General features: G+C 40.9%; 60 protein-coding genes and 1 other annotated feature. Of the genes, 59 read left to right on the top strand and 1 reads right to left on the bottom strand.

What is annotated here, in order from left to right; genetic code table 11:
* The first annotated feature begins 2 nt into the window (after positions 1–2).
* From JOC36_RS00300 to JOC36_RS00275, 6 genes are all read left to right on the top strand, one after another.
* Positions 3–1,112: an enolase C-terminal domain-like protein gene (locus JOC36_RS00300; protein WP_205144516.1), complete on the top strand. Its 1,110-nt coding sequence runs from the start codon at positions 3–5 to the stop codon at positions 1,110–1,112.
* 54 nt (positions 1,113–1,166) lie between these two features.
* Positions 1,167–2,255, top strand: a complete 1,089-nt coding sequence (locus JOC36_RS00295) for a M24 family metallopeptidase (RefSeq protein ID WP_205144515.1) — start codon at positions 1,167–1,169, stop codon at positions 2,253–2,255.
* Position 2,256: 1 nt separating this feature from the next.
* Positions 2,257–2,709 carry a phosphoesterase gene (locus JOC36_RS00290; protein WP_205144514.1) on the top strand — a complete coding sequence of 151 codons (453 nt, stop codon included), beginning with the start codon at positions 2,257–2,259 and terminating at the stop codon, positions 2,707–2,709.
* Between the two features lie 79 nt (positions 2,710–2,788).
* Positions 2,789–4,165: a bifunctional metallophosphatase/5'-nucleotidase gene (locus tag JOC36_RS00285; protein WP_205144513.1), complete on the top strand. Its 1,377-nt coding sequence runs from the start codon at positions 2,789–2,791 to the stop codon at positions 4,163–4,165.
* A 14-nt stretch (positions 4,166–4,179) separates the two neighbouring features.
* The gene (locus tag JOC36_RS00280; RefSeq protein WP_205144512.1) at positions 4,180–4,764 is read left to right on the top strand and encodes a YutD family protein; all 585 of its coding nucleotides are present in this window, start codon (positions 4,180–4,182) and stop codon (positions 4,762–4,764) included.
* 30 nt (positions 4,765–4,794) lie between these two features.
* A complete protein-coding gene (locus JOC36_RS00275) occupies positions 4,795–5,571 on the top strand; it encodes a TIGR01457 family HAD-type hydrolase (RefSeq protein ID WP_205144511.1) in 777 nt (258 codons plus the stop codon).
* Between the two features lie 43 nt (positions 5,572–5,614).
* Here JOC36_RS00275 and JOC36_RS00270 read toward each other — a convergent pair whose 3' ends face one another.
* A complete protein-coding gene (locus tag JOC36_RS00270; RefSeq protein WP_205144510.1) occupies positions 5,615–5,944 on the bottom strand; it encodes a heavy metal-binding domain-containing protein in 330 nt (109 codons plus the stop codon).
* 351 nt (positions 5,945–6,295) lie between these two features.
* Between JOC36_RS00270 and JOC36_RS00265 the strand changes: the two genes are divergently transcribed.
* The 53 genes from JOC36_RS00265 (at position 6,296) to JOC36_RS00005 (ending at position 57,385) form a co-directional block, all read left to right on the top strand.
* On the top strand, positions 6,296–7,168 hold the full coding sequence (locus JOC36_RS00265; protein ID WP_205144509.1) for a phosphate ABC transporter substrate-binding protein PstS family protein: 873 nt from the start codon (positions 6,296–6,298) through the stop codon (positions 7,166–7,168).
* A gap of 17 nt (positions 7,169–7,185) precedes the next feature.
* A complete protein-coding gene (pstC, locus tag JOC36_RS00260) occupies positions 7,186–8,103 on the top strand; it encodes a phosphate ABC transporter permease subunit PstC (RefSeq protein ID WP_205144508.1) in 918 nt (305 codons plus the stop codon).
* A 2-nt stretch (positions 8,104–8,105) separates the two neighbouring features.
* Positions 8,106–8,996: a phosphate ABC transporter permease PstA gene (gene pstA / locus JOC36_RS00255; protein ID WP_205144926.1), complete on the top strand. Its 891-nt coding sequence runs from the start codon at positions 8,106–8,108 to the stop codon at positions 8,994–8,996.
* A gap of 80 nt (positions 8,997–9,076) precedes the next feature.
* Positions 9,077–9,838, top strand: a complete 762-nt coding sequence (pstB, locus tag JOC36_RS00250) for a phosphate ABC transporter ATP-binding protein PstB (protein WP_420825612.1) — start codon at positions 9,077–9,079, stop codon at positions 9,836–9,838.
* A 10-nt stretch (positions 9,839–9,848) separates the two neighbouring features.
* Positions 9,849–10,607 (top strand): phosphate ABC transporter ATP-binding protein PstB, encoded by a 759-nt coding sequence (gene pstB / locus JOC36_RS00245; RefSeq protein ID WP_205144506.1) that lies wholly within the window; start codon positions 9,849–9,851, stop codon positions 10,605–10,607.
* Positions 10,608–10,646: 39 nt separating this feature from the next.
* Positions 10,647–11,321: a phosphate signaling complex protein PhoU gene (gene phoU / locus JOC36_RS00240; RefSeq protein WP_205144505.1), complete on the top strand. Its 675-nt coding sequence runs from the start codon at positions 10,647–10,649 to the stop codon at positions 11,319–11,321.
* A 55-nt stretch (positions 11,322–11,376) separates the two neighbouring features.
* Positions 11,377–12,177: a regulatory protein RecX gene (locus JOC36_RS00235; protein ID WP_205144504.1), complete on the top strand. Its 801-nt coding sequence runs from the start codon at positions 11,377–11,379 to the stop codon at positions 12,175–12,177.
* A gap of 78 nt (positions 12,178–12,255) precedes the next feature.
* The gene (gene ntdP / locus JOC36_RS00230) at positions 12,256–12,801 is read left to right on the top strand and encodes a nucleoside tri-diphosphate phosphatase (RefSeq protein ID WP_205144503.1); all 546 of its coding nucleotides are present in this window, start codon (positions 12,256–12,258) and stop codon (positions 12,799–12,801) included.
* 84 nt (positions 12,802–12,885) lie between these two features.
* Positions 12,886–13,479 (top strand): hypothetical protein, encoded by a 594-nt coding sequence (locus tag JOC36_RS00225; RefSeq protein WP_205144502.1) that lies wholly within the window; start codon positions 12,886–12,888, stop codon positions 13,477–13,479.
* A 134-nt stretch (positions 13,480–13,613) separates the two neighbouring features.
* Positions 13,614–15,185 (top strand): peptide chain release factor 3, encoded by a 1,572-nt coding sequence (locus JOC36_RS00220; RefSeq protein WP_205144501.1) that lies wholly within the window; start codon positions 13,614–13,616, stop codon positions 15,183–15,185.
* The gene (locus JOC36_RS00215; RefSeq protein WP_205144500.1) at positions 15,185–15,376 is read left to right on the top strand and encodes a hypothetical protein; all 192 of its coding nucleotides are present in this window, start codon (positions 15,185–15,187) and stop codon (positions 15,374–15,376) included. The genes JOC36_RS00220 and JOC36_RS00215 overlap by 1 nt, the downstream gene beginning before the upstream one ends.
* A gap of 85 nt (positions 15,377–15,461) precedes the next feature.
* The gene (locus JOC36_RS00210; RefSeq protein ID WP_205144499.1) at positions 15,462–15,896 is read left to right on the top strand and encodes a YueI family protein; all 435 of its coding nucleotides are present in this window, start codon (positions 15,462–15,464) and stop codon (positions 15,894–15,896) included.
* Between the two features lie 30 nt (positions 15,897–15,926).
* Complete coding sequence (locus tag JOC36_RS00205; RefSeq protein WP_205144498.1) at positions 15,927–17,213, top strand: replication-associated recombination protein A; 1,287 nt, start codon at positions 15,927–15,929, stop codon at positions 17,211–17,213.
* A gap of 282 nt (positions 17,214–17,495) precedes the next feature.
* Complete coding sequence (locus JOC36_RS00200; protein WP_205144497.1) at positions 17,496–17,774, top strand: hypothetical protein; 279 nt, start codon at positions 17,496–17,498, stop codon at positions 17,772–17,774.
* Between the two features lie 65 nt (positions 17,775–17,839).
* The gene (locus JOC36_RS00195; RefSeq protein WP_205144496.1) at positions 17,840–18,301 is read left to right on the top strand and encodes a universal stress protein; all 462 of its coding nucleotides are present in this window, start codon (positions 17,840–17,842) and stop codon (positions 18,299–18,301) included.
* A 103-nt stretch (positions 18,302–18,404) separates the two neighbouring features.
* Positions 18,405–19,259 carry a hypothetical protein gene (locus JOC36_RS00190; protein ID WP_205144495.1) on the top strand — a complete coding sequence of 285 codons (855 nt, stop codon included), beginning with the start codon at positions 18,405–18,407 and terminating at the stop codon, positions 19,257–19,259.
* Positions 19,260–19,347: 88 nt separating this feature from the next.
* The gene (locus JOC36_RS00185) at positions 19,348–19,965 is read left to right on the top strand and encodes a LysE/ArgO family amino acid transporter (RefSeq protein WP_205144494.1); all 618 of its coding nucleotides are present in this window, start codon (positions 19,348–19,350) and stop codon (positions 19,963–19,965) included.
* A gap of 40 nt (positions 19,966–20,005) precedes the next feature.
* Positions 20,006–20,216 (top strand) — a binding site (T-box leader).
* A gap of 64 nt (positions 20,217–20,280) precedes the next feature.
* Positions 20,281–22,956: a valine--tRNA ligase gene (locus tag JOC36_RS00180; RefSeq protein ID WP_205144925.1), complete on the top strand. Its 2,676-nt coding sequence runs from the start codon at positions 20,281–20,283 to the stop codon at positions 22,954–22,956.
* A gap of 141 nt (positions 22,957–23,097) precedes the next feature.
* Positions 23,098–24,438 (top strand): bifunctional folylpolyglutamate synthase/dihydrofolate synthase, encoded by a 1,341-nt coding sequence (locus tag JOC36_RS00175; RefSeq protein WP_205144493.1) that lies wholly within the window; start codon positions 23,098–23,100, stop codon positions 24,436–24,438.
* Positions 24,435–26,396, top strand: a complete 1,962-nt coding sequence (locus JOC36_RS00170; RefSeq protein WP_205144492.1) for an ABC-F family ATP-binding cassette domain-containing protein — start codon at positions 24,435–24,437, stop codon at positions 26,394–26,396. The genes JOC36_RS00175 and JOC36_RS00170 overlap by 4 nt, the downstream gene beginning before the upstream one ends.
* 151 nt (positions 26,397–26,547) lie before the next feature.
* Complete coding sequence (locus JOC36_RS00165; RefSeq protein ID WP_205144491.1) at positions 26,548–26,823, top strand: co-chaperone GroES; 276 nt, start codon at positions 26,548–26,550, stop codon at positions 26,821–26,823.
* 73 nt (positions 26,824–26,896) lie between these two features.
* A complete protein-coding gene (gene groL / locus JOC36_RS00160; protein WP_205144490.1) occupies positions 26,897–28,519 on the top strand; it encodes a chaperonin GroEL in 1,623 nt (540 codons plus the stop codon).
* A 146-nt stretch (positions 28,520–28,665) separates the two neighbouring features.
* Entirely contained in the window at positions 28,666–30,498 is a 1,833-nt protein-coding gene (locus JOC36_RS00155) for an APC family permease (protein ID WP_205144489.1), read from the top strand.
* A 76-nt stretch (positions 30,499–30,574) separates the two neighbouring features.
* Positions 30,575–31,549 carry a DUF2785 domain-containing protein gene (locus tag JOC36_RS00150; protein ID WP_205144488.1) on the top strand — a complete coding sequence of 325 codons (975 nt, stop codon included), beginning with the start codon at positions 30,575–30,577 and terminating at the stop codon, positions 31,547–31,549.
* A gap of 90 nt (positions 31,550–31,639) precedes the next feature.
* Positions 31,640–32,794, top strand: a complete 1,155-nt coding sequence (locus JOC36_RS00145) for a D-alanine--D-alanine ligase family protein (RefSeq protein ID WP_205144487.1) — start codon at positions 31,640–31,642, stop codon at positions 32,792–32,794.
* A gap of 119 nt (positions 32,795–32,913) precedes the next feature.
* On the top strand, positions 32,914–33,441 hold the full coding sequence (locus JOC36_RS00140) for a YqeG family HAD IIIA-type phosphatase (RefSeq protein ID WP_205144486.1): 528 nt from the start codon (positions 32,914–32,916) through the stop codon (positions 33,439–33,441).
* Positions 33,434–34,576 carry a ribosome biogenesis GTPase YqeH gene (gene yqeH, locus JOC36_RS00135; RefSeq protein ID WP_205144485.1) on the top strand — a complete coding sequence of 381 codons (1,143 nt, stop codon included), beginning with the start codon at positions 33,434–33,436 and terminating at the stop codon, positions 34,574–34,576. Before JOC36_RS00140 ends, yqeH begins: the two co-directional genes overlap by 8 nt.
* Positions 34,577–34,578: 2 nt before the next feature.
* The gene (locus JOC36_RS00130) at positions 34,579–34,890 is read left to right on the top strand and encodes a YhbY family RNA-binding protein (protein WP_205144484.1); all 312 of its coding nucleotides are present in this window, start codon (positions 34,579–34,581) and stop codon (positions 34,888–34,890) included.
* 18 nt (positions 34,891–34,908) lie between these two features.
* Positions 34,909–35,538 (top strand): nicotinate-nucleotide adenylyltransferase, encoded by a 630-nt coding sequence (locus JOC36_RS00125; RefSeq protein WP_205144483.1) that lies wholly within the window; start codon positions 34,909–34,911, stop codon positions 35,536–35,538.
* Positions 35,531–36,136 (top strand): bis(5'-nucleosyl)-tetraphosphatase (symmetrical) YqeK, encoded by a 606-nt coding sequence (yqeK, locus tag JOC36_RS00120; protein ID WP_205144482.1) that lies wholly within the window; start codon positions 35,531–35,533, stop codon positions 36,134–36,136. The genes JOC36_RS00125 and yqeK overlap by 8 nt, the downstream gene beginning before the upstream one ends.
* Before the next feature lies 1 nt (position 36,137).
* Positions 36,138–36,506 (top strand): ribosome silencing factor, encoded by a 369-nt coding sequence (gene rsfS, locus JOC36_RS00115; RefSeq protein ID WP_205144481.1) that lies wholly within the window; start codon positions 36,138–36,140, stop codon positions 36,504–36,506.
* On the top strand, positions 36,506–37,255 hold the full coding sequence (locus JOC36_RS00110; protein ID WP_205144480.1) for a class I SAM-dependent DNA methyltransferase: 750 nt from the start codon (positions 36,506–36,508) through the stop codon (positions 37,253–37,255). The genes rsfS and JOC36_RS00110 overlap by 1 nt, the downstream gene beginning before the upstream one ends.
* 3 nt (positions 37,256–37,258) lie before the next feature.
* The gene (locus JOC36_RS00105; RefSeq protein ID WP_205144479.1) at positions 37,259–38,437 is read left to right on the top strand and encodes a nucleotidyltransferase; all 1,179 of its coding nucleotides are present in this window, start codon (positions 37,259–37,261) and stop codon (positions 38,435–38,437) included.
* 7 nt (positions 38,438–38,444) lie between these two features.
* Entirely contained in the window at positions 38,445–38,990 is a 546-nt protein-coding gene (locus JOC36_RS00100; protein ID WP_205144478.1) for a YceD family protein, read from the top strand.
* 73 nt (positions 38,991–39,063) lie between these two features.
* Entirely contained in the window at positions 39,064–41,766 is a 2,703-nt protein-coding gene (mutS, locus tag JOC36_RS00095; protein WP_205144477.1) for a DNA mismatch repair protein MutS, read from the top strand.
* A gap of 18 nt (positions 41,767–41,784) precedes the next feature.
* Positions 41,785–43,794 carry a DNA mismatch repair endonuclease MutL gene (gene mutL, locus JOC36_RS00090; protein WP_205144476.1) on the top strand — a complete coding sequence of 670 codons (2,010 nt, stop codon included), beginning with the start codon at positions 41,785–41,787 and terminating at the stop codon, positions 43,792–43,794.
* 22 nt (positions 43,795–43,816) lie between these two features.
* A complete protein-coding gene (locus JOC36_RS00085; protein ID WP_239517481.1) occupies positions 43,817–44,278 on the top strand; it encodes a flavodoxin domain-containing protein in 462 nt (153 codons plus the stop codon).
* A 326-nt stretch (positions 44,279–44,604) separates the two neighbouring features.
* Complete coding sequence (gene thrS, locus JOC36_RS00080) at positions 44,605–46,566, top strand: threonine--tRNA ligase (protein ID WP_205144475.1); 1,962 nt, start codon at positions 44,605–44,607, stop codon at positions 46,564–46,566.
* A 128-nt stretch (positions 46,567–46,694) separates the two neighbouring features.
* Positions 46,695–47,429, top strand: coding sequence for a glucosamine-6-phosphate deaminase (locus tag JOC36_RS00075; RefSeq protein ID WP_205144474.1), 735 nt, complete (start codon positions 46,695–46,697; stop codon positions 47,427–47,429).
* Between the two features lie 126 nt (positions 47,430–47,555).
* Positions 47,556–48,047, top strand: coding sequence for a hypothetical protein (locus tag JOC36_RS00070; protein WP_205144473.1), 492 nt, complete (start codon positions 47,556–47,558; stop codon positions 48,045–48,047).
* Positions 48,048–48,049: 2 nt separating this feature from the next.
* Positions 48,050–48,571: an ECF-type riboflavin transporter substrate-binding protein gene (locus JOC36_RS00065; RefSeq protein WP_205144472.1), complete on the top strand. Its 522-nt coding sequence runs from the start codon at positions 48,050–48,052 to the stop codon at positions 48,569–48,571.
* Positions 48,572–48,680: 109 nt separating this feature from the next.
* Complete coding sequence (locus JOC36_RS00060) at positions 48,681–49,571, top strand: bifunctional 5,10-methylenetetrahydrofolate dehydrogenase/5,10-methenyltetrahydrofolate cyclohydrolase (protein WP_205144471.1); 891 nt, start codon at positions 48,681–48,683, stop codon at positions 49,569–49,571.
* Positions 49,556–50,824, top strand: a complete 1,269-nt coding sequence (gene xseA / locus JOC36_RS00055; RefSeq protein ID WP_205144470.1) for an exodeoxyribonuclease VII large subunit — start codon at positions 49,556–49,558, stop codon at positions 50,822–50,824. The genes JOC36_RS00060 and xseA overlap by 16 nt, the downstream gene beginning before the upstream one ends.
* Positions 50,814–51,038, top strand: coding sequence for an exodeoxyribonuclease VII small subunit (locus tag JOC36_RS00050; RefSeq protein WP_205144923.1), 225 nt, complete (start codon positions 50,814–50,816; stop codon positions 51,036–51,038). The genes xseA and JOC36_RS00050 overlap by 11 nt, the downstream gene beginning before the upstream one ends.
* A 2-nt stretch (positions 51,039–51,040) precedes the next feature.
* Positions 51,041–51,904 carry a polyprenyl synthetase family protein gene (locus JOC36_RS00045; RefSeq protein ID WP_205144469.1) on the top strand — a complete coding sequence of 288 codons (864 nt, stop codon included), beginning with the start codon at positions 51,041–51,043 and terminating at the stop codon, positions 51,902–51,904.
* The gene (locus tag JOC36_RS00040; protein WP_205144468.1) at positions 51,904–52,752 is read left to right on the top strand and encodes a TlyA family RNA methyltransferase; all 849 of its coding nucleotides are present in this window, start codon (positions 51,904–51,906) and stop codon (positions 52,750–52,752) included. Before JOC36_RS00045 ends, JOC36_RS00040 begins: the two co-directional genes overlap by 1 nt.
* Entirely contained in the window at positions 52,739–53,176 is a 438-nt protein-coding gene (locus tag JOC36_RS00035; protein WP_205144467.1) for an arginine repressor, read from the top strand. The genes JOC36_RS00040 and JOC36_RS00035 overlap by 14 nt, the downstream gene beginning before the upstream one ends.
* A gap of 33 nt (positions 53,177–53,209) precedes the next feature.
* Positions 53,210–54,907, top strand: a complete 1,698-nt coding sequence (gene recN / locus JOC36_RS00030; RefSeq protein WP_205144466.1) for a DNA repair protein RecN — start codon at positions 53,210–53,212, stop codon at positions 54,905–54,907.
* Positions 54,908–54,973: 66 nt separating this feature from the next.
* Positions 54,974–55,594 (top strand): guanylate kinase, encoded by a 621-nt coding sequence (gene gmk / locus JOC36_RS00025; protein ID WP_205144465.1) that lies wholly within the window; start codon positions 54,974–54,976, stop codon positions 55,592–55,594.
* Positions 55,591–55,806, top strand: coding sequence for a DNA-directed RNA polymerase subunit omega (gene rpoZ / locus JOC36_RS00020; protein WP_205144464.1), 216 nt, complete (start codon positions 55,591–55,593; stop codon positions 55,804–55,806). Before gmk ends, rpoZ begins: the two co-directional genes overlap by 4 nt.
* 137 nt (positions 55,807–55,943) lie before the next feature.
* A complete protein-coding gene (locus tag JOC36_RS00015) occupies positions 55,944–56,528 on the top strand; it encodes a peptidylprolyl isomerase (RefSeq protein ID WP_205144463.1) in 585 nt (194 codons plus the stop codon).
* Positions 56,529–56,595: 67 nt separating this feature from the next.
* Positions 56,596–56,991, top strand: coding sequence for a CvfD/Ygs/GSP13 family RNA-binding post-transcriptional regulator (locus tag JOC36_RS00010; protein WP_205144462.1), 396 nt, complete (start codon positions 56,596–56,598; stop codon positions 56,989–56,991).
* A 7-nt stretch (positions 56,992–56,998) separates the two neighbouring features.
* Positions 56,999–57,385, top strand: coding sequence for a hypothetical protein (locus tag JOC36_RS00005; RefSeq protein ID WP_205144461.1), 387 nt, complete (start codon positions 56,999–57,001; stop codon positions 57,383–57,385).
* Positions 57,386–57,671: the final 286 nt, after the last annotated feature.

The raw sequence follows: 57,671 nt of genomic DNA, 5'->3' as shown, positions 1-57,671 counted from the left end.
CCATGCAAGTTAAACAAGTTACCGCAATCCCGTTACGTTTACCGTTGAAGGAAGCGTTCGATACAGCTCATGACCGAACAAAAGTGCGGGCATTGACCCTGCTAGAAATTCAATTGATGGATGGCAGTGTTGGATATGGCGAAATTCAAAGTTTTGAGAATACAGCTTACGCGCCAGAAAATCAGCAACTTTCGTGGTCAGTCCTGCCGCAGTTAGTGCAGGTATTGAAAGATCACGCCTGGAATCATCCGCAACAAGTGGCGGCTTTATTAGATGAAAGTACTGATTATAGCTTTGCTAAAGCAGGATTGGAGATGGCATGTTGGGATGCGTATGGGCATTTGAAACAGCAATCATTAGCGCAATTGCTCGGAGTGACAAGAAAAGCCATTCCAGTAGGTAAGGCAATTGGATTGCAAGCGACATCGGCTAAGACCGAGCAATTAATTGGTGAAGCCATTGCACAGGGATATCAACGGATTAAATTAAAGATGGTTCCGGAATTAACAGTACCTGATTTAAATGCGTGGGATGATTCTGCGAGCCTGTTTACGATTGATTTTAATAATGCATTGCCTGATAAGCCACAAAGTACCCAAATCTTAGCAACGCTAAAGCAAAAAGGAATTACTCTAGTTGAAGAGCCGTTGCAAGGGGCTAACTGGTCGAGCTATCAAACCTTAGCCAATCAAGTAGCGTTACCCTTGGTGAGTTTAGATGAGTCGATTAACGACGTTGCCGATGTTGAACGGGCTTTGGCGTTAGACGTGGCCGATGCTTTTACACTCAAACCTGGAAAGTTAGGTGGGATTGGGCCAACGCTATTGGCGCAGTCAAAAATTACACAAGCTGGTAAGTTGCCATGGATTGGTGGCATGTTGAGCTCAGGAATCGGTCGTTTTGTGGACGCTGTTTTAGCAGCCAAGCAAGCAGATCCGATTTTTCCGCCGGATAGTGGACCGACACAGGCCTATTTACAAGCAGATATTATTGTTGAAAAATTGCATTTGCAAGCTGGACAGGTGGAGCTCCCAAGTCAACCTGGCTTAGGCTTTCACATTGATTGGTCACAAGTGCAGCAATATCAAACCGGTCCAGCGCAGATATTTTAAAACAGGTGGACGTAATTTTGGTATAATTTAATGAAAGATGACGGAGGTAGCGAAATGGAAGCGCAATTAGCAGATGTTCGTAAGATTTTTGAACCATTGAATATTGATGGGATTTTGGTGACTAATGGTTTCAATATGAACTATTTAACTGGTTTTGATGGCGGTGAAGGTGATGGGTTAGTTTTGATTGGTAAAGATAACATTGCCTTGATTACTGATGATCGCTATGAAGTTGAGTATCGTGAAAAGTTAGCCGATACACCAGTTGAATTATTGGTAACTCGTAACTATTGGGGGGTTGCCATGGCTGCAGCAAAACGCTTTAAGATTGAACGCCTCGGTTTTGAAGACTCAATTATGTTCAGAGATTTTGATTATATCGATGAAAATTTTGATGGCGTTGACATTGTCCCCGTTCCCGAGTTATTTGAATCAATTCGTGAAGTGAAAAATGATGATGAAATCAGTAAATTGCGCCATGCAGCTGAAATTTCAGTGGCTGGCTTTAATGCGATTTTACCTGATTTGCATGTTGGTATGACGGAACGACAAGTTGCGAACCTGTTAGACTTTCGTCTTAAGGAATTAGGCGCTGATAAGCCATCATTTGATACGATTGTGGCATCTGGTGCGCGCGCGGCCTTGCCACACGGCTTGGCAACAGATAAGGTCATTGAAGCTGGAGAAATGGTGACCATTGACTTTGGCTATTATGTAGATGGTTATACTTCGGATATTACACGGACGATTGCCTTTGGTGAACCAACGGCGCAAATGCGTGAAGTTTATGATGTGGTTTTGACGGCTCAAAAAGCTGGGATTGCGGCTTTGCAACTTGGCAATTCAGCAATTGAAGTTGATGCAGCTGCCCGCAAAATCATTGATGATGCTGGTTATGGCAAGAACTTTAGTCATTCAACTGGTCATGGAATTGGTTTAGATATTCATGAAGGACCAGTGCTTTCAAAAAATGCAGATAAGCAAGATCTCGTCCGTGATGGAATGGTATTGACCGTTGAGCCAGGGATTTATTTGGAAAATGTTGGTGGTGTCCGCATTGAAGATGATATTGTTGTTAGTGTAGAAGGTAACGAGAACTTGACAGCGGGTATCCCAACCGACTTAATTGTGATTGATCAGTAATATGACATTAGAATATTTTGAATTTTATCGTGGTAATTTAGCAGATGGCTTTGAAACGATTGCTGGTAAACAAAAAGATGGGCACGCGTTTATTGTCACTCGAAAGAATGATGATAGTTTGCCGATTTTAGATATTGCCGATGACAGTGTTGATTTTTCTAAAAAACGCCAACAAATTATTACCCATGATTTTAAGTTACGACGTTTCGAGAATGCTTGGCAAGATGTCAGTTTTCAATGGGCTAATATTGATCGTCACTGGCATGAGATTGTAGATGCCTGGCAACCAGAATATCGCCAAATTGTTGAGGGACCCACTAAAGAATGGGGCCTACGCTATCATGAGACAGGAGCTTCAGGTGAACAACGCGTCGTTGGCGCAAATGCCTATCCTGAAAATTATGAGCATTTTGTAAATTGGTTGACTGGCTTTTCACGGGGCAGCATTCGTTAAGCAACGAGATTATAGGCGGGGGACCATTGTGTAACCCGCCTTTTGATGTGTGGGGCTTGGTATGGGATGAGGAGAAAATATGCAAGAGAATTTGTTGATTTTACATACAAACGATTTACATTCGCATTTGGAAAACTGGCCGAAGGTCAAGCGTTACATTAAAACTCAACAGCAACATGCCCAACGCCAAGCTGTTCAAAATTTCGTGTTTGACATTGGTGATGCGATTGATCGACAGCATCCGCTGACTGAAGCAACGGCAGGACAAGCGAATATCCAGCTAATGAATGATATCGGATATAGTGCCGCAACAGTTGGCAATAACGAAGTATTGGGATTAAATCATGCCCAAATGGACCAGCTATATGATGAGGCTAATTTTCCAATTGTATTAGCAAATGTGTTGGATGCCAAAACGCACCAGCTACCAAAATGGGCTCAAGCATATCGGATTTTGACAACGAAGGGCGGTCAGAAGCTTGCAGTGCTAGGATTAACGGCACCTTTTGAGCGGACTTTGCCATTGGTTGATTGGGAACCAGAACCAGTTGATGAGACATTGGAACGCCTTTTGCCAGAGTTGAAGCAACAGGCCGATACGATTATTTTGTTGTCACATTTAGGTTTGCCAACAGATCGCCAAATTGCAGAGAAATTTAACGATATCGACCTAATTTTGGGAGCGCACACGCATCATGTTCTGCCAGAAGGTGAGTGGCATGGTAAGACTTTGTTAGCCGCTGCTGGACGCTATGGTAGTCATGTTGGAAAAGTGCGGTTGTCGATAGAAAATGGTAAAATGGTGCAAGCTCAGGCGACGGTGCAGGCAACAGATGAATTACCATCCTTACCAGAAGATCAAGCGCAAATTGATCAATGGTATCAGCGTGGGACTAAAAAATTGCGTCAAGAACAGCTAGCAAACCTACCCGTGACGTATTCAACTGATTTACAGCAGCAACACCGGTTAATTGATCTTGGTTTGGATAGTTTAAAAGATTATTGGTCAACCGATTTAGCTTTGTTGTCTTCAGGAATGTTTTTAGCTGATCTGCCAGCTGGCCCGGTTAATAAGAATGATTTGCATGAAATTCTACCACATGCCGTGCATCCAATGCGGACGACGCTGGTCGGGCATGAGCTAGCCCGTTTAGTTTTTGAAATTAAAAAGAATCAAGGTTTCTTGTTGAACTACCAAATTAAAGGCATGGGCTTTCGTGGTAATCACCAAGCCTTCGGAAAAATGGTTTGGTCAGGTTTGGAACTTGATGCGGATGGCAATATTTGGGTGGATAGTCAGCCACTTGACCCATATCGACAGTATGCAATTGCCACGTTGGATCATTATCTATTTATTCCATTTTTCCCAACCATTGAGATTGCTGGGACAAATCAAATGGATTATGACGTTGTTTTACGGGAAGTCGTTGCGCATTATCTACAAAAGAAATTTTAATATTTGGAGAAATTATGAATCGTGAACGAATGAAAGAATTGGCTGATAGTCAATTTGCAGAAAGACAGGCCGCAACCACGATTGTGCACACCGATGAACCAAATCGGTTAAACATTAATGGACGTGGCTATGAACTAGTTAAAAATTATCGTGAAGCGTTCGATGAAGAAATGTTAGCGGCACGTTTTAGCGAATTCCTAGAAAAATATGACTATATTGTCGGGGATATTGCTTCTAACCAATTGCGATTACGAGGTTTTTATGCACAAGGTGCCCCAGGAATTGCGCGTAATCAACAAATTAACGCCTTGCAAGATTACTTGTATGAAGATATTAATTTTGGTGCCCCTTATTTTGTCTTACAAAACTTAGAACCGCATCAAGTTGATGATCAAGATGAAGAAGCAAAGCCAAAGAAGAGTCGGCGCCGCCATCGAAATCATGGCAAAAAAGATACCGGTCGGGCCGAAATAGATGAAAAGAAAGTCACACCAAAAACTAATAAGCCAAAGGGTGGTAAACGGTCTGAGGTGAAGGCGAAAGGTGGCCAGAAGAATCGACGTTTTGAAGTACGGGAACGTCAAGATACTAAGGACTAAAGCTTTAACGTGCGAGAAAGCGGAGTTGTGATGACACATTTTAAACACTATTTTATTGATTTAGATGGGACGATTTATCAAGGGAAAAACCAATTTCCAAGTGGTCGCCGCTTTATTGAACGCTTAAAACAAGCGCAGATAGATTATCTTTTTGTGACGAATAATTCAACTAAAACACCGGCCGAAGTTGCTGAAAACTTAACCCTGAACCATGATATTCCGACCACGGAAGCACAAGTGTATACGAGTGCCATGGCCACGGCGGATTATCTAGTTAATCAACAAGTGCAGCGTGCTTTAGTAGTCGGGGAAGTTGGATTGACAGATGCACTTGAGCGCCAAGGAATTGACATTGTGCAAACGGCTCAGGAACAACCACAAGCAGTAGTGGTTGGTTTGGACCGTAATATTAGCTATGAAAAATTAGCACAAGCAACCTTGGCCATCCAAGGTGGAGCAGCGTTTATTGCTACTAATGTTGATACAAATTTGCCAAATGAGCGGGGCTTATTGCCGGGGGCGGGAACCATAGTGGCAGCAGTACAAACTGCGACGCAAACCGAACCTGTGGTGATTGGTAAGCCGGCTACACCAATTATGCAACAAGCTTTAAAGCGGGTTGATGCCATTCCTGATGAAGTGATCATGGTTGGAGACAACTATCAAACCGATATTTTGGCCGGCATCAATACTCAGATGGCGACATTATTAGTGTATAGTGGGGTTTCTACACCTGAACAAATAGCGACAGTTGCTCAACAGCCGACTTATGTGGTTGATAGTTTGGATGATTGGTCAATTGAATAAACAAAAAGAGACGAACTAATTTGGTTCGTCTCTTTTTTAGTTTTTAGTTAATTGGTTCGATTTTAACAGCGGTACCGTAAGCTGATACCGAATCACCAATGTCGTTTGAATTGCTATCAAAGCGACAGCAGATGACAGCATTGGCACCTAGCTTTTCAGCTTCTTTTCGTAAACGATCTAAGGCGTCTTGACGTGAGCTTTCTTGTAGCTGGGTGTAGCCTTTAATTTCACCACCAACGATAGCCTTCAAATTTTGACCAATGTTAGAAATAGCATTGCGGGCACGGGTTGTTTGTCCAAAGACTTCGCCTAATGTTTCAACGACTTCATAATTTGCGATATTTTCAGTCGTAGTAACTAAAATTTTTGCCATGTGTGAGCTCCTTTACAATTCAAAGTGACGTTGCAATATATGGTGATTATATCAATAAATACAATGAAACGAAATGAGTTAAAGCGGGATTGTCAATTGTGCGTAAGGCTTACCATGTGTGGAATAGCTTAAATTGGTCTAGTAGTTTTTAAAATTCAGCAATAATTTAGTTTTTCCGATAAGGATACCTTTTTAAATAAGCTATAATACCAATGGGTTTTCGGCCTAATTTAATGGGATAGTTGAGAAATTTACAAATGTAAACATTATCTTTACATTCGTGAGATGTTTCTTTTACATCTATCCCTGATAATAACTATAGTAGCATTAGAATATTAGGAGGCGTTCGTTATGAAACGCAGTTGGATTGTTGGCGCAGCATTGGTTGCTGTCGCAGCAGGACTTTTGTCGTGGGGCTATGTGTCCCGAGAACACAACAGCGGTGAGAATATCACGGCTGTCGGCTCTACCGCTTTACAACCCTTGGTGGAAGCTGCCGGTGAAGATTATGCTGGAAAGCATGAAGGTATTTTCATCAACGTGCAGGGTGGTGGAACTGGAACTGGTTTAGCGCAAGTGCAATCAGGTGCCGTTGACTTAGGTAATTCAGATATGTTTGCCGAAGAAAAAGATGGGATTGATGCCAAGAAGCTAGTTGATCATAAAGTTGCGGTTGTTGGTATCGCGCCAATGATTAACAAAGATGCAGGCGTTAAAAATTTGACGCAAGCACAATTAATCGACATCTTTACTGGCAAGGTGAAGAATTGGAAGGAAGTCGGCGGTAAAGATATGCCGATTGTTTTGGTTAATCGAGTTGAAGGTTCTGGAACACGAGCTACCTTTGAAAAGTTTGGGCTAAAGGGAGCAAAGTCAGCCGACGCACAAGAACAAGATTCATCTGGAATGGCGCGTTCAATTGTGTCAACAACACCTGGGGCTGTTTCATATGCAGCCTTTGCTTATCTTGATAAATCAATTACCGTCCCAACATTGAATGGTCAAAAAGCGACAAGTGAGAATGTTGAGAACGGAAACTGGCCAATTTGGTCATATGAACATATTTATACAAAGGGTCAACCAAAGGGCGAGGTTAAAGCGTTCCTTGACTCGATTATGTCAAATCACATTCAAAAGACATTGGTACCACACTTGGGATACATCTCAATTCATGATATGAATGTTGAACGTGATGAAAACGGACATATGACAAAAGCTAAGTAAAAAAGGAGTACGGGAACATGGATGAAATCCGTGAATCACTATTAAAGAAATCAAAATCAGCGAAGAAAGATCAATTTGGACGCATTATTTCATTTGCGGCCTTGGCCTTGATTGTCGTTGTTGTGATTTCAATCTTTTATTTTGTTGCTTCAAAAGGGTTAGCAACCTTCTTTACTGATCATGTTAATCTTTGGAGTTTCTTGACGGGTTCAGAATGGGCCCCTGGTCAAGTTGACGACCATGGGCAACCATTAGCCGGTGCAGCGCCAATGATTGTAGGATCGTTTTTGGTAACATTGTTGGCTGCTTTGATTGCGACCCCTTTTGCAATCGGAACAGCAGTTTTTATGACTGAAATTTCACCTAAGCGTGGTGCTAAGATTTTGGGACCAGTCACAGAATTGTTGGTTGGAATTCCATCAGTTGTTTACGGATTTATTGGATTGTCTGTGATTGTGCCATTTATGCGGACAGTCTTTGGTGGTTCTGGATTTGGAATCTTATCTGGAGCCATGGTGCTATTTGTTATGATCTTGCCAACGGTTACATCAATGACTGTTGATACACTACGTGCTGTTCCACGTCATTATCGTGAATCTGCTTTAGCCTTAGGCGCAACCCGTTGGCAAATGATTTACAAGGTGATTTTGCGCGGTGCCACACCTGGAATTTTGACGGCATCAGTGTTTGGAATGGCGCGTGCTTTCGGTGAAGCATTGGCGGTGCAAATGGTAATTGGTAATGCGGCTTTGATGCCACAAAACTTGGTATCACCAGCCTCAACCTTGACATCAGTTTTGACGCAAGGAATTGGAAATACGGTTATGGGTTCACTTGAAAATAATGCTTTGTGGAGCTTGGCCTTGATTCTATTGCTTATGTCATTGGTATTTAATTTGGCAATTCGTGCAATTGCTAAGAAGGGAGCTATGTAATGATTAAGCCCAAAACAGCTGATAAAATCGCCACAGGCGTACTTTATGCCATTGCCGGGATTGTCATTTTAATCTTGGCTGCCTTGCTTGGCTATATCTTAATTCAAGGGGTGCCCCATTTGTCATGGCACTTCCTAACTGCTCCAGCAACTGCTTTTACTGCTGGTGGTGGAATTGGGATTCAACTTTTTAATTCGCTTTACTTGTTACTTATTACGATGTTGCTTTCATTCCCAATTGCATTGGGAGCTGGAATTTATTTAAATGAATACGCTAATCCAAAGAGTAAAATTACTGGACTAGTGCGCATGACGATTGAGATTTTGTCATCCCTTCCATCAGTAGTTGTGGGATTGTTTGGTTTCTTGCTGTTCGTTGTGCAATTTAAACTTGGTTTCTCAATCCTTTCTGGTGCGATTGCCTTAACATTCTTTAACTTGCCTTTGTTGACGCGCTCAATTGAGGATGCTTTGGCAACAGTACCAAACTTACAACGTGAGGCGGGAGCTGCACTTGGCCTATCTCGCTGGGAAACGGTTGGTCATGTTATCTTGCCGGCCGCTTTGCCTTCAATTGTGACTGGGGTTGTTTTGTCAGCTGGTCGTGTCTTCGGTGAAGCCGCTGCTTTGATTTATACGGCTGGACAATCAGCACCAGCCTTGAACTTCACGGATTGGAATCCATTTAATATTTCAAGTCCATTGAATATTATGCGGCCTGCTGAAACATTAGCCGTGCATATTTGGAAGATCAACTCTGAAGGAATTATGCCAGACGCAACCGCTGTATCAGCTGGTTCATCAGCCGTGTTGATCATTGTAGTATTGCTCTTTAACTTCTTAGCGCGTTACTTAAGCAGCTATTTGTACAAGCGCTTAACGTCAACGAAGTAAGAAAGGACTTGGATATGACTGAGAACGATATGACTTCGTTAAATTTTGATGAAGTACAACCAGAACGAAATATTTATAAAATGGGTGCTAACCAAGAAGTCGCCCTTTCAACTGAAAACTTAAAGGTGTCATACGGGAATAAAGTGGCCTTGACGGATGCTGATTTACAATTTGAACGTTTTAAGATTACCTCATTGATTGGGGCTTCTGGATCAGGTAAATCAACTTTCTTGCGGTCATTGAACCGGATGAATGATGATGTTGCTACTGTTGACGGTCAAATTATGTATCGTGGTTTGGACATCAATTCGAAAGACATTGATGTTTATGAGATGCGTAAGCATATTGGTATGGTTTTTCAACGCCCAAATCCTTTTGCTAAGTCAATTCGTGAAAACATCACCTTCGCTTTGAAGCAACATGGTCTTCGTGATAAAGCTATCTTAGAGGAACGTGTGGAAACATCATTAAAGCAGGCTGCTTTGTGGGATGAAGTTAAGGACGATTTGGATAAGTCAGCTCTAGCTTTGTCTGGTGGGCAAGCGCAACGTTTGGTCATTGCCCGTGCAATCGCTATGCAACCTGATATTTTGTTGCTTGATGAACCAGCTTCTGCCTTAGATCCAATTTCTTCTTCAAAGGTTGAAGATACATTGTTAGATCTAAAGGATAAGTACACAATTATTATTGTGACGCATAATATGCAACAAGCGGCCCGGATTTCTGATTACACAGCGTTCTTCCATCTTGGTAAGGTTGTTGAATATGATGAAACACGTAAGATCTTTACACGCCCTAAGGTCCAATTAACAATTGATTATGTTAATGGTAACTTTGGTTAGGAGCTAGAAAATGACAGATAAGCTTTTAAAAACAGAAAATGTACATTTGTATTACGGTGAAAATGAAGCCTTGCATGGCATTAATTTAGATTACGATCAATATGGTATCACTGCTTTGATTGGGCCTTCAGGTTCTGGTAAGTCAACTTATTTACGTGCTTTAAACCGGATGCATGATTTGCAAGATAACGTTACGGTTAATGGTACGTTCATGTTTAAAGGTCGCGATATGTATGCACCTGATATGGACACGGTTGAGTTACGTAAGCAAATTGGCATGGTGTTCCAACAACCAAATCCTTTCCCATTCTCAATTTATGATAATGTCGCTTTTGGTTTGCGGATTTCAGGTGAAAAAAATAAGGCCGTTTTAGATGAAAAAGTTGAAACTTCATTGAAGCAAGCGGCTGTTTGGGATGAAGTGAAAGATGATTTGCATAAGTCAGCTTTGTCACTTTCAGGTGGACAACAACAACGTGTTTCAATTGCTCGTGCTTTAGCAACGGAGCCAGAAATTTTGTTGTTGGATGAGCCAACGGCAGCGCTTGACCCTGTATCATCACACAAAGTAGAGAATACATTGATGGCCTTGCGTGACCAATACACAATGATTATTGTGACGCACTCTATGTCACAAGCATCACGTATTTCTGACCGGACAGCATTCTTTATGAATGGAAACTTGGTTGAAGTGAATACGACTAAGCAGATGTTCTTAAATCCTGTCGAAAAGGAAACGCAAGATTATATTTCTGGCCGTTTCGGTTAACAATTAGGTATAATAAATAAAAAAAGTGAGGTGACTCGTATGCGTCGTATGTATGATGAAGAATTAGCAGATTTGGATACATCCTTTAAAGAGATGGGCTTACTAGTTTCAGAAACGCTTGAGAAGTCAGTCCAAGCCTTTTTAGACCATGATCGTGAATCAGCCCAAGAAATTATTGATAATGACAAGGCGATTAACGAACGTGAAATTGCCATTGAAAAGAAGAGTTTTGAAATGATTGCGCTTTACCAACCCGTGACAACTGACTTGCGTGAAATTGTGACAATTTTAAAAGCGGTCTCTGTTTTGGAACGAATCGGTGATAATGCACGAAACATTGCGATCTCAACGATTCATATGAAGGGTAATAAGCGTGTTGCTGAAATTGAAGAATTGATTGGCCGTGAGGGAACTAAGGTTGCCAAGATGGTTAGTGAAGTATTGGACTACTATGTTAACAATGATGTTAGTGGTACTGAAAAGATTTCTTCAGAAGCCAAGCAAGTCAGCCAAGAAACGAATGAAATTCGTAACAAGTCAATCAAGGCGATGGAAGATGATCCTGAAATCGTTGAAACAGCAACGGATTACATCGTTGTTGGTGGTTACTTGAAGCGTACGGCTGATTACGTGACTGATATTGCCGAGTGGATTGTTTACAAGCGGACTGGAAAGATTGTTGAATTGAATCCTGGTACATCTTCATATTTGTAATGTAAAATAAAAGCACTGAGATTATTCAGTGCTTTTTTATTTGGAGGAAAAGACGATGAAGGTTACAAAGGTTACCCAGCAAAGACGCCCTGGCCGTTATAATATCTATTTTGATGATGAATTTGGGATTGCTGTTGATGAAAAGGTCTTAATCGATTTTAACCTCTTTAAGGGAACAGAAATTGACGAGGAGCAATTGGATGAAGTTAAAACGGCAGAATACGAACAGAAAGCCTATTCTGCTGGGTTGTTATATGCAACGGGTCAATTACATTCACGTTATCAGGTCTATCTGAATTTACGGGACAAGGACTTCCCTCAGGATACCATTAATCGTGTTTTAGACCGACTAGAAGCAGCTAATGTAATTAACGATGCGACCTTTGCGCAAACATATGCGCAAAATATGGCTGATAGTGGAAAGTTTGGTCGAAAGGGGACCGCTGAAAAATTAAAGAGCTGGGGTGTAAAGGCAAATCTTGTTGAGGATGCACTTGATGTTTATCCTTATGAGCGTGAGGTAGACCATTTAGCCGTTGAAGTACCTAAAATAATGGCTAAAAATCAACGTGGTTCACATCAAATGGCTGAACAAAAGGTCATGCAAAAGCTGTTACAAAAGGGCTTTTCAGCAACGAATATCAAACGAGCTCTGGCTGATTATGATGAAAGTATCGAAAATGATCAAGATGAAGAATTTGAAAACTTGCGCCGTGATGGTCAAAAAGCATTTGAACGGTATCATCAATACTCTGGGTGGGATCAGACGCAACGTGTTAAAAGCTATTTAGCACGACGAGGCTATCGTTTCGACGATATCAACCATTTTGTATCGGATTACCTTGAAAATAATTAGTTATTTTACGCACCTCTGTCCGTCGGCGTGATACAATAAAAGAGGAATTTAAGGTGAGAGACTGTGAGGGCTTGAATCATGAAGGATGGTCGATTACCCCGTGAAGGGGACTTCATAACGATCAAAAGTTACAAGCATGATGGCAGTTTACACCGAACTTGGCGTGACACAATGGTGTTAAAAACTAGTGAAAATGAGATTATTGGTCTCAATGACCACACTGTGGTGATTGAAGATGATGGTCGCCGGTGGGTGACCCGTGAACCTGCAATTGTTTATTTTCATCGTAAATATTGGTTTAATATCGTTGCAATGTTGCGTGATAATGGTGTGTCCTATTATTGTAATTTGGCCTCTCCGTTTGTTTTAGATAAAGAAGCATTGAAGTATATTGATTATGATTTAGACGTGAAGGTCTTTCCCGATGGTGAACGCCGTTTGCTCGATGCGGACGAGTATGAGCAACATCGTGCCAAATGGCATTACTCCAATGATATTGATTACGTGCTAAAAGAACATGTAAAGATACTAGTGGATTGGATTAAAAATGAACGTGGACCATTTTCAAAAGCTTATGTGGACTTGTGGTATCGCCGTTATCTGGAGATTAAACGACGAAATTGATCGTTATGTAAAAAATGTGGCCATGGGTCACATTTTTTTATTTTAATTGATATACTAGTAACAGAAAGCAAAAGGGGTGTGACAATGAAGAAAATCATTATTACCTTAATTGTATTATTATTGGGAGCCGGATTGGGATTTGGCGCCTACACTATGGTACAAGATCATCGTTATCAACAAGAAATTTCTGAAGCCAAAAAAGAAGTCAAAGCGGCTGATTGGGACCAGGCTGAAAAGCATTATAAAAAGGCGCAGTCAATTAAAATGACGCCAACAACGCAAACGGCATTGACGCAGTTAGACCATGCTAAAAAAGCTGGTCAAGCGGCCAAAGATGAAAATTATCATCTTGCGCAATCACAATATCAAACGGCTTTAAATGTTGATGATGGACTACAAGTCATTAATTCTGCTGTTTCTTCTCGTTTGCAGGTAGTTGATAAAGACAGCCGTACCCATGTTGAAACACAAGCACGAATGGAATCTGAGCGTAAGGCTCGTTCATCGGCAATTCAAGCTTCAAAGGATGCAAGCTATTCTCGAGAAGACAGTCGAGAAATCTCAAAGCAAAAAGCAAAATCAGCATCAATGTCAAAAGCGAAGGCTAAGAAGCAAGCGCACACCCACACTGATGCGAATAAGCATCATTCAAAGACCTCCGAAAAAAGTGCTTCATAGAATTGATGCGCGCTTAAAAATAAAAACAGTTGATTAAACAGGCCAGGGTTATTGAACCAAGGCCTGTTTTTCGTTATACTAAATTGTTAAGTTTTAAGAATTTATAAAATAAGTAAAGATTAAGGGTGGAAAAGATGGCATCTTTTGAAGAAGAATTAAAAAAGCGCCGGACGTTTGCGATTATTTCCCATCCCGACGCGGGTAAAACAACGATTACTGAGCAAATGCTTTTGCTTGGTGGTGTTGTCCGTGAAGCGGGAACGGTCAAAGGCCGTAAAGGAAATTTTGCAAAGTCGGACTGGATGGAAATTGAGCAAAAACGTGGAATTTCTGTGACGTCATCCGTGTTACAGTTTGATTTTCAAGGTAAGCGCATCAATATCCTGGATACACCAGGGCACGAAGATTTCTCAGAAGATACTTACCGGACATTGATGGCGGTTGACTCGGTTATCATGGTGGTGGATTCAGCCAAAGGTATTGAGCCACAAACCAAAAAATTGTTTGAAATTGTTAAAGAGCGGCACATTCCAATTTTTACTTTCTTCAACAAGTTAGACCGTGATGGACGACCACCCCTTGATTTGGTTGATGAATTGGAATCAACTTTAGGTATTGATGCTTATCCAATGAATTGGCCGATTGGTTCAGGACAAATTTTGTCAGGTCTATTCGACATGTATCATAATCGGGTTGAAGTTTATCATCCTGAAAATGAAGCTGAACGTTTTTTGCCATTAAATGCTGAAGGAACTGATTTAGCTGAGCCTAATCCAATCCAACAAGCACCAGCGTGGGACGAGACACGTGATGAAGTTGAAATGCTGAAGGATGCGGGTAATGAATTCGACGAAGATCGGGTATTGAAGGGTGATTTAACTCCTGTTTTCTTTGGATCAGCTTTGACAAACTTTGGAGTCGAGACATTCTTAGAGACATATATGAATTATGCGCCAGCGCCAGGTAGCAAAAAAACTGTGGATGATAAGGAAATTGAGCCTGACAATCCAGAGTTTTCAGGTTTCGTCTTTAAGATTCAAGCTAACATGAATCCAAATCACCGTGATCGCATCGCTTTTGTACGAGTGGTTTCTGGTGAGTTTAACCGTGGGATGGATGTGACCTTAGCGCGGACAGGTAAGAAAATGAAGTTATCAAATGTCACTGAATTTATGGCTGATTCACGAGAAAATGTTGAAACAGCTGTGCCTGGTGATATTATTGGACTTTACGATACTGGAAATTTCCAAATTGGTGACACGATTTATGGTGGTAAAAAGCCGGTTGAATTTGAAGAGTTGCCAACTTTTACTCCTGAATTGTTTATGCATGTACATGCGAAAAATGTGTTGAAGCAAAAGTCATTCCATAAAGGGGTGACCCAGTTGGTACAAGAAGGAACGATTCAAATGTATACCGCTTGGGATTCAGGTGATTATATCTTGGGAGCTGTTGGTTCTTTGCAATTTGAAGTGTTCCAATTCCGAATGGAAAATGAATATAATACTGAAGTGGTTTTGGAACCAATGGGTTCTAAAATTGCGCGTTGGATTAATCCAGAACAATTAGATCCAAAGATGGCTTCATCACGAAACTTGCTCGTACGTGATCGAAATGAACAACCAGTTTTCTTGTTTGAAAACCAATTTGCTGAACGCTGGTTTAAGGATAAGTATCCAGATGTTGAATTGGAGGCGAAGTTGTAATGTGGACTTCGACTGTAATGCTTGCCTTGCAAATGTTTGCTTTGATTTTGATTGTCCCAACAGTGATTTATTTTTTGGGGCACCGGCTTTGTCGGCCTTTTCCAAAGCTCTTTAATGCATTGCATGTGATGTTTGGCAGCTATATGTTTTCAGTCGTCTTGGCTGGTTTAACCGTATTGATTGTGAATTAATAGAAAGGGTGGCGCGGGCCATCCTTTTTTTCATACCTTGAAAGATGTTAGAATACTGCTAGATATAAGTGAAGAGGAGATGACTATGGCTGAAATTGATCCCCACCTGCAAAATGCGATGTATGGGACCCCGGAAATTAATCCGGATGAAAAGCACTATTATTTAGGGACGTTTAAAGAACGCGTTTATGCGACGCAACAGATAAAAACGATTGATCAGACTGATTTGATTTTGGCGTGGAAAAATGAAATTAAGCGGCATCCAGCTGGTTTGCTATTATTGAACGGACGTGTTGAAATGACGCAGTTAAATGCTTATATGCAATTAGCCAAACAGCAAGATATTGAATTTCGTTTAGTAAATGACCCAGTATTAATGAAATCACCATTAGGAGTCGTCTATACAGCCAGCCAAGCCATCGAAGGTGGCCCAGTGGCGATCGAGGATACAGTGACTCCTGTAGTAACAGAGCAGAACCAAGCCGAAGCAAAAAAGCCTTGGTATAAGCGTCTATTTTAAAGTAAAAATGATTTGAGGAGGATGATTGTGATGCAAAAACCATTAGCATATCGCATGCGTCCTAAAAATATTGATGAGGTGGTGGGTCAAGAAGACTTAATTGGACCTGGCAAAATCATTCGGCGAATGGTTGAAGCCAAGATGTTGTCATCCATGATTCTATATGGACCACCTGGAACAGGAAAAACAAGTATTGCCAGCGCCATTGCTGGATCAACTCAATATGCCTTTCGAACTTTAAATGCTGCAACTGATACCAAAAAAGATTTACAGCAGGTCGTTGAAGAGGCAAAAATGAGTGGCACAGTGGTATTGCTGCTTGATGAAATTCATCGCTTGGATAAGACAAAACAAGATTTTCTCTTGCCACATTTGGAAAGTGGTGAAATTGTGATGATTGGTGCCACAACGGAGAATCCATATTTGTCAATTAACCCGGCGATTCGGTCACGAACCCAAATTTTTGAAGTTCAGCCGTTGCAGCCATCGGATCTTGAAACAGCAATTAACCGAGCCCTAACAGATTCACAGAATGGATTAGGTAATTTTAAAGCCACGCTGACCCCTGAAGCAATGCAACATCTGATTCACGTCACAAATGGGGATCTGCGTGCGGCTTTGAATGCGTTGGAATTGGCAGTTAAATCGACAAAGCCAGATGCTGAAGGCAAAATTGTGATTGATTTGCCGATTATCGAGGAAACGGCACAGCAGGGAACCTTGGTCGCTGATAAAGATGGGGATGCCCATTATGATGTGATATCGGCCTTGCAAAAGTCAATTCGGGGGAGTGATGTTGATGCGGCTTTGCATTACTTAAGTCGCTTGATTTTAGCAGGAGATTTACAGAGCATTGTGCGTCGGCTACAAGTTATTGCCTATGAGGATATTGGTTTAGCTAATCCGGCTGTGGTTGAACGTGCGGTGACAGCGATTCACGCAGCTGAAAAATTAGGCTTCCCTGAGGCGCGGCTTCCTTTGGCAAATGCGGTTATAGAATTGGCGCTCTCGCCAAAGTCAAATTCGGCGATGACAGCGATTGATGCGGCGATGCAGGATGTGCAGACCAAGCGGACCGGTGATGTGCCAAAGCACCTGAAAGATGCGCATTACAAAGGTGCCAAAGATTTGGGACGTGGCGTAGAGTATCTATATCCACATAATTATCCGAATGACTGGGTAGCTCAGCAATATTTGCCAGATAATATTAAAGATAAGCAGTATTTTAAAGCTGAAGGGAATTCGAAAGTTGAACAGGCTTATGTTGATCAATATCAGCGTTTGAAGCAAGCTCAGCAGAACGGCTTGAAAAAATAAGGCGTGAAAAATTGCATGAGCCGGTGTATACTAAACGAAAGCGAATTCCTTGAGCATACGCGTAGCTCTAACATCTAAAGTTGCTTTACACTTTTTCGAATGGGGATGTCGGGAAGCCGGCGGGACAAGCCAGTTTCAACTGGAAGTCGTTAACGCTGACTTATTCACCCACCTTTGCCATCGAAGCCGACTTAGAAGAGCTAACTAACGGTGCTATACAAGTGTTCGTCCTCCACCGTTACAACTTGGTTGTAGTGGTGGAGTTTTTATTAGGAGTAGATTATGATTATTACGATTTTGTATTTGATTTTTTTGTTAATTTTAGGTTTTATTGCCGCCTATATGTGGCTTAATAAACAGCACTTATTGGGTTTGAACACTCAAGATTCCTTGCGTTTGACGCGATGGGCGGTGCCATTTTTAATCATTGATATTGTTTTTACGGGGGTAATGCTTTGGTGGCGTGGACCAGAGTCATTTATGCCGATGCTTGGTTTGATGACAGGTGGGTTGGTGTTACCGGTAATTGGATTGATTATCGTACAACGGAATTTTGATTAATTGTAAAGCGCTTACAAAAAAGGTATAATATTACTAGATAGAGATGCCCAAGTGGAGGTAGAAAGATGATTGATAATTATCAAAGTATTCTGGTGCCAGTTGATGGTTCTAAAGAGGCGGAAGCCGCTCTGGACAAGGCAATAAAAATTGCCTTGCGGAATGGCCCAGAAACTAAATTGGAAATTTTACATGTGATTGATACGCGTTCGTTCCAAAATGTGAGTGATTTTCAATCAACTATGTATGACCAAGTTGCTGAAACTGCCCGCAAAACGATGGATGGTTATTTGAAACAAGCTCAAGATGCTGGTGTAACTAATGCAGAGTTTACTATCGAATATGGAGCACCTAAAAGTGTCATTGCTGAATATGCTCCAAAGAAATTTGACACTGATTTGATTGTCATTGGAGCCACTGGTCTCAATGCGATGGAACGCTTCCTAATTGGGTCAGTAACTGAGTATGTTGTGCGGGCGGCCAAGGTAGATACTTTGGTGGCGCGGATGCCTGAAGATTCAGAAAAGTAAGCAATTTGAAGCATGATCACACTTGATCGTGCTTTTTTTATGCATTTTTTTGGACACAACGTGTATAATGTGGATAGATAATAAAGATGGAGCTCGATATATAATGACAGAAAAGCAAGAAAATAGTAATTTGATTGCATCAACTTTAACCAATCCAATGGGAACGACCGTGATTGGTCATGTGAATGGGGATGATTTAACCATTCGTTTGACGCAAGCGGATGGTCAACTTGTTTCATTACCAGTCGATGCTGGTGGTGATTTTGTTTATCGTTATGATGAGCCAATTAGTGATGCGACCTTAACCGTTGAAGCACTACGAAATGGGGAAGTGGTTGACCGGGTCGATGCTGAAATTGAGATGCCAGCGCCAGTTGTCACTGGGGTAGTATCTACGCGTGATGACCAACGTTATTTGGAAGGTCGCGTTAATCAACCAGATACGTCTGTGGCAGTTCAAGTAATGGGTGAGCAAATTGATGTGGTCGTCGATGATAATCGTGAATTTGAAATGTTGTTGCCACAAGAAGTAAATGTGGAAGAAATTGTTTTAACCTGTGTGAATGAAAAAACACATAAGCGTGGTCATAGCAAGGTGAGCCTGGGGGTAACCTCAAAAACACAAGCAATGCCAATCTTGACTGATGAAATGATTCACGATTACCAAGAACAACAAGCGCCACAAGCAAAGCCTGAAGCCACAGTGCAGTCTGATCAAACGACCGCTCCAGTGGCGGAATCCGAACATGATTTTAGTGTTCCGGATCATCAGAACGAATATCAATTTGAAAGCTTGACTGATGATGATGTGGTCTCACAAAATCCTGCGGATAATGTGCAACTAGCTGATGGTTCAGATACAGCCACGACCTCAGCGGATGAAACAAAAGCTGCTTCACGGAGTCAACAGACTAAGAAGTCGGGCTTTTTCGCCAAGTTGTTTGGAAAGTTATTTTAATTAAATTGAAAAATCGCGACAATTTTTAACAAAATGTTTTGCTAAAAATTGTTTTTTTATTGTCAGAATAGGATTAGGAGGAAGCACTATGTCGGCAGTGATTAGTGGAATGATTTTGGGCTTTGCGTTCATCGCCCCAATTGGGATGCAAAATTTGTATGTTTTTAATTCAGCGATGAATAACCCGTTAAAGCGGGCTTTGTTATATGTTTTCTTTGTATGGTTGGCGGATTCATCATTTTCAGTGGTGGCTTACTTTGGGATGGGAGCCATTATTAATTCCAACCAGTTATTAAAATTAATCGTCATGATTTTAGGGGGCTTATTGGTTGTTTATATTGGTTGGAGTATTCTTCGTTCAGCTAACCAAGTGAACTTAAATGCTGAACAAAATCAATTGTCAGCAGGGAAAGCTTTTGTAACAGCTTTTATTGTTACTTGGGCTAATCCACAAGCTTTGGTTGATGGCAGTTTGATGTTAGGGGCGACACGGGCCAAGTTAGCGGATGCCGATGTGATTCCATTTATCATTGGTGTCTTAATTGCCACATCATTATGGTTCTTAATTATTACGATTTTCGTCAATATCTTCAAAAATCGCCTTTCAAAGCGTGCCTTTGTGCTTGTTAATCTTGTATCAGGTTTAATCATGGTCGGTTATGGAATTTACTTCTTGTTTGGAGCAGCGCAAATGTTGCTTGGATAAAGCTGGCTTGCGTTTAAATGAAAAAACCAGTAAAATAATTTCTATAGCAATGCATTAGAGGAGTAAATAGCGCTTAACTTTTTAGAGAGTGTGGACGGTGTGAGCACACAAGTTAATGCTGTTGAAGGTAGCTAATGGGCTTTATGAGTGAAACAAGTAGCTGATAACGTGAGAGACGCGTTAAGTTCTAATTGAGATAGAAACGGTAACGTTTTTAAATCAGGTGGTACCGCGAATGATTCGTCCTGATCACATGTTTAACATGTGGTGAGGACTTTTTTTATGCAAAATAAACGAAATGAATGGAGTGATTTGATGCGTGATATAGATATGCCTGGAAAGTATGATTCCAAAGCAGTTGAAGCTGGCCGCTATGATAAGTGGCGCGAGGAAGGGCGTTTTGAGCCATCTGGTAATGATAAGGCTCGTCCGTATTCGATTGTGATTCCACCGCCTAATGTCACTGGAAAGTTGCATTTAGGACATGCGTGGGATGTTACATTACAAGATATTTTGATTCGTCAAAAGCGAATGCAGGGTTATGATACGGTGTGGATCCCTGGAATGGACCACGCTGGAATTGCGACCCAAGCTAAGGTTGAACAACGTTTAGCTGAGTCAGGCGTTTCGCGTTATGACTTAGGACGTGAGAAGTTTGTTGATCAAGTTTGGGATTGGAAGAATGAATATGCTGAAACAATTCACGATCAATGGGCTAAAATGGGAATCTCTGTTGATTATAACCGAGAGCGCTTTACCCTAGATGACGGACTATCAGAGGCCGTGCGGAAGGTCTTTGTTGATTTGTATAACAAAGGTTTGATTTATCGTGGCGAATATATTATCAATTGGGATCCAAAGGCTCGGACTGCTTTGTCTGATATTGAGGTGATTCATGAAGATGATGAAGGGGCTTTTTATCACGTAAAGTATCCATTTGTTGATGAAAATGATGAATTTAATGGTAAGCCTTATATTGAAATTGCAACGACACGTCCTGAAACAATGTTTGGGGATGTGGCGGTTGCAGTACATCCAAGTGATGATCGTTATCGTGATTTAGTGGGTAAGACTGTACGAGTGCCATTGGTTGACCGTGAAATTCCAATCATCGCCGATGAATATGTTGATCCTGAATTTGGTTCTGGAATGGTAAAGATTACGCCAGCGCATGATCCAAATGATTTTGCTGTAGGTAATCGTCACGATTTGGAACGCATCAATACAATGAATGATGATGCTAGCATGAATGAAAATGCTGGTAAGTACAATGGTATGGATCGTTTCGAAGCGCGGACAGCAATTGTTGATGATTTGCAAGAACAAGGTTATATGCTTGAGATTGAACCAATTGTGCACGCGGTTGGTCATTCTGAACGGACAGGGGTGCAAGTTGAATCACGTTTGTCAACGCAATGGTTCGTCAAGATGGGACCTTTAGCTAAGCAAGCTTTGGATATGCAAAAGGATCCTGATGAAAAGGTTAACTTCCATCCTGAGCGTTTTGAGGGAACGTACGAACGTTGGATGGAAAACATTCATGATTGGGTGATTTCACGTCAATTGTGGTGGGGACACCAGATTCCAGCTTGGTACCATAAGGAAACGGGCGAAGTTTACGTTGGTATGGAAGCGCCAGAAGATGCCGAAAACTGGGAGCAAGATCCAGATGTTTTGGATACATGGTTCTCATCAGCTTTGTGGCCATTTTCAACGATGGGCTGGCCAGATGAAGATGCGGCTGATTTTAAGCGTTACTTCCCAACTAATACATTGGTAACGGGTTACGATATTATTCCTTTTTGGGTTTCACGCATGATTTTCCAATCAAAGGAATTCACTGGTGAACGACCATTTAAGGATGTTTTGATTCACGGTTTGATTCGTGATGAACAAGGCCGTAAGATGTCAAAGTCATTGGGGAATGGCATTGATCCAATGGAAGTAATTGATAAGTATGGTGTTGATGCTTTGCGTTGGTTCTTAGCAACTGGTTCAACACCTGGCCAAGATATGCGTTTCTCATATACTAAGATGGATGCAGCTTGGAACTTTATCAACAAAATTTGGAATGCTTCACGTTATGTCATTATGAATTTGGATGATGATACAAAGCCTGAGCTTCCAGAAGATATGAGTCAGCTTTCATTGGCTGACCGTTGGATTTTGTCACGTTTGAATACGACGGTTGATGCTGTGTTGAAGAACTTTGACAAGTTTGAATTTGGGGAAGCCGGTCGAGCTCTCTATAATTTCTTGTGGAATGACTTTGCCGATTGGTATATTGAAATGACCAAGGAAACGTTGAATGGTGATGATGAGGCGGCTAAGAAGAATGTGCAAGCTGTCTTAGCATATGTTTTGGACCAAACATTGCGTTTGATGCACCCAATCATGCCATTTGTGACTGAGGAAATTTATCTTGATATGCCAGTGCACGAATATGACAGCATTATGAATGCTACTTTCCCTGAGGTCCATGCTGAATTAGCAGATCCAGTAGCTGAATCTGATTTCCAAAGCTTGGTTGAACTGATTACAGCGGTACGAACTATTCGGACGGAAGCAAATGCGCCAATGTCAACGGCAGTGGATGTCTTGATTGAAACGGCTGATGAAAATCTACAACGTATTTTCAAGGAAAATTCAGATTATATTAATCGTTTCGTTAAGCCAAAGCAATTAACAATCGCTTCTGAAATTGAAGCACCAACCTTGGCGATGACCAAAGCGCTTTCTGGTGGACAGGTCTATGTGCCATTGGCTGAATTGATTGATATTGATGACGAAATTGCACGCTTGGAAAGTGAAGCGAAAAAGTACGCTGGTGAAGTTAAGCGTAGTTCAGGCAAGCTTTCAAATGAAAAGTTTGTTAATTCTGCACCTGAAGCTGTGGTTGCAGCAGAACGTGAAAAGCTTGCTGATTGGGAAGCTAAATTGGCCACAACGAATGCTCGTTTAGCAGAATTAAAAGCAGCTAAAGATGCTTAATGCCATTTGAAAAAGGATGTTACCGTGATGGTGACATCCTTTTTTGATGAACGAATGATATGTGTTGAAGCTGGTGGATGCGTGACGGATGCGTCTGGATACGATAAAATGACAATAGACATTTGAATTGAAGGGGACGTAATGATAAAAATTGAAACAGCAGCAGATGCCATTGCTTACATTCATAGTCGTCATAAATGGTCAAAAACGCCATCGTTTAAGCGTATCAATGCTTTACTTGATGCATTGGGTCATCCGGAGCGGGCCAACCAGTATATTCATGTGACTGGAACCAATGGAAAAGGCTCTACTAGTAAGATGATTACGCGAATTTTGCGGACGGCAGGCTTGCAAGTTGGTTTATTTACGTCACCTTTTATTGAGCGATTTAATGAACGGATCCAAGATAATGATGGCCAAATTAAGGACGCTGATTTATTAGCAGCCGTTCAAACAGTTGCACCGATTGCAGAACGCTTAGATCAGCAGCTAGAAAATGGTGGGCCGACTGAATTTGAAACTCTAACGGCAACGATGTTTGTCTATTTCCAACAACATCCAGTTGACGTGATTGTATTAGAAGTTGGTGTTGGGGGAACCTGGGATTCAACGGAGGTAATACCGGATAAACTAGCGGCAGTCATTACAAATGTTGGTTATGATCATATGCGAATCTTAGGTAATACCCTAGCTGAAATTGCCGAGGCCAAGGCGGGTATTTTGCAACCTAAGCGGCCGGTGATTATTGGGCCATTAGCGCTTGAAGCTAAACAAGTAGTTATAGATCGAGCCGCACAAATTGATGCACCGGTCGTTGCTTTTGGTGTAGATTTTAAAAATGAACCTCAAGCACAACAAGCACTTTTTGGTGAAACATTCAATTTTGTTGGAACACAAATGATTCCAGAGATTCATCTTGCGTTAACGGGTGCTTATCAACAAATTAATGCCAGTGTTGCTATTGAAACGGCTTTGACTGTGGCACCAAAATTGCACATACAGTTAGATGCGACGATAATTAGAACCGCTTTGGCGGATGTCTTTTGGCCTGCACGTTTTGAAAAAATTGCTGACAATCCATTAACAATTATTGATGGTGCTCATAATCCGCAAGGAATTGCAGCCCTAAAAACGACGTTGGAAGATCGTTTTGTTAAGCAACAACAGCCGTTTCATCTGATTGTCGGGATTCTTGCTGATAAACATTTTGGCGAGATGTTAGAAGACTTGGCAACAATTCCAAATGTGCAACTGCATGTGGTGCATTTCGATGCGCCAAACCAACGGACGGATATTTCAAAAAGTGCCTTACAAGCATTGCCTGAGGGACTTAATATCGACTACCAAAGTGACTGGTATGCCTTGTATCAGCACCTACAGTCACAAGGACAACCAATTGTCTTTACGGGTTCGTTGTATTTTGTATCGGAAGTACGATCAAAAATAAAAACAAATAATGAAATAGGTGAGACGAACGTATGATTATTTTACAAGCAAGTGATGTGGCGCGCCGATTTAATGGTGTTACATTTTTTGAACATATTTCGCTTCAAGTGAATGAAAAAGCGCGAATTGGTTTAGTTGGCAGAAATGGGGCTGGAAAGTCCACGTTATTGAAAATGCTGATTGGTGAGACTCAACCTGATGAGGGTGAAGTGTCGATGAAGCGTGGCATTAAATTGGCCTATCTGGCACAGAATTCAGGTTTGGATTCGGAACTATCCGTATATAATGAAATGTTAACGGCTTTTGATGATGTCATTGAATTAGAGCAACAAATGCACCAAATGGAAGCACAAATGGTGGCTGCCGAAGACTATGAGAGTGAAGATTATCAGAAGCTCTTAGCTGATTATGATCAAGCGCAACATGATTTTGAAGAAAAGAATGGCTACGGTTATGATGCTAAGATTCGCGGGGTCTTACATGGCTTTGGCTTTGATGAAAGTTTCTATGACCGTAAGGTGTCAACTTTGTCGGGGGGCCAGCGGACGCGTTTGGCGATTGCAAAACAGTTGTTGGAGACGCCTGATTTACTCATTTTGGATGAGCCGACGAACCATCTGGATATGGAGACTTTGGCTTGGCTAGAACAATATTTGCAAAATTACAAGGGTGCGCTATTGATTGTTTCGCATGATCGTTATTTCTTGGATCGTGTTGTAAATGAAATTTATGATATGCATTCAGGGGTCTTGGACCATTATGTTGGTAACTATAGTGATTTTATGCAACAAAAAGAAGCAAAAATTGTTGCTGAACAAAAGGCCTATGATAAACAACAAGGTGAAATTGCCAAGTTAGAAGACTTTGTGGCGCGTAATATTGTGCGAGCATCTACGACGAAACGGGCCCAATCACGTCGTAAACAATTGGAACGCATGCAAAAGATTGAACCGCCTAAGAATGATTCAGGGGTTGCCCGTATTACATTCTCCACCACTGAATCATCTGGAAATGAAGTGTTGCGTGTCAACGATTTGAAATTAGGCTATGATGCAACCAATGTTTTAGCTGAACCGGTTAATGTTGCAGTTGATAAGCAACATGCTGTGGCACTAGTTGGACCGAATGGGGTTGGTAAATCAACTTTGATTAAAACCATTTTGGGACAGTTGCCAGTATTAGCTGGTGAGATTAAATTAGGGGCGAATGTTCAAATTGGCTACTATGATCAGGAACAGCAAACGCTTGATCCTAAGAAAACAGTGTTGGATACAGTTTGGGATGAACACCCCACCATGCCTGAAAAAGATGTTCGTTCGATTTTGGGTTCATTCATGTTTAGTGGTGAAGCAGTTGATAAAAAGGTTTCGGCCTTATCTGGTGGTGAGCGGGCACGTTTATTGTTGACAAAATTGTCGATGGAAAATGCAAACTTCCTAATTTTGGATGAGCCAACCAATCATTTGGATATTGATTCGCGGGAAGTCTTAGAGACTGCTTTGAATGAATACAACGGAACGATTTTCTTTGTTTCGCATGATCGCTACTTTATTAATGAGGTTGCTTCTGAGGTTGTCGAATTAACGCCAGATGGCACAAATTTTTATGATGGCGATTATGACTATTATCTAGAGAAACGGGTTGAAAATGCTCCCCAAGTCGATGAGGCTGTTCAAAAAGCGGCTAATGATGCGACAAAAAAGCCTAAAGCAGCCAATTCAGCTGATGAGTTTGCGAACCGCAAAGCCCAACAAAAGGAATTACGCAAAGCCAATCGTGAATTAGAAACGCTTGAAAATGAAATGGCTGAGGTTGAAAAAGAACAGCAAGCTGTCAGTGAGCAATTAAATGATCCTGAAATCGGAAATGATTTGGCAAAGTTGACTGAATTGTCAACACAAGCACAAACGTTGGAAGAACGGATGGCTGAGTTGGAGGAGCGTTGGACCAATGTGTCCATTCAAGTTGAAGAATTAACCCAAACAAGTGATTAAAATAAAGCGAAGAGATTCTAATTGAATTTCTTCGCTTTTTTTAAAAATAAGGTTGCTTTTTTATGAGGGTGTGCTAATATAGATAGTGTTGATTGGCACTTAGATATATAGAGTGCTAAATATTATGAAAGTAACTGGAGGTTGTTTGACAATGATTAAGCCATTAGGAGATCGAGTTGTATTGCAGGTTGAAGAAGAACCAGAGCAGAGCGTCGGTGGTATTTATATTGCCTCAAATGCCCAAGAAAAGTCAGTGAAAGCAAAGGTTGTCGCTGTTTCAGAACAATCTGTTGGTGATTTAACTGCACCACAGGCTGTTAAGGTTGGCGACGAAGTCATCTTTGACAAGTATGCTGGTTCAGAGCTTTCCGTTGACGGCCAAGATTATCTTGTCGTTCACGAAAAAGATATTGTTGCAATTTTTTAATTAATAAATGAAATAAACTTTTTAAAAAGATAACAGTTAAAACGTAGGTTTTAGAAAATAGAGGTGAATACTTATGGCTAAAGATATTAAGTTTTCAGAAGATGCACGTTCAAAGATGCAAGCTGGTGTTGACCAACTTGCTGATACAGTAAAAACAACCATTGGACCTAAGGGCCGTAACGTTGTATTGGAGCAAGGATATGGTGCTCCTACCATTACTAATGATGGTGTCACGATTGCTAAGTCAATCGATTTGGAAGATCACTTTGAAGACATGGGCGCAAAGTTAGTTGCTGAAGTTGCTTCAAAGACAAATGATATTGCTGGTGACGGAACTACTACTGCAACAGTTTTGACACAAGCTATCGTTAACGAAGGTATGAAGAATGTAACTGCCGGTGCTAACCCAGTTGGGGTTCGCCGTGGTATTGAAAAGGGAACCGATGCTGCTGTTTCAGCTTTGCACGACATGTCAAAGACTGTTTCAACTAAGGATGAAGTCGCCCAAATCGCTTCTATCTCAGCTGCTAACGATGAAGTTGGTAATTTGATTGCTGAAGCAATGGAAAAGGTTGGTAATGACGGTGTTATTACCATTGAAGAATCAAAGGGAATCGATACAACATTGGATGTTGTTGAAGGTATGCAATTTGATCGTGGTTACTTGTCACAATACATGGTAACTGACGAAAACAAGATGGAAGCTTCTTTGGATAATCCATATATCTTGATTACAGATAAGAAGATTTCAAACATCCAAGACATTTTGCCATTACTACAAAGTGTTGTTGAGCAAGGTCGCTCATTGTTGATTGTTGCTGATGATATCAGTGGTGAAGCATTGCCAACACTTGTTTTGAACAAGATGCGTGGAACATTTAATGTTGTTGCGGTTAAGGCACCTGGCTTTGGTGACCGTCGTAAGGAGCAATTACAAGACTTGGCTGTCCTAACTGGTGGTACTGTTATCACTGACGACCTTGGCTTGAGCTTGAAGGATGCTAACATCTCACAACTTGGACAAGCTGCTCGTGTTACTGTAACTAAGGACACAACAACTGTTGTTGAAGGAGCTGGATCTAAGGAAGCTATTTCAGAACGGGTTGCTTTGTTGAAGAAGCAAATCTCAGAGACAACTTCAGACTTTGATCGTGAGAAGTTGCAAGAGCGTTTGGCTAAGTTAGCTGGTGGTGTGGCTGTCATTAACGTTGGAGCCGCTACTGAAACTGAGTTGAAGGAACGCAAGTATCGTATCGAAGACGCCTTGAATGCTACACGTGCTGCGGTTGAAGAAGGCTTCGTTGCTGGTGGTGGAACTGCTTTGGTTAATGCTATTCCAGCTGTTGAAGCACTTTCTGAAGAAGGTGATGTTCAAACTGGAATTAACATTGTAAAGCGTGCTCTTGAAGAACCAGTACGTCAAATCGCTGAAAATGCTGGTGTTGAAGGTTCAGTTGTGGTTAACAAGCTTAAGGAACAACAACAAGGAACTGGATTCAATGCTGCAATCGGTGAGTGGGTTGATATGATTAATGCTGGTATCGTTGACCCTACTAAGGTAACGCGTTCTGCTTTGCAAAACGCTGCATCTGTTTCAGCATTGTTGTTGACGACTGAAGCTGTTGTCGCAGAACAACCAAAGGATGAAGCACCTGCTGCACCTGCTGCACAACCTGGTATGGGCGGCATGATGTAATTCAATAATCTCTTAAATAAAGAAAGCATTAAACGGAATTCCGCTTAGTGCTTTTTTTTACAATATCCTAAAAAGAAACATGGACATTAAAAATGTTTAGCACTACAATAGCCAATGTTAATTAAAAAAGAACTAGGAGCAGTGTGATGTGGCGTTTTATAAAGAGGTTACTAATTGGTAAGCCACTTAAAACTTTAGATGAGGGAACGCAACAGCTAACGCGGACAAAAGCGTTAGCATTATTGTCTTCTGACGCGTTGTCTTCAGTTGCTTATGGAACTGAACAGATTACAACTGCATTGCTTGCCGCTGGGACGGTTGCTTTGTGGTGGCAATTACCAATTGCTGGGCTTGTGTTGATCTTGTTGGCGGCAATTGTCTTGTCTTATCGACAAATTATTCATGCTTACCCGGGCGGCGGTGGAGCTTATGTGGTGACTTCTGAGAATTGGGGTCGTAATGCTGGCTTGGTTGCCGGTGGGTCGTTATTGGTTGATTATATGTTAACGGTTGCCGTATCGGTTGCTTCAGGAACTGAGGCGATTACGTCGGCTTTGCCGATGTTACGGCCGTATACTGTTGCCATTGCGATTATGATGATTTTGATTTTGATGGCTATTAATTTGCGTGGGCTACGCGAATCAGCTACGTTTTTAACTGTCCCAGTCTATTTCTTTATCGTCATGATGCTATTGCTAATCGGCTTTGGTTTTTATAATATTTTAACCGGCAAAATCCAATATCATGCTACAGCTGCGGTTGGCACCAGTTTTGCCGGTGCAACACCTTTGCTCTTTATGTTGGCATTTTCAAGTGGATCTTCATCGCTAACTGGGGTTGAAGCGATTTCAAATGCGGTGCCAAATTTCAAAAAGCCAAAAGCTCGGAATGCGGCAGCAACATTGGGAATTATGGCAATCATTTTGGGGCTCTTCTTTGGTGGGATTACGTTCATGTCTTACTGGTTTGGCTTAGTGCCAAATTCACAGGTGACTTTGCTATCACAGATTGGTGAAAAGGCCTTTGGTCATGGAGCACTCTTTTATGTTTTCCAAGTATCAACTGCTTTAATTTTGGCAGTTGCGGCTAACACCGGTTTTTCTGCGTTTCCACAATTGGCCTATAATTTGGCGAAAGACAAATTTATGCCTCATATTTACTTGGATAAGGGCGATCGTTTGAGCTATTCAAACGGGATTATGTCTTTGGCGGTTGGCGCCATACTGTTGGTATTAATTTTTAATGGTTCCACTGAACGCTTGATTCCATTGTATGCCATTGGTGTTTTTGTGCCCTTCACATTGTCTCAATCAGGAATGATTCGCCATTGGCTTCGTGAAAAGTCTGGCCGTTGGGTTGCTAAGATTTTTATTAATTTTGTAGGTGCGACAATTTCGGCTGTCTTGGTGATTACCTTGATGGTTTTGCATTTTGGATCTGTGTGGCCTTATTTCTTAATCATGCCACTTTTGATTCAAGTTTTCCGGCGAATCAACCGACATTATCGGTTAGTAGCAAAGCAATTACGGGTTATCTCAGAGGAACCAGTTAAGCGCCACACATACTCAGGTTCAACTGTGATTGTGATGGTGTCAAACTTGACAAAAGTGACCGCACAAGCGATTGATTATGCTAAATCAATTGGTGATGTTGTGATTGCGATGCACGTGTCGTTTGATTCAAATCCCCAAAAAGAGCGTAAATTAGGCGAAGAATTCAAGCGTGAATTCCCAGATATTCGGTATGTTGATATTCATTCATCATATCGTTCAATTACAGAGCCAGCGGTCCGCTTTGTTGATGAAATCAATAAGGGTGCTGACTCTCGTAACCATACTTTAACGATTTTGATTCCGCGCTTTGTGCCACGTCATTCATGGCAAAATGCTTTGCATAACCAAAATAGTGTCCGGTTACATAACGCTTTGGCCAATCGTAATGTGATTGTGTCGATGTATTATTATCATTTGAAAGAATAGTTACTATGGCTCGTTATCATACGAGCCTTTTTATTTGCTATACTAGTTATATTAATAAGTCGGGTAAGGAGTTAAAATGAGTGCACAAAAACAAAATCAAGTCCAACGTGAACTGCACGCGCTACACCAGGCTTTTCGGGCTGGTGATGTTTATGAGTCATTAGGTCCTAAAATCGGGGAAATTATTGATAGTCAGCCGGCTTTAGAAGTACCAACGCCGGTGGAACAGTTAAGTACAGATGAAGTTGCTGAAATGTTAGAAACCAGTACGGTGTTACAGCAACAGTTGCTAGCTGGTGATTTACAGACCGTTAGTAATGAACAATTGATTCAATTGGTTAATGCGCTTGGTCAGATTGATCCACGCGTACGTGAGGATGCAGCCTTAAAAACATTGGTTTTGTTGATTCAGGATCAAGTTTTATCAATGGATCAATTGGTGACAGTGCGGATGCATATCCTAAGACCAGAAGTGCTGTTTTATCATATTCGTGAACATGCTAATGCAGGGGTATTCTTACGGTCATATAATCTTTGCTTGTTGTCGGTGATGAAATTGTGGGAACAACCATTACCAATGGATGCACCAGATTATCAAGAGATGGTTGAGTTATTGGCGACGTATATTGTGCAAGAAAATGATACGCGAGGCTTTGTTGACCAACAAGGTTGGGTTAATGCCTATGTCCATATTGCTCATCTATTAGATGCGTTTAACTTTGATAATGACATGCTACGTTTAGATAAAATTTTTCTACTGACAACGTTTTTGGAAAGTTATCGGAGATTAGCGACACCATTAGTTATGGGTGAAGAAAAACATATTGCTTTGTATCTAACTAATCTGTTAAATTTGGATTCAATTTATGTGAATAACTTTTTAATGCAGGTCAAACGGATTCGCCGTGAGTTGGTGCAACAGGGTGAACCACAGGATGAAGCGGGGTGGCATCGTTGGCACAATCAACGCCGCTTATATGAAGCATTGTTAGCACAACCAAAATTGCCAGAAAATGTTAGCAATTATTTAAAAAACATGAATTTTTTCTAGATTTTCACGTTTCGTAAAAAAAGCGTGTTATACTTAGGGTTCTAGTAATTCAGTTGAAAAATTAGTTAAGAGTAGAGGAGAAACAGCGACATGTCAGATAAACTACATATTGCTTTATTGTTCGGTGGAAATTCTTCTGAACACGATGTTTCAAAGCGTTCGGCTTTAAACATCTACGAGGCCATGGATCGGGAAAAGTATGATGTTTCAGTTTTCTTAGTATCACGTGACGGAATTATGATTAACCCTGAAGACTCATTGCGAGTTTTGGAAGGGGACGAAAATGAGGATGCTATTGTTAAGGCAGCAACGGATAAAGTTGACATGTCAAATCCATTAGCACCTATCATGGCGCTAAATGACGTCAAGGATATTGATTTATTCTACCCAGTTATTCACGGTAACTTGGGTGAAGACGGTACTTTGCAAGCATTGTTCCGTTTGTTAAAGAAGCCTTACATTGGACCAGGGGTCGCAGCATCAGCGATTTCATTCGATAAGGATTTGACAAAGCGGATTTTGAACCAAGCTGGTATCCGTAATACTAAGTATTTCTTATTGACGGACCAAAATTACCAAGACTATACCTATGAAGATATGGTTAAGGAAGTTGGAACCGAAGTGCTTTTCGTTAAAGCTGCTAAGCAAGGTTCTTCTGTTGGAATTCACCGTGTCACAAATGCGGAAGAATTCAATGCTGGAGTTGCTGACGCCTTACAATATGACTATAAGGTTTTGGTAGAAGCTTCAATTGACCAACCTCGTGAAATTGAAATTTCTATTTTGGGAAATGAGAAGCCACGTGCTTCAAAGCTTGGAGCGGTTGTTGTGCCAAAGGAAGATGTTTGGTATGACTACAACAACAAGTTCGTCGATGCTTCTGGGGTTGTCTTTGACATGCCAGTTGAATTAGATCAAGACTTGGCTGATGAAATTACGCAAATGGCTTTGGATGCATACAAGGCACTTGGTTTGGTAGGTTTGACACGAATTGATTTCTTGGTTGACAAGAACAATGTGCCATACTTGGGTGAGCCTAACACATTACCTGGCTTCACAAATATTTCATTATATCCACAAATGTGGGAAGTTTCAGGAATCAGTTATCCTGATTTGATTGATGAAATCATTCAATATGGTTTGGCTGAGTTCGAGCGTGAGAATAAGTTGTCATATGACTTCGTTGAATTGGGCGAAGAAAAAGTGGGAACTAAAAACTATAACGCTGAACGTACAACTAAGTAAGCGAAATGATCAAAAAGGTGACCAATCTGGTCGCCTTTTTTTATGTTGGCGTTGCTTTCGTCAAGGCTCTATTTAGCGTATAATAAGCAGTAAGACTATGAACATTAAAGGAAACAATCATGACAGAATCATTTACACCAACATGGATGTTAGATGCGATTTATCATCTCACGCCGGAGCAATTAAAAGACCAAGGGATCAAGGCAATCTTAACTGATTTAGACAATACGCTGATTGCGTGGAATAACCCAGATGGTACTGCTGAATTGCATGACTGGCTTGATCAAATGCAGGCTGCGGGGATTCCAGTGATGATTGTTTCAAATAACACGGCGGATCGTGTTGATCGTGTCGCAAAGCCGTTGGGGCTTCCCTTTGTTTCACGAGCCTACAAGCCTGGAACTAAAGGTTTGCACGAAGCCTTAAAAGAATTAAATCTAAAGCCAGAAGAAGCCGTGATGGTTGGTGATCAATATTTGACTGATGTTTTCGGTGCCAATCGTGCGGGTATTCCTAGTATTCTGGTTAAACCGTTGATTGAAACCGACCAATGGAATACGAAAATAAATCGATTTGTTGAAAAAGGGGTGCGACGTCGTGTGATGAAGAAGCACCCAGAACTTACATGGAGGAACAGCATTGATTAGTGAAGCAGAAATTGAGAATTATCTTGCCGATGATTTGCGTTGTATTGGTTGTGGTGCGAAAATTCAAACAACCAATCCAGACGACATTGGATATACCCCTATGTCAGCCTTGAAAAAGGGATTTGAAAATGAGGAAATTTTATGTAAACGGTGTTTCCGATTGCGTCATTATAATGAAATCCAGCCGGTGAGTTTGACTGACGATGATTTTCGGCGGTTACTAGACCAAATTTCAGAAACTAATTCATTAGTTGTTTATGTTATGGATGTTTTTGACTTTTCTGGTTCGCTTATCCCGGGTTTGCACCGTTTCGTTGGTGATAATCCAATCCTATTAGTTGGCAATAAAATTGATGTTTTGCCAAAGTCAATTCGTCGTTCAAAAATTAAAGATTGGATGCGACAACAGGCTAATATTGCTGGACTACGGCCAGATGAGATTGCACTTACCTCTGGTAAAAATGGAGATGATGTGCCTCAGTTACTAGATACCATTGAACGGATGCGTAAAGGACGCGATGTGTATGTTGTTGGAGTAACTAATGTTGGTAAATCTACATTGATTAACCAAATTATTAAAGAGGTGACCGGTGAGCGTCAAGACGTGATTACAACGTCACGTTTCCCAGGTACGACTTTAGATCGGATTGAAATTCCATTGGATGATGATTCTGCAATTATTGATACGCCAGGAATTATTCATCAAGATCAAATGGCCCATTATCTAACAGCTAAAGATTTGAAATATGTTTCACCACAAAAAGAGTTGAAACCAAGGACTTATCAATTAAATCCTGGGCAAACAATTTTTGTCGGAGCTTTGGCCCGCTTTGACTTTATTCAAGGCGAAAAATCCGGCTTCACTGCATACTTTGAAAATAACTTGATGTTGCATCGGACAAAATTAGAAAAGGCAGATGCCTTTTATCAACAACATGCTGGTGAACTTTTGGCACCACCAGAGGCTGAACATTTGGCTGATTTACCACCAATGCAACGACATGAATTTAAAACCACCCAAAAATCAGATATTGTAATTGATGGTTTAGGTTGGTTAACAGTACCTCAGAATGCAGTTGTAGCTGCATATGCGCCTAAAGGCGTTTCGGTATTGATACGAAAGGCGATGATTTAAAAATGGAATTACGAGGAAAGCAAAAGCGTTATTTACGCGCACAAGCGCATGATATGCGTCCGTTATTTAGTATTGGAAAGCAAGGCATGAGCCAAAATTGGTTGGATCAACTGTCAGATGCCATTGATAAGCGTGAGTTATTTAAGGTAAACATCTTACCAAATTCAGATGTGACTGTTGCTGAATTGCAAGCTTTTATTGAAGATAATTCTGATATTCAAGTTGTGCAATCAATTGGGCACACTTTAGTATTGTTTGGTGAATCAAAAGATAAGGATCGTCGCCATTATTCAACAGCAGTTAAGGCGATTTAGAGCAACGAGGAAAGAACCATGCAGAGTAGGACACAATTACATGTGCAAGCTCAGGTTGCTACGGAACCTGAAAGCGCACAACGGATTGGTATTTTAGGTGGTACATTTAATCCACCGCACTATGGACATTTGGTGATTGGTGAGCAAGTTGCTGATAAATTGAACTTAGATAAAGTGATGTTTATGCCTAATGCAATTCCACCACACGTAGATGAGAAGGAAGCCATTGATGCAACTGATCGCGTTAATATGGTTCGAGCGGCCATTCATGGTAATAGCAGGTTCGATATTGAGCTCAGCGAGGTTATGCGCGGTGGAAAAAGTTATTCCTTTGACACGATGGAAGCTTTAACACAACAACATCCTAATAATGAATATTATTTTATTATTGGTGGTGATGAAGTTGCCTATTTACCAACATGGCATCGTATTAGTGAATTGATGCAATTGGTGCATTTTGTTGGGGTTAATCGCCAAGGCACGCCTTTAGAAACGGATTATCCAGTTGAATGGGTACAAATTCCAAACCTTGAATTGAGTTCAACAAATATTCGCGAACGGATTGCAAACCACCAGTCTGTGCGATATATGATTCCAGATTTAGTGGCGGCATATATTTTTGAAAAGGGGTTATATTTGAATGTCTAATTCAGTCAGCTATCCAACATATCAAGAAAATATTTATCCAGCAGGTCGAAATGACCTAATTGATAAGGTGAAGGCCCAAGTTAATCAAGGTCGTTTTGAACATATTTTGCGAGTAGAAAAGAAAGCTCTCGAACTAGCTGAACGTTGGGACGTCGATGCAGAGCAAGCTTCAATTGCAGCGTTAACCCATGACTATGCAAAGCAACGTTCTGATGAAGATTTTCTAGCTGTGATTGATCAAAAAAAACTTGATCCAGACTTGAAAAATTGGGGTAATTATTTATGGCATGGTGTTGTTGGTGCTGAAATGGTACATGATGAATTAGGCATTACGCATCAAGATGTCTTAGATGCCATTCGGCAACATACAATTGGAGCCGCATATATGACTAAATTGAGCCAAGTGATTTATATGGCTGATTATGTCGAAGATGGCCGTGATTTTCCAGGGGTTGCCGAAGTAAGAGCTTTGGCTTTTGAAGATTTAGGCGCAAGTGTGGGTTGGCAGACTAAACACACTTTGGAATACTTATTATCAAAAAATGGCCGGATTTATCCGGGAACAATTACGACATATAATGAATGGAGTACGAAGTAATATGGAAGATAAAAAAATGTTAGAAGTTGCTGTTAAGGCTGCCGATAGCAAGCGAGCCGAAGATATTGTGGCTTTGGATTTAGAAGGAATTAGCTTCATTGCAGATGCTTATTTGATTGCCCAAGCACCTACTGAGCGTCAAGTAATAGCAATTGCTGACGAAATTGATAATCAAATGGCTAAAGCAGGTTATGAATTAACACGACAAGAAGGTCGCCAAGCTGGTCAATGGGTTTTGCTCGACTATGGTGATTTAATCGTGCATATTTTTAAGGGTGAAGTTCGTCGCCACTATAATTTGGAAAAGTTGTGGGGAGATGCATCTGAAATTGACTTGAGCGCTTGGATTGATAATGAGGATGCAAATTAATGAACTACGGAACTTTTGCAGGCTTGTATGATCAATTATTTGATGAAGAAGCCTATGAAGATTGGCTTGCCTATGCTAAAGCAACGATTAAAAATCCAAAAGGCCGTTTACTTGAATTAGCTGGTGGAGCTGGACGATTGGCCATTATGTTAAAGCAAGCGGGTATTAATGATGTCTATAATTTTGATTTATCCCCTGAAATGCTTGGCCTAGCAGCAAAACATGCTGAGGAAGCGCAAGTTGATTTACCTTTGATTGAAGGAGATATGAGGGAATGGTCAGATCTTGATTTAACCTTCCAGACAATTACTTGTTTTGCAGATTCGCTCAATTATCTAGAAAATGAACAAGATGTGTTGCAGACGTTTAAACAAGTTTACAATCATTTAGAGGCCGGTGGGCAGTTCATCTTTGATGTGATTACCCCAGTTCAAACGGATGAAGTTTATCCTGGTTATATGTTTAATTGGCATGATGACGAAACAGCCTTCATGTGGTCTTCATTTGGTGTTGAAGGTCAAAAGCATAATGTAGAACATGAATTGACTTTCTTCCTTTACCAAGAAGACATTGATGGTTATCGTCAGTTGCAAGAAATTCATACGGAACGGACGTATCCTTTGGCAACTTATGAGAAATTGCTCAAAGAAGCAGGCTTCACTGACGTGCAAGTAACAGCTGATTTTGGACGCACTTCTGATACCAAGGAAGCCACGCGGTGGTTCTTTAATACAACGAAAGGCGCCTAACCAATGCGAGCAGTCGGACTAGTTACAGAATATAATCCCTTTCATAATGGGCATCAATATCATCTAGAACAAGCAAAGACTGTCACAAATGCTGATGTGGTCATTGCTGTCATGAGTGGTAATTTTGTACAACGCGGTGAGCCGGCTGTAATTGATAAATGGCGCCGAACAACCTTGGCTCTAGCAGGTGGCATTAATTTGGTGCTTGAATTGCCGTTTGCATTTGCAGTTCAACCAGCCCACTTATTTGCAAAAGGGGCCGTGAAAATTTTAGCAGATGCTGGTGTTGATACAATTGCGTTCGGAGCGGAACATGCAGATTTAGATTTTTTGGCAATCGCCAAACAAGCGCAAGCTGCCTTGCAGCATCAACCAGTTTTTAAGCAGGATTATACGCAGACCTATGCCACACAATTTAACGATGTGGTGGAGCAGATAGTGGGTTTTCGGATTGAACGACCAAATGATTTGTTAGGCTTGGCTTATGCCAATGCAGTTTTAGAGTTACATCTGGGCGAACAAATACAATTGCAACCAATTCAACGAATTGGTGCTGCTTATCATGATCAGCAATTGCCCGAAAAGCAGCATATTGCGAGTGCGACGGCAATTCGTTCGGCCATGGCAGACCACGCAGATTTGACGCCATACATGTCAGATTTGGCAGCTCAGGACTTATCTCAAGGTAGTCAAGTCAAATCATATGAGACTGATTGGCTAGGGGCTTTAGAATATAAAGTGCAAACGACACCACCAGAAGCATTGGCTGAAATCTATCAATTAAATGACGGATTAGCGTATCGTTTGTTTGATTTAATTGATCACCATGAGTATCAGTCAATGACGCAGTTATTGGATGATTTTAAAACAAAACGTTATACACGGGCGCGGTTGCGCAGAAGTTTGTTGTATACCATATTAAATGTGCAAAATAACGAGATGCAAACAGCATTGCAACGACCATATATACGCGTTTTAGGTATGGATCAGGTTGGGCGTTACCAGTTAAAGCAACAACGTGATCAGATGCAATTACCTGTTGTTAATCGGTTTGGTAAGCAGGAAATCGCACAAATCGGTAAGTTGGATTATCGCGCAGGCAAGTTGTATCAGTTATTTGATAAACAACCTAATGCGAAGCCCCAAGATACCGGACGTATTCCAATCTTTTTTGAAAGGTAAATTTATCATGAAATGGCATTTTACAGAACTACAAAATTATAAGCAGGAACCTCTCCAAATTGATGAAACACTTGATTTGAAGCAAACGATGTTAGAGAAGTTTCCTGATTTGATTTTAGATATGCAACCGGTCCATGTGAAGGGATTCATTCAAGCTGATCAAGGCGATGTAATGGTGCACTTGCATATTGAAACTACTATTAAAACACCATCTAGTCGTTCGCTTGTACCAGTGGATTTCCCAATTTCAACTGACATGGATGAAATTTATATCCAAGAAGAAAGTCACGCTGATCGTTATGAGGATGATGAAACCATCATTTTAATTGATCAAGACATGGTTGATTTTGATGAAGCAATTATGGAATATATCGTTGTTTCAATTCCCATGCAAGTCTTGTCAAAAGCTGAGCAGGAAAATGATGAAATGCCTTCAGGTAAAGACTGGGAAGTTATTTCTGAAGATGATTATGCTGCAAAGCAAGCAGAAGATCCTGAAGCAAAACATACACCTTTAGCTGGGCTAGCGGATTTGTTGAAGGACGACGAATAGGAAGAACGCTTATTGGTGGTTGAAGCCGGTGAGCGTTTTTCAGTTGAAGCGATGGATTGTGAAAGGAATGATTATGGGAAAAAAGCCACAAACAACGCCGATGATGGCGCAATATAATGAAATTAAGGCGCAATATCCAGATGCGTTCTTATTCTATCGTTTAGGCGATTTTTATGAGTTGTTTAATGATGATGCGATTAAAGGCTCACAAATTCTTGAACTAACACTGACGCAACGCAATAAAAATTCGGAGCATCCCATTCCAATGGCGGGAGTACCACACCATGCAGCGCAAAATTATATCGATATTTTAGTTGATCAAGGTTATAAAGTCGCCGTGGTTGAGCAGATGGAAAATCCAGCGGATGCAGAAGGGATGGTTAAGCGTGAGGTTGTACAACTTGTTACACCTGGTACACGGATGAAAGACTCGGCGGATGCAGCTAAGGAAAATAATTATATCGTTGGTTTGAGTCTAACAAATGACCAACAAGCCTACGGGTTAGCTTATGCTGATGTTTCGACTGGGGAAGTGAAAGTGACCCGTTTACAGACCATTAATGCAGTACTCAATGAGTTAAGCCGTTTGGAAACCAAAGAAATTGTTACGGATAGTCAATTACCAGATGACTTGATGGCTTCGCTCACTAATTTAGGGATTTTGTTGTCTAATCAAACCGAAATCTTAAATAATGCCGAAGTGTCATATTTAACTCAAGAATTGACTGACCAACTCGAGGTTCATACGACGAGTGTGCTCTTAAGCTATCTTTTTGCGACTCAAAAGCGTTCATTAGATCATTTACAATTAGCGCAACCTTATGAAGTGGCTCAATATTTAAAACTTGATCGCCATTCAAGGGCTAATTTGGAATTGACAACTAATTTACGAACTCAGAAACGCGCAGGAACCCTTTTGTGGTTACTTGATGAAACCAAAACAGCGATGGGTGGACGATTATTGAAGCAGTGGTTGGAACAACCATTGTTAGATAAAAAGGCACTTGAAGCGCGCTACGATAAAGTTGGGGCCCTTAAAGATGATTACTTTACGCGTGCGGCCTTACAAGATCAATTAAAAAATGTTTATGATTTAGAACGTTTAGCAGGGCGCATTGCGTATGGGACTGCTAATGGTCGTGATCTCCTTCAGTTGAAACATTCGCTTGAAGCTTTGCCGGACTTAATTGAAGCTTTGCAAGCATTAGATCAAACAATTTTTGGTGATTTTATGCAACAATTTGATCCGGTAACAGATTTGAAGGATTTGATCGCGGATGCCATTGATGAAGATGCCCCAATTTCTGTTACGGATGGCGGCGTGATTAAAGCTGGTTTCAATGAACAGTTGGATCAATATCGTGAAGTAACTAGCCATGGTAAACAATGGTTGGCTGACTTAGAAGCGAGCGAGCGTGAAGCAACGGGTATTAATTCATTGAAAATTGGCTATAATAAAGTTTTTGGCTATTATATTGAAGTGACTAAGGCCAATATTGATAAGCTCGATCCAGATCGATACACTCGTAAGCAGACCTTAGTCAATGCAGAGCGCTTTGTCACACCAGAATTAAAAGAACATGAGCAACAAATCATGGAGGCACAGACAGAATCAAGTGCGCTGGAGTACCGATTATTTGTGCAAGTGCGTGACACGATTAAGGATAATATTGCACGTTTGCAACGTTTGGCGGCTCAAATTGCCACGTTGGATGTGCTTTTATCTCTTGCGACAGTTGCCGAGGATTATCATTTTGTACGTCCAGAGCTCACTGATACTTCTGATATTGAGATCAAAGATGGGCGCCACCCCGTAGTTGAAAAAGTATTGGGACATCAAAGTTACGTGGCAAATGATGTTCAAATGGACCCAAATGATTATATCCTCTTAATTACTGGTCCCAATATGTCAGGTAAGTCGACCTATATGCGACAACTAGCTTTAACAGTCGTTATGGCCCAAATTGGATCCTATGTGCCAGCAAGTTCGGCGAAGTTACCAGTTTTTGACCAAATTTTTACACGAATTGGTGCTGCTGATGATTTAATCTCAGGTAATTCAACGTTCATGGTTGAAATGGCTGAAGCTAACACTGCTTTGCAGAATGCGACACCACACTCATTGATATTATTTGATGAGTTAGGTCGTGGAACAGCCACATATGATGGGATGGCTTTGGCTCAGGCGATTATTGAATATGTGCATGAACATACAAAAGCCAAGACGCTGTTTTCAACGCATTATCATGAGTTAACGGCTTTGGCAGATTCATTGCCACATCTAAGGAATATCCATGTGGGCGCTACTGAGGAAAATGGACAATTGATTTTCTCACATAAGATTTTGGATGGCCCGGCTGATCAAAGTTATGGTATTAACGTCGCTAAATTAGCGGGGTTGCCTGATAATTTGATTGAGCGTGCGACGCAAATTTTGCACGGTCTGGAAGCTCAAGGTGCATCAGTTTCTGAAACAACAGATGCGACAAGTTTGGCGGATCCGACAGTCAGTTATGCCAAAACAGATCAACAAGTAGTTGCTGATCAAAGCACGTCAACGCAAGCAACCGCTGCTCAGCAGGATACGCCAGCCGTGGACCAAGGAACTAATCAGGCGGTTCCTGAAGAGCAACAAATGGACTTATTCCAAATTGAAGCACAAACACATACAACAAATGTGCTAAATGAAATGCAAGACTTAAATTTGGCGACGTTGACGCCATTAGAGGCGATGTTAAAGATTAATCAATGGCAACAACAATTACATGAATCGTGATGCAAGGAGGTGAAGCATTTGGCTAAAATCGAAACATTATCAGAAAATTTGGCAAATCAAATTGCTGCTGGAGAAGTGATTGAACGTCCTGCTTCTGTGGTGAAGGAATTGGCTGAAAATGCGATTGATGCACAAGCTCAACATATTGATGTATTAATCGAGGAAGCAGGTATTAAATCAATTCGCGTTATCGATGATGGTCAAGGGATTCCAGCGGATGAAGTTATTAAGGCATTTGAACGCCATGCCACATCAAAGATTAATTCAAGGCATGATTTGTTTCGAATTCATTCGCTTGGTTTTCGTGGAGAAGCTTTACCTTCGATTGCGTCAGTTAGCGATGTCACTTTAACGACGGCGCCAGCCAATCAAGCCGAGGGGCGGTCAGTGCACATTAAAGGTGGCGAGTTAATTAGTGAACAAGCGGCGACGGCACGTTTAGGAACAGACATTACGGTTAACGATTTGTTCTACAATACGCCCGCGCGTTTGAAGTATTTAAAAGCACCAACGACGGAGCTATCGAAAATTGTTGATGTGATGAACCGGTTGGCCTTGAGTCATCCTGATATTAGCTTCCGCTTAGTGCATAATCAAAAAGAAATTTTGAAGACTGCTGGAAATGGACAACTACAACAAGTTGTTTCGGACGTTTACGGAATTCAACAAGCTCGCAAAATGTTGAGCTTTGAAGCACATGATAATGATTTCAGTTTGCGTGGTTTGACTTCATTGCCTGAATTAACGCGGGCCAACCGTTCTTATATTTCAATTATTATTAACGGTCGCTACATTAAAAACTATCAATTGTCGAATGCTGTGGTACGAGGATATGGTTCCAAGCTGATGGTTGGTCGTTTTCCAATTAGTGTCTTGGAAATTGAAATGGATCCATTGTTAATTGATGTGAATGTTCATCCACAAAAGCATGAAGTCCGCCTATCTAAAGAGAATGAGTTGGTGGATTTGATTGAGCGGACGATTTATGAGCGCATCGCGCAAGAAAATTTGATCCCGAATGCCTATCAAAATTATTTGGGCACTGATGAGTCGGATGAGCAATCAGTTGATTTTGTGAATAAATTGAATGAAGCATCGGCTGAATACACAGCAGACACCCCCAAAACACCAGCAGAGGCCACAAACTCTGTTGCAATTGAAACTATCGCGGATACTAGACCGCAGGCAGATGCAACAGGTGATACAGCAACACCTGATACAACACCAATTGTGGTCACGCAAACCCAGGACTTAGAGCATGAAGATGTGCAGGCTTTTGCGCAACGTTATCAGGAGCATGTGGATGCCTTTGGTACCGAAACACCAGATGAGGCAAAAGCACCATATCCGGCGCAACAAGCCGAACTGAATTTTGACCAAGGGAATCAGCACCAAGCGGATAATCAATTCCCGCATTTGAGTTATATCGGACAGATGCATGGTACATTCTTGTTCGCACAAAGTGACTCGGGATTGTATATGGTTGATCAACACGCTGCTCAAGAGCGGATTAAGTATGAATATTACCGTGATGAAATTGCTAAAGAAGGCTTGGAGAGTCAGCGCTTACTTGTGCCAATTGTATTAGAATATTCGACTGAAGATGCGTTGACTATTTCGGGGAAGTTGTCAGAATTAGAAGCACTTGGACTACATTTAGAGCCCTTTGGTGACAATACATTTATCATGCACGATCATCCGGCTTGGTTTCCAAAGGGCCAAGAGGAGGCAACAGTGCGTGAGATGATTGATTGGTTTTTACGTGATGATCATTTAACGTTGGCGCAATTCCGTGAAAAAACAGCCATTATGATGGCTTGTAAGCGTTCAATTAAAGCGCATTGGAAGTTGAATGATTTTGAAGCACAAGGCTTATTAGATCAATTACGTGAGACCAAAAATCCGTATAATTGTCCACATGGTCGTCCGGTCTTAGTAACATTTACCCTAAATGATATGGAAAAGATGTTTAAGCGAATTCAAGATTCACACGAAGCTTGGGTTGAGTACGATGAGCATCCATTCTAAAGGAACGAAGTGAGGTAAATAGATGATTAAAACACGTGTGATGTTTGCGACTTTGACTGGCAATAATGAAGCAGTTGCAAATATTATTATAAGCGAGCTTGAGAAGGCTGGTATCTCAGCGAAGAAGGAACAAATTGAACTGGTTGATGCACGGACAATTTCAAAGGAAAATACCGATTTACTTATTTTGGTTCCTTATACCTTTGATTTGGGTTCTATTCCCGATGAGACGCTCGATTTTTACGAAGATCTAGATGAAGTTAATTTAAGCCCCATTGTTTTTGGCGTTGCTGGATCAGGTGATGATTTTTACGGGGATGATTACTGTACGGCAGTCGATACCTTTGCCGAGCGTTTGCAGGCAAGTGGTGCAATTGAAGGGGCTCAACGGGTCAAAGTTAATTTATATCCTGATGCAACGGATGAGCAAGCTTTAGCAACTTTCGTACAAAACTTATTGACACACGTTAAAGGGCAAGACTAATTTTAGGCTTTTCTTTTAGTGAATATTGCGTATAATAGAGTTAAATAAAACGTTGATGAAGATATGTCGTAAAAATAGCATCTTTAAAGAGAGTCCTAGTTGGTGAAAATGGACAATGATGTTTCTTGCGGTACTCCTTCTGAGTGAATTGGCAAACCAATTCCGTCTACTCGCGTTAAGAGTAAATGAGCATTGAGACTTTTTAAAAGGGGTTTTGATGAAACTCGGGTGGTACCACGTTCTGGACGTCCCGTTGTTGTGGAAACATGACGACGGGACGTTTTTTTAAACATATTTTTATTGATGATAAAAAAGGAGTATAGATGATGGCAGAAGTAACACTAACTTTCCCTGATGGTGCTCAAAAAACCTATGAAGCAGGGACAACACCACTTGAAATTGCTAATGGAATTGCCAAGTCATTGGCCAAAAAAGCTGTCACAGCTAAGTTGAACGGTCATTATGTGGGCATGAACGATGCAGTGTTGGAAGATGGTGATTTTGAATTAATCACTAAGGATCAACCTGAAGCGCTACAAATTTTGCGCCATTCAGCATCACATTTGTTGGCTCAAGCATTGAAGCGTCTTTACCCAGACATGCACTTTGGCGTTGGACCAGCCATTGATAATGGTTTCTACTACGATACAGATAAGCCAGATGGTCAAATCAATGTTGAACAATTCCCTGAAATTGAAAAAGTGATGCATGAAATTGTTAAGGAAAACTTGCCAATCGTATCACGTGAAGTAACGCGTGATGAAGCATTGGAAATGTTTAAGGATGATCCTTACAAGATTGAATTGATTAACGATTTGCCCGAAGATGAAAAGATTTCCATCGCGGTGCAAGGTGAACATGTTGAATTGGACAAGGGTGGCTTGGTGCCATCAACGGGTTGGATTAAGTACTTTAAGCTTACTTCAGTTGCCGGTGCTTATTGGCGTGGAATGTCATCAAACCCAATGTTGCAACGGATTTATGGAACGGCCTTTTGGAATCAAGATGATTTGGATGCTGAATTAAAGCGTCGTGAAGAAGCAAAGGAACGTGACCACCGTCGAATTGGTGCTGATCAAGAATTATTCTTTACATCACCTGAGGTGGGAGCCGGATTGCCAGTTTGGTTGCCAAATGGTGCTGCAATTCGTCGTACTTTGGAACGTTATATTGTTGACCGTGAAGTACAAGATGGTTATAAGCACGTTTACACACCAGTTATCTCAAACTTGAATTTGTATAAGCAATCTGGACACTGGGATCACTATCGTGATGACATGTTCCCACCTATGGATATGGGGGATGGCGAATTCTTGGAATTGCGTCCAATGAACTGTCCTTCACATATCATGGTTTATAAGCACAAGCCACGTTCATATCGTGATTTGCCATTCCGTGTTGCTGAACTCGGTATGATGCATCGTTATGAGAAGTCAGGCGCTTTGACTGGACTTTCACGTGTTCGTGAAATGACTTTGAATGATGGACATACATTCGTGATGCCAGAACAAATCGAAGACGAATTCAAGAAAATTTTGAAGTTAATGATTGATGTTTATCATGACTTTAACATTACAGATTATCGTTTCCGTCTTTCATATCGTGATCCACAAAACACTGAGAAGTACTTTGATGATGATCAAATGTGGGAAAAAGCACAAGGTATGTTGAAGGGTGCGATGGACGATATGGGTCTTGACTACTTCGAGGCCGAAGGCGAAGCTGCCTTTTACGGTCCAAAGCTTGATGTGCAAATTAAGACAGCCTTGGGTGGTGAAGAAACACTATCAACCATCCAATTGGATTTCTTGTTGCCTGAACAATTTGATCTTGAATATGTTGGGGCCGACGGTGAAAAGCATCGTCCTGTGATGATTCATCGTGGTATCATCTCAACGATGGAACGTTTCACTGCTTATCTAACAGAAATGTACAAAGGTGCCTTCCCAACTTGGCTAGCACCACAACAAGTGCGGATTATTCCAGTTAACCGTGAAGCTCACGGTGAATATGCACAAGAATTGAAGCAACGTTTAGTTAAGCAAGGTATCCGTGCTGAATATGATGATCGTAACGAAAAGATGGGTTACTTAATTCGTGATGCACAAACTTCGAAGGTTCCGTATACTTTGGTTGTTGGTGATGAAGAAGTGGCAAATCATTCAGTCACAGTTCGTCATTTTGGTTCAAACGATACGGAATCAAAGTCGTTTGAAGACTTTGAAGCTGAATTACAAGCTGACATTGCAAGTTATTCTCGTGATGCTAACGCAGAACCAGAAGCTTAATTAATTGATTTAAAGGCGATTTTGAAAAAAGTCGTCTTTTTTTTGCAAAAAAAGCAGTCGGGGCTTGTATGGTCTATACCACTGTGTTATTATTGGTCTATACCAGAAATGACAAGGGGAATGTTAAAATGAAGATTATTAAAGTAAAAGATCAAGCAATGGGTGGACAAGCAGGATTTGCTCAATTTAAGGCTGCTTTGGACGCGGGAGCCACAACTTTTGGTTTGGCAACAGGTTCAACACCAATTTCAATTTATGAGCAATTAACTGCTTCTGATGTTGATTTTAGTGATAAGACATCAATTAATTTGGATGAATATGTTGGCTTGGGACCTGATGATGATCAAAGCTACCGTCATTTCATGCAAGAACACTTATTCGATGCTAAGCCATTTGCTAAGAGCTACGTGCCAAATGGTTTGGCAGAAGATGCTGATGCCGAAGTAAAGCGTTATGAAAACATCATTGACGAAAACCCAATTGACCTACAATTGCTTGGTTTGGGCATTAATGGTCACATTGGCTTCAACGAACCTGGAACACCTTTCACCGAGCCTACACACAAGGTTGCTTTGACCCAGTCAACAATTGATGCAAATGCACGTTTCTTCGCTGATGAAAAAGATGTGCCACGTTATGCATACTCAATGGGGATTGCTAGCATCATGAAGTCAAAGAACATTTTGTTAGTTGCTTATGGTGAAGCAAAGGCTGCTGCTGTTGCAGCCATGGTCGAAGGACAAGTTACAGAAGAGATGCCTGCTTCTATTTTGCAAAAGCATGATAACGTGACTGTGATTGTCGATGAAGCTGCAGCTGGTCAATTGTCAGGCAACGTAGAAATGACAGATTTTGCTGGCTAGGCGAGCAAGTAACGAAAACATTTTAAATTTCTTTAAGTGATGCCTAAGTTATTGGGCATCGCTTTTTTTATTAAAACCAATTATGCTACACTAAGTTAATGATATTTATAGAAAGTGGTTGGTCAAATGAAATTAGAGGGAAATGCGTTAATTGAACGATTAAAGCAGGATGAGGTTAAAACCGCATCATTTACAGCAGCAGATCAAAGTACCATTAATTTAGATGATTTATTTGATTTTGTGACTAAGACTTTAAAACAAGGTGATTTGGTTAGTGCAGAAATTATCATTAGTGGAGATGAACCAATCCATTTGCGCTTGGAGTCTAATTTGATTAATTTGCCACTACGCTATGTAAATGGTATAAGCAAAATCGTGATTAATGAACCTGAAAAAGATGTTAATTTATATATGATTGTGGAAAGCCCATATGTTTCACATTCTAAGTTGCGCATTGATTATGCAGCGAGCGTAGCCACTTATTTAGATGATTTTGATTCTGTAGCCACTAAAATTGCGGCATATTTCGATGAAAAAATTAACTTGATTAATGAACAAGAACAAGCGCAGGCTGCAGAAGCGGCTGATGAAACAGCGCAAACAGATGGAGATGCATAACCATGAAATTCTTAAAAAAGTGTGGGCTAGTAGCGGTATTTGCCGTGTTGGGTGCGTTAGCTTATCAATTTTTAAGTTTGCCATTTGCGGTGCCAAATACGGTGATTTCTTTCGAACCAGCGGTTTTGACGTTAGCGTCTTTCATATTAGGACCGATTGGTACGATGGGGGTCGGCTTTTTAGGCCATTTTTTATATGACAGTTTGAATTATTCGATTGTTTGGTGGACTTGGATTATTGCTGAGGGCATTTATGGATTGCTATTGGGTCTAATTTCGTTACGGCTCAAATTAATGGCGCGTCCATTTAATGTGCGACAATTTTTTGCATTTAATTTATGGCAGTTATTAGCCAATTTATTGGCATGGGGCTTAATTGCACCGTTGGGAGATTTTCTAATTTATAAATCCGATTGGATTTTTGTTTTTCAACAAGGTCTCTTTGCGGCATTGGCTAATACTATCGTCATTGCTATTTTTGGTAGTTTATTTTTATTCTTTTACCATTATTTTTTCAAATCATAAGCTAAAGCCAAGTCAGCTGACTTGGCTTTTTAATTGCAAGTCTCAACCCAGTTCTTTAAAAAGTGTGCTAAAATTATGCAATATAAATGAATAAAAAGAGGTGATGGCAATGGCAGAGATTATTGATGGTCGTTTAATTGCAAAGGAACTCCGAGCAGCAGTTAAAAAACAAGTAGCGGTTTTGAATGAAGCAAATGTTATTCCCGGCTTGGCCGTTATTTTAGTTGGTGATGATCCAGCTAGTGAAATTTATGTGCGTAATAAGGGCCGTGCAGCTGAAAAAGTTGGCGTTGCGGCTCAAACTTTTCAGTATGATGCAAGTCTTTCAGAAGCAGAATTAATCGCCAAAATTGAGGGATTGAATGCGGATCCTGCAATTGATGCCATTTTGGTACAAAGTCCATTGCCTGACCATATTAATGAGCAACGTATTCAAGAAGCTATTTTGCCCCAAAAAGATGTTGATGGTTTCCATCCTGAAAATGTGGGGCAGTTGTTTGCGGATCGCAAGGGCTTTTTCCCGGTTGCGAATACACCACGTGGTGTGATGACAATGTTACATCATGAACATGTCGAATTATCAGGAAAGAATGCTGTCGTTGTTGGTCGCTCAGTCTTGGTCGGCACACCTATGTTTGCATTGTTGCAACGCGAAAATGCGACCGTTAGCTTATTGCATCGCCATACGCCAGAGGCATTGCGTCATCAATTATTACAGCAAGCTGATTTAATTGTTGTTGCAGTTGGTGTTCCTAAGTTGATTCAAGGCGAAGATATTAAACCTGGAGCCGTCGTGATTGATGTTGGGATTAATCGCATGGACGATGGGAAATTAATCGGTGATGTTGATTTTGAAGCAGCCGAACCCAAAGCTAGTTTAATTACACCTGTGCCAGGTGGGGTGGGACCAATGACGATTGCAACCCTATTAGAAACAACCGTTGAGTTAGCGGCAATACATCATGGCATTCAATTGGAGGCAGGATGGCAGAATATTTAACGGTTACAACGCTAACCAAGTATTTAAAACGTAAATTTACAGCAGATCCATATTTAAAAAAAGTCTATGTGACTGGAGAAATTTCCAATTTTCGTCCACGGCGTGGGCACCAATATTTTTCACTCAAAGATGAATCTGCGGTAATTAACGCGACGATGTTTAAGGGTGTTTTTGACAAATTACCTTTTCAACTTGAAGCTGGTATGAAAGTTAATGTGGTGGGGCATATTGATTTATATGCGCCAAACGGATCATACAGTATCATTGTTGAAAAAATGGAACCGGATGGTATTGGGGCGCTTTATCAAGCTTATGAGCAGTTGAAGCAAAAGTTACAACAAGCAGGTTGGTTTGATCAGTTACAACGAAATATTCCGCGTTTTCCTAAGAAAATTGCAGTGATTACATCGCCTAGTGGGGCGGTTATTCGTGATATTTTGACGACTGTGCAACGGCGTTATCCAATTGCAGAGGTGGATTTGTATCCAGCTGTTGTCCAGGGGGAAAATGCTGTACCTTCGTTGATTAAACAGTTGCAGGCGGTTGCCCAACGTGACGACATTGATGTTTTGATTATTGGTCGTGGCGGCGGATCGATTGAAGATTTGTGGGCTTTTAATGATGAAACTCTCGCTAAAACAATGCTACAGATGCCGATGCCAATTATTAGTTCAGTGGGTCATGAGACAGATACAACTATCGCTGATTTTATTGCCGATAAGCGAGCGGCGACACCAACTGCTGCTGCCGAATTAGCGACACCATTTATGTTGACGGATGTCTGGCAAGGGTTACAACAACTAGAACAGCGTTTAGTGGCTCAAATGCAACGCCAAATTAAACAAGTGGATGAGCGTTATCAGCGTGTAGCGAATAGTTATGTTTTAACGCAACCAGAGCGTCTTTATGAAGGTTATTTGCAACGGGTTGATTTAGCTCAGAAAAGTTCGACACAATCGTTAGCTTATTTGCTTAAGCAACGACGGCAACAATTAACAACTGCTGATGCACGCTTATTACCAGCGATGCAACATATCTTAGAAACAAAACAACAACGGTTTAGTAAAGCAGCTGCGGGACTACAGTTAGTGAGCCCCTTGTCTATCTTGGGTCGAGGCTACAGCTTGGTCGAAAAAGATGGACAAGTTTTAACGGATACCGCACAAATTGAAGTGGACGATCCAGTTGAAATTCGTTTGGCAAAAGGGACTGCCCGCGCTACTATTACAGAAATTGGAGAAAATAATGACTGATAAACCAACTTTTGAAGAAAATCTTGCGACCCTTGAACAGATTGTGGCGCAATTAGAAAAGGGTGATGTCCCGCTCGAAGAAGCATTAACGCAATTTGAAACAGGGGTCAAGTTGAGTAAAGAGTTACAAAAGACCTTACAAAATGCGGAGCAAAGTTTAGCTAAAATCGTAGATGAAAATGGCAATGCTACTGACTTCACACCTGAGGGATAATGATGGATTTAAAGACTTTTCAAACGCAGTGGGTGCCAGTCATTCAGGATGCGATGGCTCAAAAATTGCAGCAAGATGTAGAGACACCGGCGCTACAAGAAGCGATGATTTATGCCGTGATGGCCGGTGGGAAGCGCTTGCGGCCCTTATTAACTTTGGCCGTTTTAGATACTTATCATCAGTCGGTTGCTGATTATGTGCTGCCAGCGAGTGCAGTTGAATTGATGCATACGTATAGCTTAATTCATGATGATCTACCTGCCATGGATAATGATGTGGAGCGACGCGGAAAACCCACGACGCATATCCAATTTGGCGAGGATTTGGCAATTTTAGCTGGGGATGCCATGCAACCGTTAGCCTTTCAGTGGCTTGCTGATGCAGATAACTTGTCGGATGAACAAAAGAATAATTTAACGCGGGCCCTTTCACGGGCGGTTGGGCCGAATGGAATGGTCGGCGGTCAAGTGCTAGATATGCAAGCAACTGGTGCTGAACAAATTGATTTGTCACTAGCGACGCAAGTTCATGAAAAAAAGACGGGGGCTTTAATTCGTTATGCTTTAGTTGCTGGTGGCATGATGGCCAAGGTGGATGCGCTGGATTTACAGTCCCTTGATACGTTTGGTGCAGCTTATGGATTGGCTTTTCAAATTAAGGATGATTTGGATGATTTAGCTCAAGATGGTCAAGCTGATAAACAATCTTATCCGGCTATTTTGGGAGTAAAAGATGCGAAGAATGCTTTAAGTCAAGCGGTACAAGAAGCCAACTTGGCTTTGGTTGCTTTAAAAGAGCGGAATCAAATTGATATTTCATTATTGAAATCTTTTTTGAAATATTTTGAGACAACATTGGAGAAATAATGGTAGTAGAAAAGGAACGTGTGGACGTCTTAGCAGTCCAACAAGGTTTATTTACTTCACGTGAACAAGCTAAACGTGCCATCATGGCTGGCGAAATTTTGGGTGAAAATGAACAACGGATGGATAAAGCTGGTGAAAAAATTCCAGTTACCGTTGATTTACACTTGAAAGGTGCACCAATGCCATATGTTTCACGAGGTGGCTTTAAATTAGCAAAGGCGATTGAGATTTTTGGACTTGATTTCAAAGATAAAATCGTGTTGGATATTGGATCATCAACTGGTGGCTTTACGGATGTCGCTCTGCAAAATGGAGCAAAAAAAGTGTACGCGTTAGATGTTGGTACAAATCAGTTAGTTTGGAAATTGCGTTCAGATGAACGGGTCATTGTAATGGAAAATACAAATTTCCGTTATGCAAAAAAAGATGATTTCACGGCAGGACAGCCTGAAATTGCCACCATTGATGTATCGTTTATTTCGTTGAATTTAATTTTGCCACCACTCTCAGAAATTTTAACAGCTGGTGGTCATGTAGCTACGCTAATTAAGCCCCAATTCGAAGCTGGACGAGAATTAGTTGGTAAGCATGGCATTGTTAAGGATGCTAAAACACATTTGAGTGTGATTGAACAAGTGATGCAGTTCGCAAAAGAAAATGGGTTTAGTTTAGCTGGCCTAGATTATTCGCCGATTAAAGGTGGTTCAGGAAATATCGAATTTATCGCTGATTTAGTGTTAGATGGTGGGCAGAACCAATTATCAGCTGATGCGGTTGAACAGGTTGTTACAGCAGCACATCAGCAACTTAATGCACATCGTGAGGAAAACGAGCATGGTGAGAAATAAGCAAGCCCGCCAAGCGGCTATTAAATCAATTATCGAGACGCAAAATATTCAAAAACAAGAAGATCTCGTTCAGGCTCTGAATGATCAAGGTTGGCAAGTGACGCAAGCGACAATTTCGCGGGATGTTGCTCAGATGCAATTGACCAAAGTGCCACAAACTGACGGACGTTTTAAGTACGCGGTTTTAACAGATGATTCATCTTTGAATCAACTAAAAGCGATTATTGCTGAGCCGGAATCAAAAATCGCTCATCAAGATAATCTAGTGTATATTCAGGTTGCACCTGGTTCAGGACCAGCTTTAAAGGCAATTATTGATGCAATTGCATTTGATGAAGTATTTGGAACCATGAGTGATGATGCGAGCGTATTAATGATTTTACGTTCAAATGTGAACGGGGCTGATTTTATTCAAAATCTATAGAGAATTGCACATTGGTTCGGAAGGAGGCAATGCATGTTACAAGAATTATCAATTCAAAATTTTGCGATTATTCCAAAATTGAATTTAAGTTTTGATAGTGGCATGACGGTCCTAACAGGTGAAACAGGGGCTGGTAAGTCCATTATTATCGATGCAGTGGGGTTGTTAACTGGAGGTCGTGGATCACAGGACTTCATCCGAGAAGGAGCCGACAAAGCAGTTTTGCAAGGACTATGGGATGTTGATGAGACAGATCAGCCCTTGATGACCGCTTTAGACAAATATGGGATTGAATTGGATGAACAACAACTTTTGATTCATCGTGAATTACATCGCAATGGACGGAATGTGATTCGTGTTAACGGCACCTTGTTGAACGCAACTGCCTTAAAAGAAATTGGTAATCATTTAGTCGACATTCATGGACAAAATGAACATCAAGCGTTGATGCAAGTAGATGAACATTTAAAGTTGCTTGATGAATATGCAGCTAAACCACTAACTCCGGTTATGAAGCGCTATCAAGAGGATTATCAAAACTATATAAGTTTGCAAAAAACATTACGTGAGCGTCAGGAAAATGAACAAGCTTGGGCGCAAAGAATGGATATGCTAACTTTTCAGAGTGAAGAATTAAATTCGGCTAATTTGGTTGAAGGCGAAGAAGCTGATCTCGAACAAGAATATCAGGAGCTTTCTAATTATCAAGATGTGATGGAAGCACTCGGTAAAGCGCATGAAGTCCTAGATGGTGACTGGGAAGCGAATGCCTTAAGTAGTGTTGGAACTGCGTTGAGTGCGCTTGAAGATATTGAAGACTTTGGTAGTCGCTATAAACAGTTAGCTGAAAGTATGCGAGAAAGTTTTTATAATTTACAAGATGTTGCCTCAGAAATTGAATCAGTGCATGATGGATTGGAATTTGATGGTGAACGTTTAGCTTATGTCGAAGAACGCTTGAATTTGATTCGTTCACTCGAACAAAAGTATGGTGCAACAATTTCAGATGTTTTGAACCATCAAGCCCAGGTTGATGCGGAACTAGCTAAGATGGGAGGGCCTCAACAATCAACTGAAGAATTGGAGCAACAGACCCAACAAGCCTATGAAACTGCGAAAGCAACAGCGGATGAATTGCATCAAATTCGTCAGAAAGCAGCTAAACGTTTGGCTGAACAGATTCATGAACAATTAAAAGATTTGTATATGGAAAAAGCTCAGTTTTCAGTGCACTTTACGCAAAGCAAGCAATTGCAAGCAACTGGGTATGATAACGTTGAATTTTACATTCAAACTAATCCGGGCGAAAGCGCAAAACCACTTGTTAAAATCGCTTCTGGTGGTGAACTTTCTCGGATGATGTTGGCAATGAAGATGATTTTTTCTCGTGAACAAGGAGTGACGTCAATTATCTTTGATGAAGTTGATACGGGTGTATCTGGACGAGTGGCTCAGGCCATTGCTGAAAAGATTTCAGATATTGGTCGTCATTCCCAAGCTTTGACAATTACGCATTTACCACAAGTTGCTGCTGTAGCTGATCATCATGACTTTATTGAAAAGTCAGTCAAGGATGGTCGTACTGAGACAACGGTCAAACAGTTGGATGCGACACAACGGATTGATGAAATTGCCCGGATGTTGTCGGGAGATGAATTAACACAAGCGGCTAAGGAAAACGCACGTGACTTGATTCAACGTGAAAAGGACCGACGATTATCAGCTAAATAAGTTGTAACTTGCTAAAAAAACAGGTACAATTAAATGATACTTAGCAAAAAAAGGGAGTAGCAGAGCATGAAGCGTGGCGTTTTAATTGTATTATCTGGACCATCAGGTGTTGGAAAGGGAACTGTGCGCAAGGCTTTATTTGAAGAGCCAGACGTTGACTTTCAATACTCAATTTCGATGACAACTCGCCAACCGCGCGAGGGTGAAGTCGACGGTGAGGATTATTTTTTTGTTACCCGTGAGGAATTTGAAAATAACATTGCCCAAGGTGAAATGCTAGAATACGCGGAATACGTTGGGAATTATTATGGAACGCCAAAGTCGTTTATTGATAAAACCCTAGCAGAAGGTAAAGATGTGTTATTGGAGATTGAAGTTCAAGGGGCGCTTCAGGTCAAAGAGAAGATGCCTGAAGGGGCGTATATTTTCTTGACGCCACCTGATTTACAAGCATTAAAGGAACGCTTGATAAATCGTGGAACGGAGCAACCCGATGTGATTGAACGGCGCGTGCAAGCTGCTACTAAAGAAATTCAAATGATGGCAAATTACGATTATGCTGTTGTGAATGATGAGGTGCCTTTAGCCGTACAACGCATTAAAGACATTATTAAAGTAGAACGACTTCGGGTTAATCGCGTATTACCTGAATACAATGCAATGATTGAGGAGCTAGAAGAGTCATGATTTTATATCCATCAGTTGATAAGTTGTTGGAACGTGTTGATTCACGTTATAAGTTAATTGCTTTGGGTGCTAAGCGCGCTCATGAGCTAGAGCAAGGTGATTTGCCAACATTAGGTGAATTCGATTCTGTTAAGCCAATCGGAAAAGCCTTTGAAGAAATTGAAGCTGGTAATGTGGTTATCGATCCAAAGCCTGCTAAATTAGATGATTAAAAAGAGCCGATCTATTGATCGGCTTTTTTTGTGGACTGATTTAGAAACTAAGGGTGCTTGCTTGAGAACCCGGATTGGTATGCTATAATTTAGACAACAATATGATTGAATAATTTGATAATAGGGATAGGTGAATCATGGATTTATTGCAAGAGAATGTGTCAGAAACACAACGACCACTAGCTACTTTAGAAACGACCAAGGGCACAATTAAAGTTGTTTTGTTTCCTGAAGAAGCCCCTAAGACTGTCGAAAATTTTATTGGTTTAATTGAAGATGGTTATTATGATGGCACAATTTTTCATCGGGTAATTTCGGACTTTATGCTTCAGGGTGGAGATCCTTCGGGGACTGGAATGGGTGGTTCATCTATTTTTGGTAAGAAGTTTGAAGATGAATTTTCAGACAAGCTCTTTAATTTTAGAGGAGCGCTTTCGATGGCTAATGCTGGTCCAAATACAAATGGATCACAATTCTTTATTGTTCAAGCAACGCGTGTACCAGCAAGAATGCTTAAAGCACTTCGTGGAGATGTTGATGATGATGTCATTACTCATTATGCTAATGAAGGGGGAACCCCTTGGCTGGATGGTAAGCATACGGTCTTTGGACAAGTTGTAGTAGGCATGGATGTTGTTGATGCGATTGCTAAGGTAAAGGTTGATTTTGCAGATAAGCCAGTTGAGGATGTCAAGATTATGAAGGCTTCTGTTGAAAAATAACATATTTAAATTTCGCAGAGTTGTGCAACTCTGTATACATACTATGAAATAGACAGAAAGGAAGATTATGACCTATCAAATTGGTGACATATTAACGGGAACAGTGACCGGGATACAACCGTACGGTGCATTTGTTCAATTGGATGAATCAACGCAAGGCTTAATTCATATTTCTGAATGTCGTTCAGCCTATATTAAGCATGTTGCAAATGAATTGTCGATTGGTCAAACGATTCAAGTGATGATTCTTGACATCGATGAATATGATCAAAAAATTTCATTATCACAACGAAGTTTGCAAGATTTAGCAGATTTACCACAAATCGATTTTACTGAAAAGCATACTTTTGGTAATACGTATCACCATTTTTGGACGAAGCAACACGCCGAAATTGGATTTGAGACAATTGATACTAATTTTGATTGTCAGTTGGATGAGGCGTTAACACGTCTTGGAAAGTAGGAGAATTATGACTTTGATAGCTGGAACAATTATTTTTACGCGGGATGATCAGTCTTTTTTTATGGTCAAAGACGGCTTGCCTATTAGCGAGTTTTATACGGTTAGAATGCACCAGCATGAAGATGATACAGCCTTAGGTGCACTTTTAGCAGGGATGAAAGATCAATTGGGATTGAATCTTGATAATTTACGATTAGGTGAGCTAGCAGTTTGGCACCGAGAAGGTCGTGATGATTCAATCGATTCAACTTCATTGTTTACTTTTGAGGTAATTGATGACGCCTTGTTAAACTTTGATCGCTTAGAAGCGGTTGGCATGGAATTTGTTAATGCACGTGATGCAGTTAGCTTGGTAAAAAATGTTGATATGTCAGGGGTTATCGGTTTAGATTAAAAAAACACTCTAAAAGTTTAAAATAGTAATTGACAATTACGTGAAATGTCTGTAATATTTTAAAAGTTGTTACGAGATGTAACGGCGTAGCAAATAAAAAGTTTGAAAGTCTTCAAATTACTTATTGACGACGGTTAAACCGCTTGCTATAATATAAAAGTTGCGTTAAGGAATTATCCTTTCCGTCCAACAGTAGATCATTGAAAACTGAATATCGTTTCGATATTAACAAATGTGTAGGGTCACCAACATAGTTGGTGCAAAACATTTGCGAAGTCAATTCGCT

This window comes from Weissella uvarum (assembly GCF_016908785.1).
Classification (GTDB): domain Bacteria; phylum Bacillota; class Bacilli; order Lactobacillales; family Lactobacillaceae; genus Weissella; species Weissella uvarum.
Note: the sequence above shows the minus strand (reverse complement) of the source record. Positions and strands in the feature narration are given on the sequence as shown.

Coding starts and splice junctions, on each gene's coding strand:
- JOC36_RS00235 (WP_205144504.1), top strand. CDS start 11,377: ATGAAGGTTACAAAGGTTACCCAGCAAAGACGCCCTGGCCGTTATAAT.
- JOC36_RS00105 (WP_205144479.1), top strand. CDS start 37,259: ATGCGAGCAGTCGGACTAGTTACAGAATATAATCCCTTTCATAATGGG.
- JOC36_RS00155 (WP_205144489.1), top strand. CDS start 28,666: ATGTGGCGTTTTATAAAGAGGTTACTAATTGGTAAGCCACTTAAAACT.
- pstB (WP_420825612.1), top strand. CDS start 9,077: ATGGGTGCTAACCAAGAAGTCGCCCTTTCAACTGAAAACTTAAAGGTG.
- JOC36_RS00290 (WP_205144514.1), top strand. CDS start 2,257: ATGACATTAGAATATTTTGAATTTTATCGTGGTAATTTAGCAGATGGC.
- JOC36_RS00085 (WP_239517481.1), top strand. CDS start 43,817: ATGATTAAAACACGTGTGATGTTTGCGACTTTGACTGGCAATAATGAA.
- ntdP (WP_205144503.1), top strand. CDS start 12,256: ATGAAGGATGGTCGATTACCCCGTGAAGGGGACTTCATAACGATCAAA.
- JOC36_RS00225 (WP_205144502.1), top strand. CDS start 12,886: ATGAAGAAAATCATTATTACCTTAATTGTATTATTATTGGGAGCCGGA.
- JOC36_RS00295 (WP_205144515.1), top strand. CDS start 1,167: ATGGAAGCGCAATTAGCAGATGTTCGTAAGATTTTTGAACCATTGAAT.
- JOC36_RS00035 (WP_205144467.1), top strand. CDS start 52,739: ATGGTGAGAAATAAGCAAGCCCGCCAAGCGGCTATTAAATCAATTATC.
- mutS (WP_205144477.1), top strand. CDS start 39,064: ATGGGAAAAAAGCCACAAACAACGCCGATGATGGCGCAATATAATGAA.
- recN (WP_205144466.1), top strand. CDS start 53,210: ATGTTACAAGAATTATCAATTCAAAATTTTGCGATTATTCCAAAATTG.
- JOC36_RS00300 (WP_205144516.1), top strand. CDS start 3: ATGCAAGTTAAACAAGTTACCGCAATCCCGTTACGTTTACCGTTGAAG.
- JOC36_RS00130 (WP_205144484.1), top strand. CDS start 34,579: ATGGAATTACGAGGAAAGCAAAAGCGTTATTTACGCGCACAAGCGCAT.
- JOC36_RS00280 (WP_205144512.1), top strand. CDS start 4,180: ATGAATCGTGAACGAATGAAAGAATTGGCTGATAGTCAATTTGCAGAA.
- JOC36_RS00210 (WP_205144499.1), top strand. CDS start 15,462: ATGGCTGAAATTGATCCCCACCTGCAAAATGCGATGTATGGGACCCCG.
- JOC36_RS00205 (WP_205144498.1), top strand. CDS start 15,927: ATGCAAAAACCATTAGCATATCGCATGCGTCCTAAAAATATTGATGAG.
- JOC36_RS00145 (WP_205144487.1), top strand. CDS start 31,640: ATGTCAGATAAACTACATATTGCTTTATTGTTCGGTGGAAATTCTTCT.
- JOC36_RS00075 (WP_205144474.1), top strand. CDS start 46,695: ATGAAGATTATTAAAGTAAAAGATCAAGCAATGGGTGGACAAGCAGGA.
- JOC36_RS00215 (WP_205144500.1), top strand. CDS start 15,185: ATGTGGACTTCGACTGTAATGCTTGCCTTGCAAATGTTTGCTTTGATT.
- gmk (WP_205144465.1), top strand. CDS start 54,974: ATGAAGCGTGGCGTTTTAATTGTATTATCTGGACCATCAGGTGTTGGA.
- JOC36_RS00220 (WP_205144501.1), top strand. CDS start 13,614: ATGGCATCTTTTGAAGAAGAATTAAAAAAGCGCCGGACGTTTGCGATT.
- xseA (WP_205144470.1), top strand. CDS start 49,556: ATGGCAGAATATTTAACGGTTACAACGCTAACCAAGTATTTAAAACGT.
- JOC36_RS00100 (WP_205144478.1), top strand. CDS start 38,445: ATGAAATGGCATTTTACAGAACTACAAAATTATAAGCAGGAACCTCTC.
- JOC36_RS00015 (WP_205144463.1), top strand. CDS start 55,944: ATGGATTTATTGCAAGAGAATGTGTCAGAAACACAACGACCACTAGCT.
- JOC36_RS00180 (WP_205144925.1), top strand. CDS start 20,281: ATGCGTGATATAGATATGCCTGGAAAGTATGATTCCAAAGCAGTTGAA.
- pstC (WP_205144508.1), top strand. CDS start 7,186: ATGGATGAAATCCGTGAATCACTATTAAAGAAATCAAAATCAGCGAAG.
- JOC36_RS00125 (WP_205144483.1), top strand. CDS start 34,909: ATGCAGAGTAGGACACAATTACATGTGCAAGCTCAGGTTGCTACGGAA.
- phoU (WP_205144505.1), top strand. CDS start 10,647: ATGCGTCGTATGTATGATGAAGAATTAGCAGATTTGGATACATCCTTT.
- rsfS (WP_205144481.1), top strand. CDS start 36,138: ATGGAAGATAAAAAAATGTTAGAAGTTGCTGTTAAGGCTGCCGATAGC.
- JOC36_RS00175 (WP_205144493.1), top strand. CDS start 23,098: ATGATAAAAATTGAAACAGCAGCAGATGCCATTGCTTACATTCATAGT.
- JOC36_RS00165 (WP_205144491.1), top strand. CDS start 26,548: ATGATTAAGCCATTAGGAGATCGAGTTGTATTGCAGGTTGAAGAAGAA.
- JOC36_RS00070 (WP_205144473.1), top strand. CDS start 47,556: ATGAAATTAGAGGGAAATGCGTTAATTGAACGATTAAAGCAGGATGAG.
- JOC36_RS00110 (WP_205144480.1), top strand. CDS start 36,506: ATGAACTACGGAACTTTTGCAGGCTTGTATGATCAATTATTTGATGAA.
- JOC36_RS00045 (WP_205144469.1), top strand. CDS start 51,041: ATGGATTTAAAGACTTTTCAAACGCAGTGGGTGCCAGTCATTCAGGAT.
- JOC36_RS00140 (WP_205144486.1), top strand. CDS start 32,914: ATGACAGAATCATTTACACCAACATGGATGTTAGATGCGATTTATCAT.
- pstB (WP_205144506.1), top strand. CDS start 9,849: ATGACAGATAAGCTTTTAAAAACAGAAAATGTACATTTGTATTACGGT.
- thrS (WP_205144475.1), top strand. CDS start 44,605: ATGGCAGAAGTAACACTAACTTTCCCTGATGGTGCTCAAAAAACCTAT.
- JOC36_RS00275 (WP_205144511.1), top strand. CDS start 4,795: ATGACACATTTTAAACACTATTTTATTGATTTAGATGGGACGATTTAT.
- JOC36_RS00285 (WP_205144513.1), top strand. CDS start 2,789: ATGCAAGAGAATTTGTTGATTTTACATACAAACGATTTACATTCGCAT.
- JOC36_RS00150 (WP_205144488.1), top strand. CDS start 30,575: ATGAGTGCACAAAAACAAAATCAAGTCCAACGTGAACTGCACGCGCTA.
- JOC36_RS00200 (WP_205144497.1), top strand. CDS start 17,496: ATGATTATTACGATTTTGTATTTGATTTTTTTGTTAATTTTAGGTTTT.
- JOC36_RS00065 (WP_205144472.1), top strand. CDS start 48,050: ATGAAATTCTTAAAAAAGTGTGGGCTAGTAGCGGTATTTGCCGTGTTG.
- groL (WP_205144490.1), top strand. CDS start 26,897: ATGGCTAAAGATATTAAGTTTTCAGAAGATGCACGTTCAAAGATGCAA.
- JOC36_RS00270 (WP_205144510.1), bottom strand. CDS start 5,944: ATGGCAAAAATTTTAGTTACTACGACTGAAAATATCGCAAATTATGAA.
- JOC36_RS00010 (WP_205144462.1), top strand. CDS start 56,596: ATGACCTATCAAATTGGTGACATATTAACGGGAACAGTGACCGGGATA.
- rpoZ (WP_205144464.1), top strand. CDS start 55,591: ATGATTTTATATCCATCAGTTGATAAGTTGTTGGAACGTGTTGATTCA.
- JOC36_RS00060 (WP_205144471.1), top strand. CDS start 48,681: ATGGCAGAGATTATTGATGGTCGTTTAATTGCAAAGGAACTCCGAGCA.
- JOC36_RS00040 (WP_205144468.1), top strand. CDS start 51,904: ATGGTAGTAGAAAAGGAACGTGTGGACGTCTTAGCAGTCCAACAAGGT.
- JOC36_RS00170 (WP_205144492.1), top strand. CDS start 24,435: ATGATTATTTTACAAGCAAGTGATGTGGCGCGCCGATTTAATGGTGTT.
- JOC36_RS00195 (WP_205144496.1), top strand. CDS start 17,840: ATGATTGATAATTATCAAAGTATTCTGGTGCCAGTTGATGGTTCTAAA.
- yqeK (WP_205144482.1), top strand. CDS start 35,531: ATGTCTAATTCAGTCAGCTATCCAACATATCAAGAAAATATTTATCCA.
- JOC36_RS00265 (WP_205144509.1), top strand. CDS start 6,296: ATGAAACGCAGTTGGATTGTTGGCGCAGCATTGGTTGCTGTCGCAGCA.
- JOC36_RS00190 (WP_205144495.1), top strand. CDS start 18,405: ATGACAGAAAAGCAAGAAAATAGTAATTTGATTGCATCAACTTTAACC.
- JOC36_RS00185 (WP_205144494.1), top strand. CDS start 19,348: ATGTCGGCAGTGATTAGTGGAATGATTTTGGGCTTTGCGTTCATCGCC.
- JOC36_RS00005 (WP_205144461.1), top strand. CDS start 56,999: ATGACTTTGATAGCTGGAACAATTATTTTTACGCGGGATGATCAGTCT.